24 protein-coding genes and 3 pseudogenes are annotated in these 44,070 nt (G+C 75.4%); 18 read left to right on the top strand and 9 right to left on the bottom strand.

The window, feature by feature from the left end:
* Window positions 1–424: 424 nt before the first annotated feature.
* Genes ACFPZI_RS28350 through ACFPZI_RS28340 form a run of 3 tightly spaced genes read left to right on the top strand, consistent with a single transcriptional unit; the run spans window position 425 to window position 2,682 of the window.
* Window positions 425–994 carry a helix-turn-helix domain-containing protein gene (locus ACFPZI_RS28350; protein ID WP_381368722.1) on the top strand — a complete coding sequence of 190 codons (570 nt, stop codon included), beginning with the start codon at window positions 425–427 and terminating at the stop codon, window positions 992–994.
* The gene (locus ACFPZI_RS28345) at window positions 991–1,737 is read left to right on the top strand and encodes a helical backbone metal receptor (protein ID WP_381368719.1); all 747 of its coding nucleotides are present in this window, start codon (window positions 991–993) and stop codon (window positions 1,735–1,737) included. Before ACFPZI_RS28350 ends, ACFPZI_RS28345 begins: the two co-directional genes overlap by 4 nt.
* Window positions 1,738–1,746: 9 nt before the next feature.
* Window positions 1,747–2,682: a LysR family transcriptional regulator gene (locus ACFPZI_RS28340; RefSeq protein ID WP_381368717.1), complete on the top strand. Its 936-nt coding sequence runs from the start codon at window positions 1,747–1,749 to the stop codon at window positions 2,680–2,682.
* Between the two features lie 62 nt (window positions 2,683–2,744).
* Here ACFPZI_RS28340 and ACFPZI_RS28335 read toward each other — a convergent pair whose 3' ends face one another.
* Both ACFPZI_RS28335 and ACFPZI_RS28330 read right to left on the bottom strand, forming a co-directional pair.
* Window positions 2,745–3,434, bottom strand: coding sequence for a gamma-glutamyl-gamma-aminobutyrate hydrolase family protein (locus tag ACFPZI_RS28335; RefSeq protein WP_381368714.1), 690 nt, complete (start codon window positions 3,432–3,434; stop codon window positions 2,745–2,747).
* Between the two features lie 451 nt (window positions 3,435–3,885).
* Window positions 3,886–4,647: a FadR/GntR family transcriptional regulator gene (locus tag ACFPZI_RS28330; protein ID WP_381368711.1), complete on the bottom strand. Its 762-nt coding sequence runs from the start codon at window positions 4,645–4,647 to the stop codon at window positions 3,886–3,888.
* A gap of 184 nt (window positions 4,648–4,831) precedes the next feature.
* Here ACFPZI_RS28330 and ACFPZI_RS28325 point away from each other — a divergent pair.
* The 6 genes and pseudogenes from ACFPZI_RS28325 to ACFPZI_RS28300 form a co-directional block, all read left to right on the top strand.
* Window positions 4,832–5,488, top strand: a pseudogene (locus tag ACFPZI_RS28325) (type I glutamate--ammonia ligase); the annotation flags it as partial.
* A pseudogene (locus ACFPZI_RS28320) lies at window positions 5,471–5,587 on the top strand (SDR family oxidoreductase); the annotation flags it as partial. The pseudogenes ACFPZI_RS28325 and ACFPZI_RS28320, both read left to right, overlap by 18 nt.
* A 267-nt stretch (window positions 5,588–5,854) precedes the next feature.
* Window positions 5,855–12,160, top strand: a complete 6,306-nt coding sequence (locus ACFPZI_RS28315) for an amino acid adenylation domain-containing protein (RefSeq protein ID WP_381368708.1) — start codon at window positions 5,855–5,857, stop codon at window positions 12,158–12,160.
* A 116-nt stretch (window positions 12,161–12,276) separates the two neighbouring features.
* Complete coding sequence (locus ACFPZI_RS28310; protein WP_381368705.1) at window positions 12,277–19,638, top strand: amino acid adenylation domain-containing protein; 7,362 nt, start codon at window positions 12,277–12,279, stop codon at window positions 19,636–19,638.
* Entirely contained in the window at window positions 19,635–20,870 is a 1,236-nt protein-coding gene (locus ACFPZI_RS28305; protein WP_381368702.1) for a cytochrome P450, read from the top strand. The genes ACFPZI_RS28310 and ACFPZI_RS28305 overlap by 4 nt, the downstream gene beginning before the upstream one ends.
* A gap of 28 nt (window positions 20,871–20,898) precedes the next feature.
* Window positions 20,899–22,149: an MFS transporter gene (locus ACFPZI_RS28300; protein WP_381368699.1), complete on the top strand. Its 1,251-nt coding sequence runs from the start codon at window positions 20,899–20,901 to the stop codon at window positions 22,147–22,149.
* Between the two features lie 10 nt (window positions 22,150–22,159).
* Here the strand turns inward: ACFPZI_RS28300 and ACFPZI_RS28295 are convergent, their stop codons facing one another.
* The 3 genes from ACFPZI_RS28295 to ACFPZI_RS28285 all read right to left on the bottom strand — a co-directional run bounded on the left by ACFPZI_RS28295 (window position 22,160) and on the right by ACFPZI_RS28285 (window position 28,646).
* Window positions 22,160–25,072, bottom strand: coding sequence for a helix-turn-helix transcriptional regulator (locus ACFPZI_RS28295; RefSeq protein WP_381368696.1), 2,913 nt, complete (start codon window positions 25,070–25,072; stop codon window positions 22,160–22,162).
* Window positions 25,073–25,203: 131 nt separating this feature from the next.
* A complete protein-coding gene (locus ACFPZI_RS28290) occupies window positions 25,204–25,407 on the bottom strand; it encodes a hypothetical protein (RefSeq protein ID WP_381368693.1) in 204 nt (67 codons plus the stop codon).
* An 89-nt stretch (window positions 25,408–25,496) separates the two neighbouring features.
* Window positions 25,497–28,646: a type 2 lanthipeptide synthetase LanM family protein gene (locus ACFPZI_RS28285; protein ID WP_381368690.1), complete on the bottom strand. Its 3,150-nt coding sequence runs from the start codon at window positions 28,644–28,646 to the stop codon at window positions 25,497–25,499.
* Between the two features lie 531 nt (window positions 28,647–29,177).
* On the opposite strand from ACFPZI_RS28285, the gene ACFPZI_RS28280 reads away from it, so the two are divergent.
* Complete coding sequence (locus tag ACFPZI_RS28280) at window positions 29,178–29,789, top strand: helix-turn-helix transcriptional regulator (RefSeq protein WP_381368687.1); 612 nt, start codon at window positions 29,178–29,180, stop codon at window positions 29,787–29,789.
* On the top strand, window positions 29,786–30,454 hold the full coding sequence (locus tag ACFPZI_RS28275; protein WP_381368684.1) for a response regulator transcription factor: 669 nt from the start codon (window positions 29,786–29,788) through the stop codon (window positions 30,452–30,454). The genes ACFPZI_RS28280 and ACFPZI_RS28275 overlap by 4 nt, the downstream gene beginning before the upstream one ends.
* A 289-nt stretch (window positions 30,455–30,743) precedes the next feature.
* On the opposite strand, the gene ACFPZI_RS28270 is transcribed toward ACFPZI_RS28275, so the two are convergent.
* The 3 genes from ACFPZI_RS28270 to ACFPZI_RS28260 form a co-directional block, all read right to left on the bottom strand.
* The gene (locus ACFPZI_RS28270) at window positions 30,744–31,484 is read right to left on the bottom strand and encodes a Type 1 glutamine amidotransferase-like domain-containing protein (protein WP_381368681.1); all 741 of its coding nucleotides are present in this window, start codon (window positions 31,482–31,484) and stop codon (window positions 30,744–30,746) included.
* A 166-nt stretch (window positions 31,485–31,650) separates the two neighbouring features.
* Window positions 31,651–32,430, bottom strand: a complete 780-nt coding sequence (locus tag ACFPZI_RS28265) for a 4'-phosphopantetheinyl transferase family protein (protein ID WP_381368679.1) — start codon at window positions 32,428–32,430, stop codon at window positions 31,651–31,653.
* Window positions 32,423–32,611: an MbtH family protein gene (locus tag ACFPZI_RS28260; protein ID WP_381368980.1), complete on the bottom strand. Its 189-nt coding sequence runs from the start codon at window positions 32,609–32,611 to the stop codon at window positions 32,423–32,425. The genes ACFPZI_RS28265 and ACFPZI_RS28260 overlap by 8 nt, the downstream gene beginning before the upstream one ends.
* Before the next feature lie 316 nt (window positions 32,612–32,927).
* Between ACFPZI_RS28260 and ACFPZI_RS28255 the strand changes: the two genes are divergently transcribed.
* The 6 genes from ACFPZI_RS28255 (at window position 32,928) to ACFPZI_RS28230 (ending at window position 41,663) form a co-directional block, all read left to right on the top strand.
* Window positions 32,928–35,252 carry a lantibiotic dehydratase gene (locus tag ACFPZI_RS28255; RefSeq protein ID WP_381368676.1) on the top strand — a complete coding sequence of 775 codons (2,325 nt, stop codon included), beginning with the start codon at window positions 32,928–32,930 and terminating at the stop codon, window positions 35,250–35,252.
* Complete coding sequence (locus ACFPZI_RS28250) at window positions 35,252–36,811, top strand: amino acid adenylation domain-containing protein (protein ID WP_381368674.1); 1,560 nt, start codon at window positions 35,252–35,254, stop codon at window positions 36,809–36,811. Before ACFPZI_RS28255 ends, ACFPZI_RS28250 begins: the two co-directional genes overlap by 1 nt.
* Window positions 36,808–37,833, top strand: coding sequence for a threonine ammonia-lyase (locus ACFPZI_RS28245; protein ID WP_381368672.1), 1,026 nt, complete (start codon window positions 36,808–36,810; stop codon window positions 37,831–37,833). Before ACFPZI_RS28250 ends, ACFPZI_RS28245 begins: the two co-directional genes overlap by 4 nt.
* Window positions 37,830–38,084, top strand: a complete 255-nt coding sequence (locus ACFPZI_RS28240) for an acyl carrier protein (protein ID WP_381217614.1) — start codon at window positions 37,830–37,832, stop codon at window positions 38,082–38,084. The genes ACFPZI_RS28245 and ACFPZI_RS28240 overlap by 4 nt, the downstream gene beginning before the upstream one ends.
* A gap of 256 nt (window positions 38,085–38,340) precedes the next feature.
* Window positions 38,341–40,638 (top strand): lantibiotic dehydratase, encoded by a 2,298-nt coding sequence (locus tag ACFPZI_RS28235; RefSeq protein ID WP_381368669.1) that lies wholly within the window; start codon window positions 38,341–38,343, stop codon window positions 40,636–40,638.
* Between the two features lie 110 nt (window positions 40,639–40,748).
* Window positions 40,749–41,663 (top strand): DUF2510 domain-containing protein, encoded by a 915-nt coding sequence (locus tag ACFPZI_RS28230; protein WP_381368977.1) that lies wholly within the window; start codon window positions 40,749–40,751, stop codon window positions 41,661–41,663.
* A 17-nt stretch (window positions 41,664–41,680) separates the two neighbouring features.
* Here the strand turns inward: ACFPZI_RS28230 and ACFPZI_RS28225 are convergent, their stop codons facing one another.
* A complete protein-coding gene (locus ACFPZI_RS28225; RefSeq protein ID WP_381368666.1) occupies window positions 41,681–42,883 on the bottom strand; it encodes an amino acid deaminase/aldolase in 1,203 nt (400 codons plus the stop codon).
* An 850-nt stretch (window positions 42,884–43,733) separates the two neighbouring features.
* On the opposite strand from ACFPZI_RS28225, the pseudogene ACFPZI_RS28220 reads away from it, so the two are divergent.
* Window positions 43,734–44,070: pseudogene (locus tag ACFPZI_RS28220) on the top strand (hypothetical protein); the annotation flags it as partial.

The raw sequence follows: 44,070 nt of genomic DNA, 5'->3' as shown, positions 1-44,070 counted from the left end.
CACCGCCCGCCCCTCGGGTCATGTGCGGGGCAAGCCGAACGGGGCACACCCCACAACGGGCGCACCGCCACAACGGGCACACAACCGGAACAGGCACACAACCGGAACAGGCACACGATAGGAATCCGGCCAATCACACAGCGCTACGCCTTCCCCGGGCCTCCAGGCCCTCGCCGCGACCTCCCGCCCCTCTTCGGGCGACAATGGCGTAAGCACCCCGCATCCTGCGCACATCGAACCGGACGGCTCGCGCATCGGCTGGCGTGAACTGTGGGGTCGTGCGCGATCGCACATGACGACGACGTGACAGGCGCCTGAAACGGTTTGCCGAACATGCGTAGGGTGCAGACAGCTCAACAGGATGAGTGCGCCGGGACAACGGGGCACAGGCACGGGACGACGGGCGAAGGAGGGAGCCGGAGCGATGGGCGACCACAAAGAACAGCCGCTGCGCGTGGGCGCGGCCGTGCGGCGGCGACGCCGTGCGCTGGATCTCACGCTTGCCGTCGTGGCCCAGCGCAGCGGCCTGTCGGTCCCGTTCCTGAGCCAGATCGAGAACGAGCGCGCGCGTCCCAGCCAGACCTCCCTGGAGAAGGTCGCCGACGCCCTGCGCACCACCGCCGTGGAACTCCTCGCCGCCGCCGATCCGGCGTGCAGTGTCGACGTCGTCCGCGCGGAGGGCACCGAGCAGTTGCTGGAACCCCGCGTCCGGTCCCTGGTACGGGGCCATCACCAGATGCACGCCTCCGAGTTCACCGGCGACCACGACGCCGGGCGCGAATTCCAGTTCCGCAACGACCAGTTGATGTACGTGGCGGACGGCGCCGTGGAGATCGAGGCGGAGGGTCGCGCCTACCGCCTCGGCCGCGGCGACACCCTGTACCTCACCGGAGGCGTCCGGCACCGGTGGCGGGCCACGGACGCGGAGACCCGGCTGGTCGTCGTCGCCGTCGCCGAGCACATCGAGGCGGTCCGGGACAAGCCGCGCCGGTGACATTCGCGCGCGTCGTCTCCCTCGTCCCGTCCCTCACCGAGGCCGTGGCGCGGTCCGCTCCCGGCGCCCTGGCCGGCGCCACGGACTGGTGCACGCATCCGGCCGGTCTGGACGTCGTACGGATCGGCGGCACGAAGAACCCGGACGTGGACCGCATCGCCGCCCTCGTCCCCGATCTGGTGATCGCCAACGAGGAGGAGAACCGCGCACCCGACCTCGACGCCCTGCGCGCGGCGGGCCTCGAGGTGCTGGTGACGGAGGTGCGGACACTGCCCCAGGCCTTCGGCGAGCTGGCCAGGGTGCTCACGGCATGCGGTGCGGCCGGCCGCCCCCGGTGGCTGGACGACGCCGAAGCCGCCTGGCAAGCGGTGGCACCCCCCACACCCCGCCGGACCGCGGTCGTGCCGGTCTGGCGGCGGCCCTGGATGGTGCTGGGCCGCGACACCTTCGCCGGCGACCTGCTGTCCCGCCTCGGCGTCGACCACCTCCACGCGGATCACCCGCAACGCTATCCCCGTGTACCCCTGGACGAGTTGCGCGCGGCGGCCCCGGACCTCGTCGTGCTGCCCGACGAGCCGTACCGCTTCACCGCCGACGACGGCCCGGACGCCTTCCCCGGACTGCCCTGCGCCCTGGTCGGCGGCCGGCACCTCACCTGGTACGGGCCGTCGCTGGCCGAGGCGGCGGCGGTGCTGCCCCGGGAGCTGCGAGCGGCAGGCCGCCGGCAGCACCGCGCGACATAAGCTGGCGTGATGAGTACGAGGGACGACCACGCGGGACATCGGCCGGTGACCGCGGGGCCCCTCGCGCACCGGGTGCCGGACCTCGGGGCGCTGGAGCTGCTGCTGGCGGTGGCGCGGGTCGGGAGTCTGGGCGGCGCGGCGCGCGAGCTGGGCATCACCCAGCCCGCGGCCAGCAGCCGGGTCCGGTCCATGGAGCGGCAGCTCGGCGTGGCGCTGGTGGACCGCTCACCGCGCGGATCGCGCCTGACCGACGCCGGAGCGCTGGTCACCGACTGGGCACGGCGGATCGTGGAGGCCGCGGAGGCCTTCGACGCCGGCGCGCAGGCGCTGCGGGACCGCCGGGACTCACGGCTGCGGGTGGCGGCGAGCATGACGATCGCCGAGTATCTGCTGCCGGGCTGGCTGCTCGCGCTGCGCGCACAGCGGCCGGACACGGCGGTGTCCCTGCTGGCCGGGAACTCCGCGACGGTCGCGGAGCGGCTGCTGGCGGGTGAGGCGGACGTGGGGTTCGTAGAAGGGCTGACCGTGCCCCCGGGCCTGGACTCCGCCGTGATCGCCCACGACCGGCTGATCGTGGTGACGGCGCCGTCCCATGCCTGGGCCCGCCGCCGTCGTCCGCTCGCCGCCGAGGAACTGGCGACCACTCCGCTGATCCTGCGCGAGAAGGGCTCCGGCACCCGGCAGGTCCTGGACACCGCGCTGGGCGGCCTGGCCCGCCCGCTGATCGAACTGTCCTCCACGACCGCGGTGAAGGCCGCGGCGGTCAGCGGCGCGGGCCCGGCCGTCCTCAGCGAACTGGCCCTCGGGGAGGAGCTGGCGATGCGCCGCCTCATCCGCGTTCCCGTGGACGGCATCGCCCTGGCCCGCGAACTGCGCGCGGTCTGGCCGACCGGCCACCGCCCCACGGGCCCGGCCCGCGACCTGCTGACCCTGACCCGCGGCTGAACACCTCGCGCGCCGGGCACGCGGGTGGTCAGTGGTCAGGGTGTCGTCGCCGCCCGCGTGGGTCACGGTGTGATGGCCGCCTGGATCAGGTGGCGTACGACCCGCAGGTCCTCGCCCATCTCCGGATGCCACTGCACGCCCAGCACCCATGCGGCGGACGGGAGTTCGACCGCCTCCACGGTCCCGTCCACCGCGTACGCCGACGGGATCAGGCCCTCACCGAGGTGGTCCACCGCCTGGTGGTGGAAGGTCGGTACGGAGGTCTCCTCCGGGACGGCGTCGGCGTACCGGGTGCCCGGCACCGGCTTGACCGGGTGCAGGCCGATGATCCCCGGCGCCCCCTGGTGGCCGTCGAGGTGCTGGACGAGGGTGCCGCCCAGGGCGACGTTCAGCAGCTGTATGCCCCGGCAGATCCCGAGCAGCGGAACACGGCGGTCCAGCGCCGCCCGGATCAGGGCGAGCTCCCAGGTGTCCCGGGCGCGGTCGGGCGGCCCGGTGCGCGGGTCGGGCTCGGCGCCGTAGCGGACCGGCTCCACGTCCGGGCCGCCCGCGACGACCAGCCCGTCGAGCCTGGCCACCGTCGCCGCGGCGTGCTCGGGCGCGTCCGGTGGGAGCATCGCGGCCAGCCCGCCGGCCCGCTGCACCAGCCGCGGATACCCGATGGGCAGCAGCGCGGCGTCCATCTGCCACGCGCCCCACCGCACCCCGGACTCCTCGTACGTGCTGATGCCGATCAGCGGCCTGGTCGTCATACCGTGCTCCTCCGTCTCCGACGCCGGTCCGGTCCTGCCCGGTCCCGTGCGGTCCTGTCCAGTCGGTCCCGGGACAACTCTGCCCGGCCGTCGCCGGCGCCGCGAACTCTTCCTCCGGCGCCTCCGCCACCGGATGCCTGCGGCCGTACAGGCCGAAGTACGCCACCGACGCGATGTACACCACCCAGGCGGCGGAGGCGAGGAAGTGGGCAATGGAGCAGATCCGGACCTTTGTAAGCCCATGCCTCCTGGCGTGGACGGCGGGGGGCAAGTCCCTCGCGCCGAAGCCTCCGCCGACCCGTGCGCCGGGGTCCCACTCCGGAGTTTGCGCTGCCCCTGGGGTGGAGCCCCGCTCCGAACCCGCAAGGCCCCCCGCAAGGCCCCCCGCACCGGAGCACTGCCCGGACCGCTCGGCCGAACCGGGGGTATCACTGTCCCCTCCGCCGGCGTGTCACGCCAGGAAGCCCCGCAGCAGTGCCGCCGTCCCCGCGCAGTGCTCGCGCGCGATCTCCCGTGCCCCGTCGGCGTCCCCCTCCAGCACCGCCTCGACCAGCGCGGTGTGCTGCCGCTGCGAGTGCTCCAGGTTGCGCACCAGCAGCGGGATGCAGTCCAGCAGGTCGTTCACCGCCGCCCGGACGGCCGCGTACTGCGCGGTCAGCGTCGGCGAACCGGACAGCTCCGCCAGCGTGAGATGGAACAGGGTGTCCAGGCGGCGGTACTCGGCCAGCGGGGCGTCACGCGTGCCCGCCAGCGCCTCCCGGAGCCGGGCCGCCCGCGCGTCCGGCAGGCCGTGCGCGGCGCACAGGCCCGCCGCGCCCACCTCCAGCACCTCCCGGAACCGCAGCACGTCCTCGATGTCGACCTCGGCGATCCGCCGCCGCAGTTCGGCCCCGCCCGCGTCCGTCGGCCGGGGCAGCACGAACGTGCCGCCGTACCGGCCGCGCCGGGACTCCACGAGACCCTGGTCCTGGAGCATCTTCAGCACCTCGCGCAGCGTCACCCGGCTGATCCCCAGCCGCTCCGCCAGCACCCGCTCGGCCGGCAGTCGCTCCCCGCCCGGGACCAGGCCCAGCCGCACCACCTGAAGGATCTGCTCCAGCGCCTCCTCGAAGCCGTTGCCCGCGCGCACCGGCCGCAGCACCGGCGCGAGACCGTCCCCGACCGCGCCGGCCCCGTCCTTCGGCTCCACCGGCCTTCCCGACTTCTCCGGCATACGGCCGCGTCCCCTTCCCAAGCAATGGTCGTCCGAAATACCTCATGGCTCCCGGCCGACCGAACCGAAGCCCGCAGAAGCCGCAAGCAGTCATCAGCGGCCGCATGCGGCCAGAAGCTCCAGAAACAGCCCGAGGAGGCCCTCCCGTGGCAGACCCCACACCCCCCCGCTCGGTGTCGAGGAGCTGCACGCCCTCGTCGCGGGCGGTGAGATCGACACGGTCGTCCTGGCTTTCCCCGACATGCAGGGGCGGCTCCAGGGCAAGCGGTTCGCCGCGCGCTTCTTCCTCGACGAGGTACTCCGGCATGGCACCGAGGGCTGCTCCTACCTGCTCGCCGCCGACGCCGACATGAACACCGTCGACGGCTACGCCATGTTCCCCGACCTCGACACGCTCCGCCGCGTGCCGTGGAACGAGGGCACCGCCCTGGTCGTCGCGGACCTGGCCTGGGCCGACGGCTCCCCGGTCGTTGCCGCCCCCCGCCAGATGCTGCGCCGCCAGCTCGAGCGCCTGGCCGGGCTCGGGTACACCGCCCAGGTCGGCACCGAGCTGGAGTTCATCGTCTTCCGGGACACCTACGAACAGGTATGGGACGCGGACTACCGCGGGCTCACCCCGGCCAACCAGTACAACGTCGACTACTCGGTGCTCGGAACCGGCCGGATCGAATCCCTGCTGCGCCGCATCCGCAACGAGATGGCCTCCGCCGGCCTCACCGTCGAGTCCGCCAAGGGCGAGTGCAACCCCGGCCAGCACGAGATCGCCTTCCGCTACGACGAGGCCCTGGTCACCTGCGACCAGCACGCCGTCTACAAGACCGGCGCCAAGGAGATCGCCGCCGCCGTCGCCTTCCTGGCCAGCGACGACTCCTCCTTCGTCAACGCCACCGACTTCCTCGTGGACGGGGGCATCGCGGGGGCGTACGTCACACCTCTCTGACGCCCGCCACAGGTGCCGCCGCTCCGGGGCCCGGCGTACGCCGCGCGCGTCGCCGGGCCCGTCGCCGCCCCCTGCACCTCCTCCACGCCTTCCGCCCCCACCGGACGCGGACGCCGCCGCCCCGTGCCCCGCAGCAGCGCGTGAACCAGTCGCCGAGGATCCCGTCCACGACGGCAGTCCGCTCTGCTCGCGGTGCTGCGTCTTCTTCCCTATGGGCCCTCGGCCGCTGACGGCAGTCTGCTGCCAAACACGGCTTGGAGGCTCACAGTGACAGCAGGACCGGCCCCCGAGAGGGCACCGAACGGCGTCGACTCCCCCACGGCATCCTTCGCGCAGCGCCGGCTGTGGTTCCTGGACCAGTTGGCCGGTTCCTCCACCGGATCCATGCTCCCGCTGGTCCTGCGGTTGCGGGGTTCGCTGGACGCGGACCGCCTGGAGCGGTCGCTGTCCGGGATCATGACGCGGCACGAGGTGCTGCGCACCCGGTTCCGCGCCGTCGGCGGGGAGCCGGTGCCGGTGGTCGACGCCCCCGCGGGCGTCGAGCTGGAGCGGGTCGAGGCGGACGGGGCCGAGGAGCTGTTCGTCCGCCGGCTGGGACGCCCCGTCGACCTGTCCGCCCAGCACCCGGTCCGGGCCGTGCTCGCCCGCGTGGCGCCCGACGAGCACCTGCTGCTCGTCGAGGTGCACCACATCGCCGTGGACGGCTGGTCGTGGGGCGTCCTGCTGGACGAACTCGCCGCCGGATACCGTGGCGAGCCGGTCGCCGCGCCCGCCCTGCGGTACGCCGACCTCGCCCGCGCCCAGTCCGAACGCCTGCGCGGCGAACGGCTGGAACGGCTCCTGGGCCACTGGCGCGAACGGCTGCGCGGCCTCACCCCGCTCGACCTGCCCACCGACCGGCCGCGACCGCGCGTCTGGGACGGCTCCGGGGACGTGGTCCGCTTCGACCTGCCGGCCGACCTGGTCGCCGCCGTCGACGCCCTGGCCCGCTCCCGGCGCGCCACCCGCTACACGCTCCTGCTCACCGCCTACCAGGCCCTCCTCGGCCACTGGGCGGGCCGCACCGACGTCGCCGTCTGCAGCACGCTCGCCGACCGGGCCCGGCGGGGCGCCGACACGCTCATCGGCCCCCTGGTCAACACCGTCGTACTGCGCACCGACCTGTCCGGCAGGCCCGGCTTCGGCGCCCTGCTGGACCGGGTGCGCGGCCGGGTGCCGGTGGACCTCGCCCACGCCGAGGCCCCCTTCGACCTCGTCGTCGGCGCGCTCGGCGGCTCCCGGGACCTGTCCCGGCACCCGCTCGCCCAGGCCTCGTTCACCCTGCTCAACGCGCCGATCAAACCGGTGGAGATGCCCGGCCTGGAGGTGACGCTGGTCGAACCGCCGCTCACCGAGACCCCGCTGGACGTCTTCCTGGACCTGACCCTGCGGGCCGACGGCAGCGTCGCCGCCATCCTCCAGTACGCCACCGCGCTCTTCGACGCCGCCACCATGCGTGCCTTCGCCCGCTCCTACACCGCCCTGCTCAGGGCGGTCCTGGCCGACCCCGACACCCCCGTGCGGGACCTGATGCGCGCCCTGCCCGACGGCCCCGGCGGCCGCGGCCGTCCCCGGCCCGACTGGCACCGGGCACCCGACCGCACGGCGGACCCCGCGCCGCCGGTCGCCTTCTCCGGCAGCCCCGACGCCACCGCGCTGTGCTGCGGCGAGGACAGCGTCAGCTACGCGGAACTGGACGCCATGACCGGCTCACTCGCCGCCGCGCTGCGCGCCGCCGGGGTGAGTGCGGGCGATCCCGTGGGCGTGCTCCTGCGCCGCGGCCTGTGGTCCGTCGCCGCCATCGAGGGCGTCTGGCGGGCCGGAGGGGCCTATGTGCCCCTCGACCCCGAACTCCCCGCCGAGCGGCTGCGGTACATGGCCGAGGAAGCCGGGCTGGCCTGCGTGGTCGCCGAACCCGCCACCGCCGTCACCGCCGCCGCCCCGCTCGCGCCGGTGACGGTGGACGTCACCGCGGTCGGCCCGGCCGCGGATGGTCCCCGCCACCGGCCGCACCCCCGCGAACTGGCCCACGTCGTCTTCACCTCCGGGTCCACCGGCCGGCCCAAGGCGGTCGGTGTCGAGCACGCCGCCCTCGCCTCGCACGTCGCCGCCGCCCGGCAGCGCTTCGGGATCACCTCCACGGACCGGGTGCTGGCCTTCGCCTCCTTCGCCTTCGACGCCTCACTGGACCAGGTGCTGCCCGCCCTCACCTGTGGTGCCACCGTCGTCATGCGGCCCGACGAGCCCTGGCTGCCCACGCAGGTTCCCGAGATCGTCCAGCGGCACGACCTCACCGTCGTCAACGTGCCGCCCACCTACTGGTCCGAACTCACGCTCTGCCTCGACCGGCGGCTGGCCGCCGCCCTGGGCTCCCTGCGGCTGCTGATCCTCGGCGGCGAGGCCGTCCCGCCCGACACCCTCGCCGCCTGGCGCGCCGCCGTCCCCCGGGCCCGGGTCTGCAACGCCTACGGCCCCACCGAGACCACGGTCACCGCCACCACCCACGACGCCGACGACGCCGACGACCCGCCCGGGGACACCGTGCCCATCGGCCGGCCCCTGGGCGACCGCCGCGTGTACGTCGTCGACACCGACGGCGAGCCGGTGCCGGTCGGCGTCGGCGGCGAACTCCTCATCGGCGGCACGGAGGTGGCCCGCGGCTACCTCGGGCGCCCCGCGCTGACCGCCGAGCGCTTCGTGCCCGACCCCTACGGGCCGCCCGGCGGCCGCCTCTACCGCACCGGTGACCTGGTGCGCTGGACGCCCGGCGGCGCACTGGAGTTCCTCGGCCGCCGCGACGACCAGGTCAAGATCCGCGGCTTCCGGATCGAACTCGGCGAAGTGGAGACGGTGCTGCGCGCCTGCCCGCTGGTCGTCGCGGCGGCCGCCCGCCCCGACCGGGCCACCGGCCGCGGCCTGACCGGCTACGTCGTACCGGCCCCGGACGCGCCCGCCGCCCCCGACCGGGCGGAACTGCGCGCCTGGTGCGCCCGCTACCTGCCGCACTACGCCGTACCGTCCGAGTTCGTCGTCCTGGACGCCCTCCCGGTCGGCGTCTCCGGCAAACTCGACCGCTCCGCTCTGCCCGACCCCGCGCACGCCCGCCCCGCCGACGACCCCGCGTACACCGCGCCCCGCGACGAGACCGAGCGGATCGTCGCCGAGGTGTGGGCCGACGTCCTGGGCCTGGACCGGATCGGTCTGGACGACAGCTTCTTCGACCTCGGCGGCCACTCCCTGCTCGCCACCATGGCGGTCTCCCGGATCGCCCAGCGCCTCGGCCGCGAGATCGAGCTGCGCACCGTCTTCGAGCACCCCACCGTCCGGGCGTTCGCCCCGCGGGTGACCGCCGTCCGCGTCAGTGGCGCCACCGGCATCGTCCCCGTCGACCGCGGCGGGCCGCTGCCGCTGTCCTTCGCGCAGGAGCGCCTGTGGTTCCTGGACCGTACCTCCGACCGGGGCGATTCGTACCTGCTGCGGTACTGCTGGCGGGTGCGCGGCGGCCTGGACCGTACCGCGTGGCAGGCGGCCCTGGACGACCTGGTCGAACGGCACGAGGTGCTGCGCACCGCCCTCGTCGAGTCCGACGGCCGCCCCGTGCAGCAGGTCCGCGACCCGGCCCCGGTGCCCCTGCGCTGGGAGCGGGCACCGCAGGCCCCGGACGAGCGGGTCCGCCTGGAGGCCGTACGGAGCCTGGCCGCCGCCCACGCCGGACGCCGCTTCGACCTCGCCCGGCCACCGCTGCTGCGGGCCGGCGTGTGGGAACTGTCCGACGACGACCACGTCGTCCTGCTCGCCTTCCACCACGCCGTCACCGACGGATGGTCCAAGGGCGTCCTGCTGGACGAACTCGGCCGCCACTACACGGCCCGCCTGACGGGCAGGGGCGCCCGGCCGGCGCCCCTGCCCGTGCAGTACGGCGACTTCGCCGTGTGGCAGCGCGACCGCGCCGACCGCGGCGCCCTGGAACCGCAACTCGCCTACTGGGAAAGGGTCCTCGAGAACGCCCCCGTGCTGGAACTGCCCACGGACCGGCCGCGGCCCCCCGCCTTCACCGGTCGGGGCGGCGCGGTCGAGATCGACCTGCCCCACGCACTCGTCGACCGGGCCGACGCCCTCGCCCGCGAGCGCGGCGCGACCCGCTTCATGGTGCTGATGGCCGCCGCCCAGACGGTGCTGGCCCGCTGGACCGGGCAGACCGACATCTGCGTGGGCACCCCCGTCGCCGGACGCGGACGCCTCGAACTGGAGCCGCTGGTCGGCTTCTTCGTCAACACCGTCGTCCTGCGCACCGACCTGTCCGGACGGCCCGCCTTCGGCACGCTCGTGGACCGGGTGCGCGACGTCGTCCTGGGCGCCTTCGACCACCAGGAGGTGCCGTTCGAGCAGGTCGTGGAGCGGCTCCGCCCGGAGCGCGACCTGTCCCGCAACCCGCTGTTCCAGGCCATGGTCGACGTCCAGGAGTCCACGGAGGCCGGCATCGGCCTGCCCGGCCTGGAGACCGCCGACTTCACGCTGCCCTGGGGCTCGGCCAAGTTCGACCTGACCGCCACCTTCGTGGTCCGGCCGGACCGGTTCGCGCTCAACGTCGAGTACGCCGCCGACCTGTTCGACCCGGACACCGCGACCCGGTTCGCCCGCCACGTCGGCCGCGTCCTCGCAGCCCTGCTGGCCGACCCCGCCGCCCGCGCCGACGAGGCCGCCCTGCTCTCGGCGGACGAACGGCACCGCCTCCTCGCGGGCGCCGGGCGGGAGACGGAGCCGGCGCCGGCGTTCGAGGTGGCGGGCGCGCCGCACGCCCCCGCCGTCGTCTGCGAGGACACGACCCTCGACTACGCCCGCCTGGACGCCCTCACCGGAGGCCTCGCCGCGGCCCTGACGCGCGCGGGCACGGTCCCGGGCGACGCCGTCGGTGTGTGCGTCGGCCGCGGTGTGTGGTCCGTGGCGGCGATGCTCGCCGTCTGGCGGGCGGGCGGCGTCTACGTCCCGCTCGACCCCCGGCTCCCCGAGGAACGCCTGCGGTACATGTGCGAGGAGGCCGCCGTACGGCACGTGGTGTGCGACACGCGCACCCGGGACCGCGCCGCCGCCCTCACGATCGGTGTGGTCGATGCCGACGACGTCCCGACCGACCCCGACGGACCTCGCCACACCCCCCACCGCGACGACCTCGCCTACGTCATCTTCACCTCGGGCTCCACCGGCCGTCCCAAGGCCGTCGGGGTCGAGCACCACGCCCTGGACGCCCATGTCCGCGCCGCCCGCGAGACGTTCGGGCTGACCAGGCGGGACCGGGTGCTCACCTTCGCCTCGACCTCCTTCGACGCCTCCCTCGAGCAGATCCTGCCCGCGCTGAGCACCGGGGCGACGGTGCTCGTACGCCCCGACGACATCTGGGCGCCCCAGGAGCTGGCCGCCCGCGTCGCCGCCGAGCGGGTGACGGTCATGGAGCTGACACCGTCGTACTGGACGGAACTGGTCGCCCGCCTGGACACGCTGGCTCCCCGACTGGCCTCCCTGCGGCTGCTGGTGACCGGGGGAGAGGCACTGCCCGCCGACCCCCTGGAGCGCTGGTTCGCGCACCTGCCCGGCGTGCCCGTGGTCAACACGTACGGCCCCACCGAGACGGTGATCTCCGCCACCGCGCACACCCTCGCCGGGGCACCGGCCGGCCGGGTGCCCATCGGCCGCCCGCTGGGCGGCCGCCGCACCTACGTGGTCGACCCGCTCGGCGAACCCGTACCGCTCGGCGTGCCCGGAGAACTCGTCATCGGCGGACCGGAGGTGGCCCGCGGCTACCTGGGGCGGCCCGCCCTCACCGCCGAGCGGTTCGTCCCCGACCCGTTCGGCGCGCGAGGCGGCCGCCTCTACCGCACCGGCGACGTGGTGCGCCGACTGGCCGGCGGCGTACTCGAGTTCCTCGGCCGCAACGACGACCAGGTCAAGATCCGTGGCTTCCGCGTCGAACCGGGAGAGGCCGAGGCGGTACTGCGCGGGCACCCGGGGGTGCGGGGCGCGGCCGTCGTGGTGCGCACCCTGAACGGCGAGACCGCCCTCGTCGGCTATGCCGCGGGCGGCGGTCTGTCGGAGGAATCCCTGCGCACGCATTGCCGGGCCCATCTGCCCCACCACCTCGTCCCCTCGGCGTTCGTCCTCCTGGACGCCCTGCCGCTGACCGTGCAGGGCAAGCTGGACACCGCCGCCCTGCCCGAGCCCGAGACGCCCGCGCCGCGGGCCGGCGTCGCACCGCGCACCCCGGCCGAGACGGTCGTGGCGCAGATCTGGTGCGAGGTGCTCGACCTGCCGAAGGTCGGCGTCCACGACGACTTCTTCGCCCTGGGCGGCCACTCCCTGCGCGCGGTGGCGGTCGCCTCCCGCCTGCGGATCGCCTTCGACTGCCCGCTCCGGGTCCGGGACCTCTTCGAGCACCCCACGGTCGAGCGGCTCGCCGCCGAGGTGGAGCGGCGTCTGCTGGAGCTGATCTCGCAGATGAGCGACGACGAGATCGACCTGTCCCTGACAGCCGACCTCTGACCGTCCCCGACAGGCGACTTCCGACCGTTCGTGACGACCGGCCCCGCCGTCGACTCCGCGCGCCCTCACCCCTCACCGACTTCCTCTCCCCCCAGAACCGAGATCGGAGTGCCCTCATGACCACATCCGACGTGCGTCCCGGCCCCGCCGCCGCGGGCGGCGGCCTGTCCCCGGCGGCCCGGCGCCTGCTGGAGCAGCGGCTGCGCGGCCGGGCCGCGTCCCGGGACACGGGGCCGACCCGAACCCGGACCCGCCCGGAGCGGATCCCGCTGTCCGCCGCCCAGCAGCGCCTGTACTTCCTGGACCGGCTGGACCCCGGAGCGCCCACCTACCTGCTCCCCGTCGCCTGGCGGACGACCGGCCCGCTGGACGTGCCGGCCCTGCGCGCGGCCGTCGCCGACCTGGTCGCCCGGCACGAGCAGTTGCGCGTGGTCTTCCCCGAGCACGAGGGCGTCCCGCACCAGCGGGTACTGCCCGCGGGCGGCACGGTCCTGGACGTGACCGAGGTGACCGGCGCGGACGCCGAGGACCGCGAGCGCCGCCTGGCCGCCGCCGTGCACGCGGCCGCCCTGCGCCCCTTCGACCTCGCCCGCGAACCCGCCTTCCGCGCCACGCTCGTGCGCGCCGCCGCCGACGACCATGTGCTCGTCCTGGGCATGCACCACATCGTCTCCGACGGCTGGTCCCTCGACCTCGTCGTCCGCGACCTGGCCGAGCTGTACCGGGCCAGGATCCGGGGACGCGTCGCGGACCTGCCCGAACTCCCCCTGGACTACACCGACTACGCGATCCGGCAGCGCGAGAGCGACCAGTCGGCCGCGCTGGAGCACTGGCGCACCCGCCTGGCCGGGCTCACCCCGCTGGAGCTGCCGGCCGACCACCCCCGCCCCGAAACCCCCGGCAGCCGAGGGGCCGTCCACCAGGTCACCCTGCCGCCCTCCCTCACCGACGCGCTCGCCGCACTGGGGCGGCGCGTCGGAACGACCCCCTACATGACCGTGCTGGCCGCCTTTCAGGCCGCGCTGGCCTTCCACACCGGACAGTGCGACATCGCCGTCGGCACCGTCGTCGCCAACCGGGAACGCGTCGAGACCGAGCAGCTCGTCGGCTTCTTCGTCAACACCCTCGTGCTGCGCGGCGACCTCTCCGACGACCCGACCCCGGCCGCGCTGCTCGCCCGGACCCGGGACCAGGTCCTGGAGGCGTTCTCGCACCAGTCTCTGCCGTTCGAGAAGGTCGTCGAGGTGTTGAGCCCGGACCGCGACCTGGCTCGCAACCCGCTCGTGCAGGTGCTCTACACGCAGTCCGGCACCGCCGCGTCCGGCCTCACCCTCGGGGAGGCGGTCGTGACGCCGTACCGGATCGGCCTCACCACCGCCAAGTTCGATCTCACCCTGGACCTGCAGGACGGCGAGGACCGCACCGAGCTGGCCTTCGTCTACCGGTCCGACCTGTTCGAGGAAGCCTCCGTCGCCGCCCTCGCCCGGCACACCGTCACGCTCCTGGAGGCGTTCTGCGCCACCCCCGACACCCCGCTCAGCACCATCGACCCGCTCGCTCCCGCCGAACGCGGCCACCTCCTCGGCCCGGACGGCCCCGCCAACACCGGCGTCACGACCGGGCCCGCCCCGCGGACCGCACCCGAGCGGTTCGCCGAGCACGCGGCCCGCGCCCCGCACGAGGTCGCCGTCAGCGGATCGGGCCGCTCCCTGACCTACGCCCGGCTCGACGCCCGCGCCTCCGCGCTGTCGCGGAGGCTGCGTGCCGCCGGCGTGGCCCGCGGCTCACTCGTCGGCGTCTGCCTCGACCGCACCCCCGACCTGGCGGTGGCCCTGCTCGCCATCTGGCGGGCCGGCGCCGCCTATCTGCCGCTCGACCCCTCCCACCCGCAGGCCCGGCGCGAGTTCACCGTCACCGACGCGGGCATCGACTGGATCGTCACCGACACCGCCACGCGCACCGCCGCCGACTCCCTGCCCGCCCGGACCATGCTGCTCGACGGTTCCGACGGTTCCGACGGTTCCGACGGCTCCGCCGGGCACGCCGCCGACGACGAGCACGGGCCCGACGCGGGCGGCGACATCCGGCCGGCCCCCGACGACCTCGCCTACGTCATCCACACCTCCGGTTCCACCGGCCGGCCCAAGGGCGTGGAGATCACCCACGCCAACCTGGCCTGGCTGCTCGGCGCCGCCGACCGGCACTTCGGCTTCGGCCCGGCCGACGTGTGGACGCTCATGCACTCGCCCGCCTTCGACTTCTCCGTGTGGGAGCTGTGGGCTCCGCTCGCCACCGGCGGACGCGTCGTCGTGCTCACCTCGGACGAGGTGCGCGACCCTGCGGCCGTGCACCGCGTGCTGCGCGAGGAGCGCGTCACCGTCCTCAACCAGACCCCCGCCGCCTTCAAGGGCCTGCGCGCCCACCTGACGGGCGCCGGAGCCGGGTTCGGCGACCTGGCCCTGCGCACGGTCGTCTTCGGCGGCGACGCCTTCGACGTGCGCGACTACCGCGACTGGTTCACCGCCCCCGGGCACCGGCCCGCCCTGGTGAACATGTACGGCATCACCGAGACCTGCGTGCACGTCACCCTCCGCACCATCACCGAGGACGACGTCCACGGCACCGTCCGCTCGCCCATCGGCCGGCCACTGGCCGGACAGCACGGCTACGTCCTCGACCCCTGGGGCCGGCTCGTGCCGCCCGGCACCGCCGGTGAGCTGTACGTCTCCGGCGGCGGCGTCGCCCGCGGCTACCGCAACCGGCCCGAACTGACCGCCGCACGCTTCCTGGAGGACCCCTTCGGCGCCCCCGGCGCCCGCATGTACCGCACCGGCGACCTGGTACGGGTGCTGCCCGACGGCGAACTCGCCTACCTGGGCCGCGCCGACCACCAGGTGAAGATCCGCGGCCACCGGATCGAACCCGGCGAGATCGAGACCGCGCTGCGCGCCCTGCCCGGCGTCGCGGACGTCGCCGTGGTGGCCCGCGCCGACGGCGGTACGGCCCGGCTGGTCGCGCACGTCGTCACGCCCGAGGGGCGCCCGCTCGACCCGCCCGCCCTGCGTGAGGGGCTGCGGCTGAGCCTGCCCGACTACATGGTCCCGGCGCTGTTCGTCCGCCACGAGCGGCTGCCGCTGACCGCCAACGGCAAGGTGGACCGGGCCGTGCTGAGCGCCGTGCACGCCGACGCGGCCGGACAGCGCACCCACGTGCCGCCCGAGGGGCCGGCCGAGCAGGCCCTGGCCGGCGTGTGGAGCCAGGTCCTCGGCGCCGAGCACATCAGCCGCACCGACAACTTCTTCGACCTCGGCGGCGACTCCATCCTCGCCCTGCGCCTGGTCGGCCTGGGCCGGCTCGCCGGGCTCGCCTTCACCGTCGCCGACGTCTTCCGCGCCCGCACCCTCGCCGACCTGGCCGCGCTCGTCTCCGACGCGACCGACACCCCCGAACCGGTCGCCCCCTTCTCCCAGGTGGACCCCGCCGACGCCGACCGGCTGCCCGAAGACCTCGCCGACGCCTACCCGCTCACCATGCTCCAGGCGGGCATGCTGCACGAAATGCTCGCCGACCCCCGGCGCGGCGCCTACCACAACGTCACCGACCTGAAGATCACCGTCCCCGAGGGCTTCGACCCCGACGCCTTCCAGGCCGCCGTGGACGCGCTGGTCGCCGGACACCCGATCCTGCGCACCTCCGTCGACCTCGTCTCCTACCGCGAGCCCCTCCAGCTCGTCCACCGCACCGCCCACTTGCCCGTCGGCTACACCGACCTGCGCCGACTGCCCCGCGAGGAGCAGCGGGCGCGGCTGCGCCGCTTCGTCGACGAGGAGTTCGACCGCCGCTTCGACCTGGCCGCGGCACCCCTCGTGCGCCTCCACCTGCACCACGTCACCGACCACGACCTGCGGCTCGTCCTCACCGACTGCCACGTCGTCCTCGACGGCTGGAGCCTGACCTCCCTCGTCGCCGACCTGCTCGCCCTGCACCGGGAGGCCGTCGCCCACCGCACCGCCCCGCAGCCGCCGAACGCGCCGCCGTTCGCCGAGTACGTCGCCCTGGAACGCGCCGCGCTGAACAGCGAGGAGTCACTGGCGTACTGGCGCGACCGGCTCGCCGACCTGAGGCCGGTGACCTTCCGCCGCCGGGCGGACGGCGCCGCCGAGGGCCACCCGCCGGTCCACGAGGCCCGCCGTTCCTACGCCCACCTCGCCGAACGCATCGGCCGGCTCGCCAAGGAGGCGGGCGTGCCTCGCCGCACCGTCCTCATCGCCGCCTTCCACCACACCATGAGCCTGTTCGCCGACCGTGACGACAGCGACCTCGGCCACAGCATCGGCCTGGTGACCAACGGCCGCCCCGAGCTGCCCGGCGCCGACCGGATGCGCGGACTGTTCCTGAACACCGTGCCGTTCGGGGTGACCCGCCCGCGCGGCACCTGGCTCGTCCACCTGAGGGACGTCTTCCGGGCCGAGCAGGACATGCTGCCGCACCGCAGGGTCCCCCTGGTCCGCATCGCCGAACTCCGGCCCACCGAACCGCGGCTGACCGACGCCGTCTTCAACTACGTCAACTTCCACCGCCTCTCCCACGACTCCTGGGACGACTCCCTGGAGATCGCCCGCACCATGTTCCCGCTGCTGGTCAACGCCAGTGTCAACGCCTTCACCCTCGACGCCGACCCGGAATACGTGGCCCCCGCCACCGCCGAGCAACTGGCCGACGTGTACTGCGCCCAGCTGGAGGCCATGACCGCCGACCCCGACGGCCGCGTCACCCGCCCCGCCCTCACCGGCGCCGCCCGCGCCACCGCCCTCGACGACTGGGCCCGCGGCCCCCTCGTTCCGTCCTCCCCGCTGCTCCTGCACGAGCACATCGCCGCCCACGCCGCCCGCACCCCGGACGCGGCCGCCGTCGAGCACCGCGGGCAGCGGGTCACGTACGCGGAACTGCACGAGCAGGCCGAACAGCTGGCGCGTCGGCTGCGACGGCTCGGGGTGGGACCCGAGACGGTGGTCGGCATCTGCGCCGAACGCGGCCCGGACCTGGTGCGCGCCGCCGTCGGTGTGCTGCGCTCCGGCGGCGCGTTCCTGCCGCTGGACCCGCAACACCCCACCGACCGGCTCGCGTTCATGGCACAGGACAGCGGCATGCGCGTGCTGCTGACCCGGCGGGCCCTCGCCAAGGCGGTGCCGTTCGACGGGCCGGTGATCCATCTGGACGCCCCCGCGGAACCCCAGCAGCCCGTGCCGGGCCCGGAGGCCGACGCCGACACCCTCGCCTACATCATCTACACCTCGGGCTCCACCGGCACGCCCAAGGGCGTGGCCATCGCGCACCGCGGCCTGTCCAACATGCTCGAGGGCCAGCGCGACCTGGTGGACCCGGCCCCCGAGGACCGCGTCCTGCAGTTCGCCTCCTTCGGCTTCGACGCCTCGATCCTGGAACTGACCTGGTCCCTCGCCAACGGCGGCTGCCTGGTCACCGCCCCCGGGGACGACCTGCGCCCCGGCCCCGACCTCGCGCGCACCCTGCGCGAGCACCGCGTCACCGGCGCCATGCTGCCGCCCAGCGCCCTCGCCGTGCTCGGTGAGGACGCCTTCCCCGACCTGCGGGTGCTCCAGGTCGCCGGCGAGGCCTGCCCGGCCGAACTCGCCGACCGGTGGTCGCGCGGCCGGCGCTTCCAGAACGTCTACGGCCTCACCGAGACCACCGTCTGGTCCCTCGCCGCCGACCTCGCCCCCGGCCAGGGCCGTCCGCCCGTCGGCACCCCGATGCGCAACACCCGCGTCCACGTCCTGGACGAGGACCTGCAGCCGGTCCCGGTCGGCGTACCCGGCGAGATCCACCTCGGCGGCGACGCCGTCGGCCGCGGCTACCTGGGCAGGCCCACCCTCACCGCCGCCACCTACGTACCCGACCCGTACGGCGCCCCCGGCGACCGCCTGTGCCGCACCGGCGACCTCGGCACGCACCGGCCGGACGGCTCCGTGGAGTGGCTGGGCCGCCTCGACTCCCAGGTGAAACTGCGCGGCTTCCGCATCGAACTCGGCGAGATCGAACACGCCCTGCGGCAACTGCCCGAGGTCCGCCAGGCGGTGGTCCTGCACCGCACCGACCTGCCCGGCGAACCCGCCCTCGTCGCCTACCTCGTCGTCTCCACAGAGCGCCGGCCCGCCCCGGAGGAGCTGCGCGGCGCCCTGCGGGCCGCACTGCCCGCGTACATGGTGCCCGCCCGGTTTGTCGTCCTCGACGAGATGCCCGTCAACCGCAGCGGCAAGACCGACAAGCGGGCACTGCCCCTGCCGACGGCCGAACCCGACCGCGCGGACACCGAGTACGCCGCCCCCTCCAGTGCCGCCGAGAAGATCCTGGCCGAGATCTGGCGCGAGGTCCTCGGCCTCTCCCGGATCGGCGTCCACGACGACTTCTTCCGCATCGGCGGCAGCTCCCTGTCCACCGTCCGCGTCTCCCTCATGGCCGCCGCGCGCGGTCTGCCGGTCTCCGTGGGCGACCTGATCGAGCACCCCACCCTCGCCCGGCTGGCCGAGCACGCCGTCCGGGCGGCGGGCGAGGGCCTGCCGGCCGCCGTCACCTCCGAGGTACGGCTCCGCGAAGGCGCGGGGGAGCCCCTGTGGTGCGTGCACCCCACCGGCGGCAGCGCCGCCTGGTTCGTCCCGCTCTCCCGCGCCCTGCCGCCCGGTCGCCCCGTGCACGCCTTCCAGGCGCGCGGCCTGCTCGGCGGCATCGATCCGAGCACCGTGACGGGCATCGCCGCCAACTACGTCGCCGAGATCACCGAACGCGGCGACATCGGCCCGCACGCCCTGCTCGGCTGGTCCATGGGCGCCAACATCGCCCTGGAGATGGCCACCCAGCTGCACCGGGCCGGACACACCGTCGCACCGCTGGTCCTGATCGAGCCGTACCTGCCCAACACCGCCGCCCGCACCCGTCTCGACGGGGTCACCCGCGACCTGCGCGAAGCGCTGCGCCTGCGGGACCGGCTGCGTGAACTGCGGCCCTCGCCGCAGCGCGACCGGGCCACCGCCGAGCTCACCGCCACCCTGCTGGGAGCGGGCATGAGCCCGGCCGAGGCGGCCCTCGTCGAAAGCGCCCCGATCGAGGTGTGGCACTCGCTGCTCGCCGCCCTCGCCGCCTACGAGGTCCGCCCCTATCCCGGACACGTGCACCTCGTGGTGGGCAGCGAGGCCGCCGAACTGCCGCGCGGCCGCACCATGCCCGGCCTGGACGTCGACTACGACACCTACGTCGCCCGCTGGCGCGAGGTGGCCGGCGGCGGGCTCACGCTGCACATCAGCGACGGCGACCACATGTCGATGATGGCCGAGCCCCGGGTGCACGGCATCGCCGCCCTGCTCGCCGGCATCGAGCACACCGGCACCAACGAGGCCGTCGGCACCACCACGAGCGCCACGACGAGCACCACCCCCAACACCGGGACGGGAGAGACCCGATGACCACCCGTGCCCCCGCACCCGTCCTCCCCGAGCGCTACCTGCTCTCCCCGGACATGATCGCCGACCCCTACGACCACCTCGACGCCCTGCGGGAGCAGGCCCCCGTCCACTGGAGCCCCCTGCACCACGCCTGGCTCGTCACCGGCTACGAGCAGGTGATGAGCTGCCTGCGCGACCCCGCGGTCTCCGCCGACCGGGTACGGCCGCTGATGGACGCCGTCCCGCAGGGAGCCCGCGAGGACGCGGAGCGGGCCTTCGGCATCCTCTCGCGCTGGATGGTCTTCAACGACCCGCCCCGGCACCGCAGGCTGCGCCGGGTCTTCCAGGAGGCGTTCGCCGCCCGCGCCGTGGCCCGCTACCGCGCCTTCACCGAGAAGGCGACCCGCGCCGTCCTCGCCCGCAAGGCCGTGCCCAGCAGCACCGGCGACCTCATGGCCGGCGTCGCCAAGCCGCTGCCCGCCCTGGTGTTCGCCCGCTGGCTCGGCATCCCGCCCACCGACGGGCCCTCCTTCTGGTATTGGAACACCCGCGTCGCCGACCTCGTCCTCGGCACCGCCCAGGAGGAGAGCGAGTACCGGGCCTCCCTCCAGGCGCTGGTGAGCCTGGAGGACTACCTCGGCGCCCTCGTCGCCCGGCGCCGCGCCGAACCGGGTGACGACCTGATCAGCCAGGTGCTCCGCGAGGGCAGGGTCGGCGACTCGGTCAGCGAGGAGGAGTTCGTCGGCATGCTCACCCAGATGGCGTTCGCCGGCGGGGAGACCACCAGCAACCTCATCGCCAACACCGTCCTGGCCCTGCTCACCCGCCCCGACCAGCTGGCCGCCGTCCGGGCGGAGCCCGAACTGGCCCAGGGGGCGGTGGAGGAGACCCTGCGGCTGGACGGCCCGTCCAAGATGTCCATCCGCACCGCCGCCCGCGACCTCGACCTCGACGGCCGCACCCTGCGGGCCGGGGACCGGATCTTCCTCGTGACCGCCGCCGCCAACCGCGACCCGGCCCGCTTCCCCGACCCCGGCCGGTTCGACGTCCGCCGCTCGGGCGCCACCCACCTCGGGTTCGGCTTCGGCGCCCACTTCTGCATCGGCGCCGCCCTGGCCCGGCTGGTGGCCGTGGCCGCCGTACGGACGCTGGTGTGCGACCACCCCGGCCTGACCCTCGCCGATCCCGGGGGCCTGACCTGGCAGCCCTCCCTGCTCAACCGCGGCCTCACCGCCCTGCCCGTCCACTACTGACCGGACCCGGTCCGACGAAAGGCACACCATGGCCACCACCCTCACCGGCGCCGGTCCGCGGCTGTGGGCACCCGCCCGGCACCGGTCCTTCCGCCTCCTGTGGACGGGGCAGGCACTGTCCCTGCTCGGCGACGGCTTCAGCGTCATCGCGTTCTCCTGGATCACCCTCGGCCTGACCGGATCCACCCTCACCCTCGGCTACGTCCTGGCCTTCCAGGCCGTCCCCCGAGCCCTGTTCACCCTGGTGGGCGGCAGTCTCAGCGACTCCTGGTCCCCGCGCGTCCTGATGGTCGCGTCCAGCTGGACGCGGGCGGTGCTGATGGCGGCCGTCGGACTCGCCGGACTGAGCGGTCACCTGACGGTGTGGATGCTGTGCGCCGCGGCCGCCGCCTTCGGCACCGTCGACGCCTTCTTCCAGCCCGCGCGCGTCTCCATCCTGCCCTCGGTCGTGGACGACGAACTGCTCACCCCGGCCAACGCGCTGATGGGGGTCGGCGCGCGGACCGCCGCCGTCGTCGGCCCGGCCGTCGGCGGCCTGGTCATCGCCCTGACCCGGGCGCCGGTCGCCTTCCTCGTCGACGCCGTCTGCTTCGCCCTGTGCGGCCTGTGCGTGGCACGCGTCCGCACCCGTCCCCCGGCGGCCCGCAAAGCCCTTGCCGGCCCGGTGAAGGAGCAGACCTCCCTCGTCGCCCGCATCCGCGAGGGCGTCACCTACACCGCCCGCGACCCGCGGCTGCGGACCGTCGTCGCTCTCGACACCGCCGTCAACTTCTGCTACGCCGGGCCCTTCACGGTCGGCTTCGCCACCCTCGCCGACCAGGTGCTGCGCGGCGGCTCGGCCACGCTCGGCGTGCTCAACGGCTCCCTCGCCGGCGGAGCGGTGCTCGGCACACTCGTCGGAGGCGCCGTCGGCGGGCGGCCCAGGGTCGGCCTGCTGGTGGCCGCGCTGGCGGGCTGGCTGGGCGCGGGGATGGCGGTCCTGGGCCTGGTGCACAGCACTCCGGTCGTCGTGGCGACCGTCCTCGCCATGGGCTTCGCCATCGGCTTCCAGGGCGTGTTCGGACTGAGCTGGATCCAGCGCAACATCCCCCAGGACGTGCTCAGCCGCGTCGTCTCCGTCGACATGGTCCTCGGCTACGCCGTCGCCCCGCTGTCGCTGATCCTGTGCGGGGCGCTGGCCGGGAAGGACGCGTTCGCCTTGTTCGGGGTGGTGGCTCTGGTGCTCGGTGTGACGGGCCTGGCGGTGCTGGGGTCGAGGGCGGTACGCGGGATGCGGTAGCCGGTGCGTCCTACCCCCGGAAGGCGGCCGACCGCGCGCACAGGTCCGCACGGTTGGCCGACCCCGTCTTGGTGATGAGGCTCGCGATGTGCTTCTCCGCCGTGCGGGGCGAGATGAACAGACGGTCGGCGATGTCCCTGTTGCTGAGCCGTTCCGCGAGCAGCCGGAACACGTCGAACTCCCGGACGGTCACGCCCTGCGCGCGCAGCTTCTCCGGGATCTGGCTGGTGCCGGAGCGATGCTGGTGCACCGGGGCGCCGAGCCTGCGCAGCCCCGCCCGGCAGGCGCCGGTCACGGCCGCGACGTCCCGCTCGTGGAAGTAGTGCTCGGCCCGGCGCAGCCAGCCCACCGGATCGCCCCAGCCGTCCCGGTGCCCCGCGTCCGCGATCAGCCGCAGCCCCAGGTGCTGGGCGAGCGGATAGGGCTGCGCCACCGCCAGCGCCGACTCCACCGCCGCCGTCGCGCGCGGCCCCGCTCCCTCCCGGCCCAGCAGCACGGCGTCGGCGAGCAGCACGAACTGGCGGTTCCACCGCATCCGGGCCATCGCCGTGGCGGTGATCTCCTCGTGCCGTGCCCGCCCCGCGTCACCGGCGAGCACGTCCAGCAGCAGGACCAGGCCGTGGGTGCCGCCGAGGTGGTAGGTGGAGGGGTTGCCCGCCTCCAGCGCCTGCACCGACCGCAGCTCCGCGCGCGCCAGGTCGTGGTCCTCCTCCAGCAGCGCGCAGAAGGCGCGGGCCAGGCCGAGACTCAGCGGCTCCTCCTGGGAACCGGCGCCGTCCCACTCGGTGAACGCCGCCAGGGCCGTCTCCATCGCCGCCCGGTCCGCGCGGTGCGCCTCCAGGGCGGCCCGCGCCATCAGGACGTACCGCACGGCGGGCGCCAGACGCAGCCGCCGCACCACGGCCAGGCAGTCGTCCGCCGCCGACCGCGCGTTCTCGTGGTCGCCGCGCAGCACCGCGTCCAGGATGAGGATGCCGTCCACCGTGTGCACGATGTTCACCGAGCCGAGCCGCAGCGCCTCCTCGCGGGCCGCCAGCAGGCCGGAGGTGTCGCCCTCGGCGAGCCAGACGTTGCCGCCCATGCGGGTGGCCGCGTACATGCGCTGCAGGGGCAGCCGGTGCCGCTCCGCCGTCGCCAGGGCCTGCTGGAGCATCGCCGCGGACTCCTCCGGGTCCCGCTCGCGGGCGACGGTGGCGAGCAGTTCCCGGGCCTGGCAGGCGACCACGGGCAGACCGTGGCGCTCGGCGGTGTCGGCCGCCGACCGGGCCAGCTTCTCCGCGTGCTGGGTGCGGTCCGACCCCGGCGTGTCCAGGGCGAGGTAGGCGGCCGTGACGTCGACGGCCGCCTCCGTCGCTTCGTCCGGGGCGGTCGCCAGGACCTCGCGTGCCCGGTCGATCTGCCGGTTGCCGTCGCTCCACCGCCCCGCCGTGTGGGCCACCTTGGCCAGCCGGGTGTGCAGCGTGGCCAGCCGTACGGCGCTCAGCCCGGCGCCGCCCAGCGCGTGCAGGTCCTCGGCCAGGTCGAAGGCGCGGGCGAAGTCGCCGGCCTCCGCGAGGGCGGGCAGCAGGTTCTCCAGCACCGAGGCCCGCGCCTGCAAGTCGTCGGCGTCGGCCAGCAGGCCCTCGGCCCGGCTGAGCAGCGTCACGGCGGAGCCCAGGGCGCCCGCAGCCAGGGCCCGCCCACCGGCGTCCGCGTACAGCAGTCCCGCCTCCACACGGTCCCCGGCCTCGCAGCGCAGCCCGGCCGCCAGCGCGCACCAATCGCCTTCGAGACCCGGATGGAGCTCCTCGACGGCCCGCGCGCCCTGCCTCGCCAGGTCCGCCCGCTGACCCGGCGTCATCTGCGTGAACAGGGCCTCGACAGTGGGGGAGTGACGGAAGGAGTACCAGTCGGGGGCGGGCTCGTCGGGGATGACCAGCCGGGCGGCGACGCCCGCGTGCAGATGACTGAGCAGGGCCCGGTCGTCGACACCGGTCATGTGCTGGAGCACGGTGAGGGGGAAGCGGCGGCCCAGGACGGCGGCGGCCGACAGCAGGGTCAGGCCCTGCGCGCCCAGCCGGTCGATGCGCCGCAGAATGCCCCTGGCCAGCGTCGAGGAAACGTCACGGCGCAGATCGCCGACCGCGCGCCAGCCGTCGGTGCCCTGCACCAGCGTGCCCGCCCCGATCATGGACTGGAGCAGTTCCTCGACCAGGTACGGGCTGCCCGCGCTGTCCTCCCACAGACGGTCCGGCACAGCCGCCGGCACGTCGTCAGGGTCGTCGACCCCCAGATGCGCCGCCGTCATCTCGACCACCTGGGGCCGGGTCAGCGGCGGCAGTTCGGCCAGGGTCGCGACGCCCCGGCGACGGGCGGACTGCGCCAGGTCCAGCGCGTCGCTGAAATCGGTCCGCACGGTGGCCAGCAGCAGGACCGGCGTGTACTCCAGGTTGTCCACCAGGTATTCGAGGACGCCGAGCGTCTCGGGGTCGGCGTCGTGCAGGTCCTCCAACAGGAGCAACTGGCCCTGCCCCCGCCCGGCGGCCAGCAGCAGACGCAGCACCGCCTCGCCCAGGATCACCATGGAACTGCTCTCGCGCTCCCCGGTGTCCCAGTCGGGTATCAGCCGCCCGAGGACCGGCCGGTAGGGACCGAGGGCCAGGTCGTCCAGGGGCTCGCCGCTGCGGAACAGCGACATCAGCGCCTCGGTGAGCGGACGGAACGGCACGGCGGGCCCGGTGGTGCTGCTGCGGCCGCGCAGCACCCGCATACCGGAGCCCAGCGCGCCGCCCACGGCCTCCGCCGCGAGCCTCGACTTGCCCACTCCGGCCTCGCCGATCAGGAAGACGACGCCGCCGCGCCCCTCCCTCGCCTGGGCCATGGCACGTTCGAGCAGGGTGAGTTGGGGGTCCCGCCCGACGAGGAAAGGCGCATGGGAACGCATGAACGCAGATGATAATCGGCATGTCGGGGCCCGGGGCAGATCGCGACCCCGACGGAGAACCGCCGGACGCGCCGCGGCGCGGGCCCGCCCGGCGGACCCGCGCCCTCACGCGACTCGACCACCGCGCGGGGTCAGCTCGGCGCGGAGACCGAGGTGTCCAGGGTGCTCAGCGTGATGACGATGCCGCTGGTCAGCACCATCCCGGCCAGGACACGGGCGCGGGCGCAGGCCCGGTTGCGGCCGGTGAGCGTGATCCCGCCCGCCGCGTCCTGCTCGTCGGCGGTGTGCTGGGCGGAGTCGGCGGCGGCGGCGGTGGTGGCGAGGTGCTGGTCCATGAAAGGTGTTCCCCTTCTGTTTTCCGTACGACGAGCACGGGGTGGAGGTGGAGATGCCATGGGGCCGAGGAGCGGAGGCGCCTTACCGGTCAGTGGTCGGGGTGGGCCAGGAGCAGGACGGACGGGACGGTGCCGGGGTGGGCCAGACGGAGCAGCCCGTAGCCGATGCCGGACAGCCCGTCGAGCAGCCCGGGGGAGGGAACGTGGTCGGGGGTGGCACATCGGTGGCTCTGTGCCTCGACGAGGGCGAGTGCCTGCCCCGTGCGCCGGGCGAGCGCTCCGGCGGCGGCCGGGTCGCCCCTCCCGGCACGTACGGCCAGCGCTTCCAGCGTGCCGAGCGTGCCCCGCCCGAGGCTGAGGTCGGGACGGACCTCGCCCTCCGTGTCCCGGGCCGGGCCCCGGGACACGGAGGGCGCGGGGGACAGGTGGGCGGCGACGGCCGCCGCACCGGCGAGCCCGCCGGACCAGGAGACGTCCGCGGGCGCCGCCCCGGTGCAGCGCAGCGCGGCGTCCAGCAGCGTCCGGGCGGCGGCCGAGGGCGCGGCGGCGTCCCCGGGACGGCGGGCGGCGTACCGCAGCAGGGCCCAGGCGATGCCCGCGGCGCCGTCGGCGAAGCCGGCGGGAAGGCTGTGCGCGGCGGCGGCACACCGGTCCGCACCGGGCGGCACGGCGCCCTCCGCGCCGGTGGCCTCTCCGGTCACCGCGCCGAGCAGCCGGTCCGCCAGAGCGTCCGCCAGCCTCAGCGCCGCCGGATCGCCGGTCGCCTCGTGCACCGCGACCGCGGCGGTCAGGGCTCCCGCCGTACCGGTGGCGAACCCGGGCTCGGAGCACGCGGAGGCGGCGTGGCCGAGCGCGGTGAGCGCGGCCGGCAGGCAGTCCGCGACGTCCGGGCCGAGCAGTGCCGACAGACGCAGCACGGCGTACACGATGCCGCCGAGACCGTCGTACGCGCCGGGTCCCGCCGCCGCGCTCAGCTCGGGCTCGTCCGCCAGCGCCTTCAGCAGGACGGGCAGGGGGCGGACGGCCTCCCGGGCGAGCGTGGCGTACCGGCCCGCTCCGGCCAGGGCGTCGGCATGCGCCAGGAACAGCGCCACTCCGCAGTAGCCCTGCGCGAGTCCGGCGCCCATCGGCAGCACCGCCCAGTGCGGCCCGGACACCCGCTCCAGGCCGAGCCAGTTGGTCCGCCCGCCCTCGCGTACCGCGCGGGCGGCGATCTCGTCGGCGATCCCGCACGCTGCGGCGAGCAGCCGGGACGTGTCGGGCGCGACGGCCGGCACCGGCTCCACCGCCAGTTCGGACCTGGGCCGGTCCAGCGGGGAACCCGCGCCCCGGGCGGCGAGCGTGGCCGTGATGATCCACTCCTGGTCGTGGCAGTCGACCTCGTCCATCCGGGCGATCTTCTCCCGCACCGCGGCCACGCCCGCCACCGGCAGCACACCCGGGAGCCACGTGCCGTCGTCGGCCCGGACCGAGGTCCCCGACGGCCGATGAGTGAAGAGCGGCACGTCACCGCGCCACAGCGCCGCCGTCTCGTGCTCGATCAGCCGCCGGCGTGCCTCGTCGTGCTCGGACTCGGTCCACAGCACCGCGAACACTCCCTCCCGGGCGAGCGCGTCGCCGAGCAGCGACGGGTGGGCCGACTCCTCCAGCAGCGTCGCGTACAGACGGGTGGAGCGGGCGATGAGCCGGGCGGGACGGTGGGCACGGGCCATCAGCGGGCCGTCGTCGCCGAGCAGTTCACGGCCGTGCGCGGCGAGCGCCGCATAGGCGGCGCGGAACCCCTCCAGCAGGGCCGCCCGGTGATCGGCGCCATCGAGGAGGCGGCCGGCGGGCAGCGGCTGGTTGTGCGCCGCGGGGCTGAGGACCGGGGCGCGCACGACCCGCATGGTGTCCAGACCGCTGTCCCGCCAGTGCAGGCCCTCGCTCGGACAGATGCCGTCGGTGGACCGGCCGAGCGCGGAGATGTCGAGGGCCCCGTGCTCGCCGATCAGCAGATGCGGCAGCAGGCAGGTGCGGTGCACGGAGGCGTGCAGCGCGTCCGCCGCCGGGTCGGCGCCCGCCGTCATGGACTGCGCGAGCCCGGTGTGCAGCAGCGTCTCGGCGTCCACCACAACCGGCTGGTCGCCGCAGGCGATGACGTTCTCGTAGTGCATGTCGGCGCCGTCCACCGCGTACAGCAGGGCCAGCAGCGCGCCCTGGCGCCGGTAGAACGCGTCCGTCTCGGTCACCGACCGGCACCAGCGGTGCTCGACGAACTCCAGCCAGCCGTACGCCTCGCGGCGCAGGCTGCGCGGGGTCCGCAGGTCCAGTCCGGCGACCTTGGCGTTCAGCCAGTCCACCAGGTCGTCGAGGAGCGCGTGCTGGCCGAGCGGCCGGGGCTTGTAGACCAGCCGGTCGCCGCCGGCGAACCGCAGGACGGCGACGGACCGGTTGCCCTGGTGGGCGTCCCCGCGGCCGAGGTCCACCCCGGCGAGCGGTCCCGGGTCGCGTCCGTCGAGGAGCCCCGCGGCCAGGTCCTCCCGGTCGGCCGCGAAACGGGCCGCCAGTTCGGCCGTGGCCGCCGTCGCGTCCAGGGCGGTCTGCGCGAGCATCCGGGCCAGCACCGGGTAGGCGGCGAACAGCGCACAGAGGCCCTGCCGGGTGCCCGCGGCGGCGGCGAAGGCGTCGAACCGCTCGCGGGCACCGGCCCCGGCCAGCCGCCCGGCGCGCCGTGCCGTGTCCAGTTCGTGGACCAGGGTCCGCGCCGCCTGCCGGACCAGCTGGTACGTCAGCCGCCGTGCGAACGCCTCCCGCCACACGGCCGGTTCGGCGCCGGTGGACGCGGGCAGCAGCTCGGCCAGCCGCGTGGTGGCGGTGGCGACCAGCGGCCGGACGACCGGAGCGAAGGCGTCGGGTCCCTCGCCCGGAGCGACCGTCTCCACCGGTGCCGTCGCGGCGCTGTCCAGGGCCGCTTCGGCGTACCGCGCCCAGTCGGGCTTCGGGGAACGGGCGGCCAGCCGCGCCGCGGGCTCCGCGGCCAGTGCCGCGGCCGTGGCGCCGTCCACGCCCAGACCGGCCAGCCGCAGGGCGAAGCCCTCGGCGTCCCCGGCGGCCCAGGGGGCGGGCCCGGCGGCGGCTCCGGCGGGTGCCCCGGGAAGGCCGGGGGCGTCGAGGCGTTCCGCGAGGGACAGCGCCGGCGCCCACCACGAGGGCGGGAGGCCGGTGCTCCGGGACGTCGGGAGGCTGGCGGTCTCAGTCACGAGAAAGAAGGTCGCAGACCCCCAGTGACCCCCACATGGGTAAGCAGCCCCCATATTCTGCGCGGCCCCTGCCCCGCTCCGGCGGGCCGGGACGCTCGAACCCGCCCCTGGAGCGACAAACCCGCAGCTCGGAGGCGGGGTCACCCGTACCGCTCGGATGGGGGACGGAGCGCCGGACGGAAGAGTGGTACTGCGCGTTCGGCCCTTGTGCCCGCCCCCCGGCGTATGCGCGGACCCCCCTGCACGCCCCTTCTCCGGGCCGCGGGCCCCATGGCCGCCCCTTTCCCGTCCCCCGGATCCCCGGTCCGCTGATCACGCTGCCGCCCGGACCGGTCGACGGCCGCCGTACGCCGGGCCGGGAGGAAGACGCGAGGGGATCACGAGCCGATGGGGCCGCCCCGCCGGGGGGAAAGGTGGGGGCCGGTTACCGATGCCGCCGCGTCCCCGCGCCCGGCACGGTGGTGCGCAGTCCCCACCGCACACCGCCCGGAGTGCCCACGACCGGGCGGACCGACTTCCTAGGAGCAGCAGATGGGAGCACCCGTATCCGTCGGCGTGGTCGCCCTCGATCCGGTACTGGAGGCCGGCACACATACGACCCTGCTGGCCTGCCCGGAACTGACCGTGTGCGAGCCCGCCGAGGCCCGGGTCGCCGTCCTCACCGTCGACCGCCTCGGCCCGGGCGAGCTGGACATGGTGCGCACCACCCGCGCCCTGAGGAACGGCCCCGCCGTCGTGCTGGTGGCCGGTGTCCTCGCCTCCGGCGACGCCCTGCACACCCTGGCAGCCGGTGCCCGCGGCCTGCTGGTGCGCCGGGACGCCGACGCCCCCCGCCTCGCCCACGCGGTGCTGGCCGCCGCCCGTGACGACTGCACCCTGCCACCCGGCCTGCTCGAACAGCTCCTGGACCGCCCGTCGGACCCCCGGCACGGCACCGGCGGCTGGACCGACGGCATGCTGTCCGACCGGGAGCGCTCGGTGCTGCGGCTGGTCGCCGACGGCCACGAGACGGCCGAGATCGCCCAGCGGCTCGCCTACTCGCCGCGCACCGTGACCACCGTGGTGCACGACATCACCCAGCGGTTCCGGCTGCGCAACCGCGCCCACGCGGTCGCCTACGCGCTCCGGGCGGGCCTGCTGTGACCGCGACCCTGACCGCCGCGCCCGCGGCCGCGGCGCCCATGGCGTCCGCTGCCACGGCCGGCGTGTCCGCTGCCACGGCCGGTGTGCTCCCGGTCCTTCGCATCCCGCCCTCGCGGGGCGCCGACCGGGTTTGCGCAACGGCCCGCCGCGCCGGTCTGGCCCACGCGGCGGAGCACGGCGGGCCCGGGACCGTCACCGTGGTGGCCGCCGCCGACGCCGCGCAGGCCCTGCGCGGCCGGCACGGCGCGGGCCCGCTGGTCCTGGTGTGCGACACCGTCGGCCGCGCGGGACTGCGGCTCGCGCTGCGGGCCGGGGCGGTCGTCCTGCGGGCCGCCGACCTCACCGAGGAGAGCCTGGCGGCAGCGGTGCGCCGCGCGGCCCATCCGCACCCGAGCATCCCCTACCCGGACCTCTCCCACCTGCTGACCAGCGGTTCGCGACCCGGCGACCCGGCCGCCGACGGCGGCGGCCGGCCCGCCCTGACCGCCCGGCAGACGTCGGTGCTGCGCCTCATGGCCGAGGGGCACGGCAACGCGGACATCGCCCTGCTGCTGCGCTGCTCCGAACACACCGTCAAGAACGTCATCTACGAGATCATGGCCCGCTTGCAGGCCCGCAACCGGGCCCACGCGGTCGCTCACGCCGTACGGCACGGCCTGGTCTGAGGCGGCGGAGCGAGCGACGCGGACGCGGGGGCGGGAGCCGTGACCACGGAGCCCCGACGGCCGCACGCGGGCGCCCCTCACCTCGCGCAGTCGCCGGCCCCTCGAGCGGTCGTCCATCCGTCCGGTCGTCCATCCGTCCGGTCGTCCATCCGTCCGGTCGTCCATCCGTCCGGCCGGTCATCCGTCCGGCCGGTCATCCGTCCGGCCGGTCATCCGTCCGGCCGGTCATCCGTCCGGCCGGTCATCCGTCCGGCCGGTCATCCGTCCGGCCGGTCATCCGTCCGGCCGGTCAGCCGGGGGGCGTGGGCAGCAACCGCGGCTCCATCCGCTCCTCCACGGCCCGTTCGCCGTCCCGGCGCACCACGTAGGCGGCCTTGTCCGGCTCCTCCGCCACCGCCTCGACCAGCTCGGTGCCCCGGTAGACCAGCCCCACCCCGTCGTCGGTGCAGTGCGCCGTCGCGAAGACGCCCTGGGCCACCAGCCGGTGGATCAGCGGACGCCGGCCCGCGTCGCTGTCGTAGTGCACCCCGTTGCCGTACGGCAGCAGGTCCAGCCCGTCGGTGACCGGGCGCAGTTCGGGGCCGAAGGAGTCCGTGGTGCCGCCCCGGAACCAGCAGATGGAACCCGCGCTCACCCCGGCGAGCACCACCCCGGAGCGCCACGCGCGCCGCAGGACCCCGTCCAGCCCGTGCACCCGCCACACGGCGAGCAGGTTGGCCACCGAGCCGCCCATCACCCAGACCACGTCGTGGTCGAGCACCGTGCCCTCGACGTCGTCCACGTTCGGCATCGGGAAGAGCTGGAGCGGGGTGAGGTCGAAGCCCGCCACCCGGGCGGCCTCGCCCACCCGCGCCGTGACGTGCTCGGCGTCGCCCACCGCCGTGCCCAGGTAGAGGACGCGGGGGCGTCGGCCGTGCACACCGGAGAGATCGACCGCGTGGTGGACCAGGGAGTTGAAGAGGACCCGGGTGCGCGCGCCGACGCGATGACCTCCGGAGGTGGCGACGATGGTGGGTTCCGGAGCGGTCACGCCGGCGATCATAGCGCGTCAACTCCTGTGCACTTGTGGGTTATTGGTGAAGGCGTCGCGTTCCCCGCCCATGTGAAGGGCGCGGGACCGCGTCAGGACGCCGCAACGCCACGACGGCGGGGACCGGGCCCGTCGGACCGGTCCCCGCCGTGTTCGCGCGTACGCCTCAGGGCGTATGCAGGGCCACCGCCGCCGCGTACCCCGCCGGCACCGGGACGTCCCGTACGGTCCACCCCGGTGCCGGGGCGGTCGGCAGCGGCCCGGTGCCCACGTAGTCCAGCGCCGGATCGCGCACCAGACCCGTGCCCAGGCCCTTGAGGTAGGCCTCCTTGCGCACCCAGGCCCGGGTGAACGCGGCCGGACGCTCGTGCGCGGGCAGCACCGCCAGCTCGTCCGCCTCCGCCAGGTGCAGCGCCGACTGCGCGCCGAGCACCGCCCGCATGGTGGCCAGCCCTTCCACGTCGACACCGACCGGTGCGGGGGCGAGCGCCACCATCACCAGGCCCCCGCTGTGGGACAGCGAGAAGTGCACCCCCGGCATGCGCAGGGCCGGCCGCCCGTGCGGTCCGCCGCAGCCCGCGCACGGCTCCCGCGTCAGCGGCAGCGCGTCGGCGGGCACGCCGAGCAGGGCGCTCAGCACGTCGCGCAGGGCCGCGTGCGCGACCACGTACGCGTCCCGGTCGCGGTCGTGCCGGAACGCACGGGCCCGGTCCCGTTCCTCCGCGTCCAGCAGCTCCCGCGCGTCCCGCAGGGTCCGCTCGTCCAGGGCACCGACGTGGGCCAGGTACAGCTCCAGCGGTCCCCTCAGCACGCGCGGGCCCGGCGCCCGCGCCCGGTGCCGCAGCCCGGACAGGTCCAGCACGGCCGGGCACAGCAGCCCGGACGGCGCCGGCGGCGGGGCGTGCGCCGGCGGGTCCAGGAGCCGGCCCGCCCGCGGCTCAGACATCCGCCCCGGCCAGCCGGCGGCGCAGGCCGGCCGGGCGCATGTCCGTCCAGATCACGCCGATGTGGTCCAGGCACTCCTGCCGGCTGCCCCGCCGGCCCTCCGGGTGCCAGCCGGCGGGCACTTCGCGGTCCGCCCGCCAGATCGAGTACTGCTCCTCGTCGTTGCGCACCACGAGATACACCTCGTCGGTGCCCGGGCGGGCCTCCTCGGTACCCGAGCCGGTCGCGGAGTGGGGTTGCGTCACGGTGAACCTCCCGCAGGTGATGGGGCCGGCCACAGGTCGGGGCCGACGCCGACAGCGTGCCGGGCGGCCCCCCGACCGGGGCAGGGACGAACGCGCCGAGCCCGCGGCGCGCGTTGCTGCCGGATCTTCTCTGGTGCCCTGCCGCCCCGGCGCGGGACGGTGCTGTACGCCCGGGGAGCCGGGCATCCCGGCGGCGGCCACGGCCCGGCCGGGCGGCCTCCCCGCGCACCCCCCCTTCCGGAAGGAGCACGTGATGTCGGACGAGCACGCACCGGTCCTGCTGCCGGGCGGAGGCTGGCGGCTCTGGGAGGAGTTCGCGCTGCGCGGCCCCGGCTTTCCCGCCGACGGCGTGCTGCGCCTGGCCCCGCCCGGACTGGCCCAGGCCGCCGACAAGTTCGGCCCCGGCACCGATCTGTCCGGACCCGAGTGGCGGGCCTTCGCCGAGGAGCTGTCGGCGGCCGCCGTGGACACCGCCCGCCACCTCCAGCGAGTCGCCGCCCAGCCCCGCTTCCAGGCGGCCCTCGCCTGGCAGAACCCTGCCGTCCTGCGCACCGGCATCGCCCCGTTCCTGCGCTGGACGCCGGGCGTGGACAGCCGCAGCAGCATGCCCCGCCAGCGCGAGGAACTGGTCGCCCACTACTGGCAGCGGTTCTGCGTGAAGAACGACACCATCGGCTTCTTCGGCCCCGTCGGCTGGGGCCGCTGGGACCTGTCGGCGCCGCACGCCGTCGCCGTGGACGCCGGCCGGGACTTCCTCGCCGCGCAGGAGGTCTACTTCTCCGGCTGGGCCATCGACGCCCTGGCCAAGGTGCTCGCCGAGGACAACGAGCTGATGCGGTGGATCCCGCCGCGCCGGGTGTCCTTCGTCCACTGCCAGGACGGCACGGTACGGATCCCGGGACGGCCCGCCCAGTCCGTCGGGGAGCTCCAGCAGGCCGTGCTGCTGCGCTGTGACGGCACCCGGCACCTCGCCGCCGTCGCCGCCGAACTGGGCCTGGAGAGCGACGACGTCGCCGGCATCGTGCGCGAACTGGCCGGCCGGCGCTGGGTGCAGTGGCGTCTGGAGGTGCCCGCGGACACCCACCCCGACCGGGCCCTGCGCCACATCCTGGAGCGCGTACCCGACGAGGCCGTCCGCGACCGGGCGCTGACGAAGCTCGCCGTACTGGAGCGCGGCCGCGACGCCGTACGCGACGCCGGGACCGACGCCACCGCGCTGACCGCCGCGATCGGCGCCCTGGAGGCCGACTTCGCCGCCCTCACCGACAGTGAGGCCCAGCGCGCCAAGGGCGCACGCACCGCCCCCTGCCGGGGACTGGTGTACTCCGACGCCCGACGGTCGGCCACCGCCACGGCCGGACCCGCACTGCTGGCCCGTCTGGAGCCCCTCCAGCTGTGCCTGACGGCCGCCCGCTGGATGACGAACCGCTTCGCCGACGCCATCCGCGCCCGGCTGCGCACCGTCCACGACCGGCTGAGCGCCGACGGCACGCCCGTGGACCTCGCCACCCTGTGGATGAACACCCTGCCCTCCCCGCATCCGGACGCCGGCGACCTGATCGACGCCGCCCAGGCCGAACTGCGCGCCAAGTGGGCCCGGATCCTCGACGTCCCGCCCGGTGCCCGCCGCGTCCGCCTGACCACGGCCGAGCTGGCCGACCGGGTGCGCCGGGAGTTCGGCGAGCCCGGCGACGGCTGGTCCCTCGCCCGCTACGTCAGCCCCGACCTCCTGGTCGTCGCCGAGGACGCGGACGCCCTCGCCCGCGGCGACGTCGACCTCATCCTCGGCGAGATGCACTGCGCGCTGAACACCATGGGCGCCTCCCTCTTCGTCCACCAGCACCCCGACCGCGACCGGCTGATCGCCGAGACCAGCCGCGACTTCCCCGGCCCGCGCCTGCTGCCCACGCTGCCCAAGGAGCTGCCCCTGCGCTGGTCCACCCGCAGCCGGCCCTCCCTGGACCGGCCCGAGGACCACCACGTGACCCTGGTCGACCAGACCGGCGACCCGCACCGTCCGAACTCGGTGCCGAGTGCAGACGTCCGCGTCGAGAACCGGGACGGCCGTCTAACCGCCGTACTGCCCGACGGCAGCGCCCACGAGGTCCTCGACGCCTACGCCAACACCCTCACCCAGCGCGTCATGGACCGCTTCACCCTCCGCCCCGAGGGTGAGCACACCCCGCGCATCACCGTCGACCGCATGACCGTGGCCCGCGAGACCTGGCAACTGCCCGTCTCGGAAGTCGACTTCGCCGACGAGAAGAACGAGGCCGCCCGATTCGTGCGCGCCCGGCACTGGCAGCGCCGCCACGACCTGCCCCGCTTCGTCTTCATCGTCTCCCCGACCGAACCCCGTCCGTTCTACGTCGACTTCGACAGCCCCGTGTACGTCACCATCCTCGCCAAGGCGGCCCGCCGGCTCGCCCGCAAGGACCCCGGGGCCCGCCTGAAGGTCAGCGAGATGCTGCCCACCCCCGAGCAGTCCTGGCTCACCGACGACGTCGGGCACCGCTACACCTCCGAACTCCGCTTCGTGGCCGTCGACCTGACCGTCACCGGCACGGAGGAGGCGTGATGCGCACCGTCGCCGACGACCTCGCCGCGCACGCCGCCCGCCACCCGGGGCGGATCGCGCTGGACACCCCCGCCGGTAAGATCACGTACGGCCGGCTGAACGCGCGCGCCGACGAGCTGACCCGGCTGCTGCGGGCCCACGGCGCCGGAGCGGAGACGGTGTGCGCCGTCGCCGTAGAGCACGGCGCCGACGCGGTGGCCGCGATGGCCGCGGTCATCCGCTGCGGAGCCGCCTTCCTCACCCTGGACGTGGCCCAGCCCCGCGAACGGCTGGCGGCCTTCGTCCGCGGGGCGGGCACCCGCCTGCTGCTGACCACCTCCGCGCACGCCCACGCACTCGACCTGGGCGTGCCCACGATCCTGCTGGACCGTCCGGGCGCCGAGTCGGACGGTCCGACCGCCGAGCCCGACGGTCCCGCCGCCGGGCCGGACCGTCCCACCGCCCCGCCGGACAGTCCCGCGACGCCGCCCCCGCCGGTCGACCCGCAGGCCCTGGCCTACGTCAGCCACACCTCCGGCAGCACCGGCGAACCCAGCCCGGTCCTGGTCGAACACCGCGCCCTCGACGCCTACCTGCGCGACACCGCGCGCGCCTTCGGCCTCGGCCCGGACACCGTGGCCCTGCAGACCGCGCCACTCGGCTACGACGCCTCGATCCGGGACACCTTCGCCCCACTGCTGGCCGGAGCCCGGCTGGTGATCGTGGAGCGCGCCCGGCTGCTGCGCCCCGCCGACTTCGCCCGTACCGTGCGCGAACACCGGGTGACCGCGCTGCTCAGTGTCACCCCGTCCTTCCTGTCCCACCTGGCCGGGCAGCCGGACCCGGCCGACCAGCTGGCCGGCGTCACCCTGGTCGCCTCCAGCGGCGAGTCCCTGCGCCCGTTCCTCACCGCCGGCGGACGGCGGGCGGTACCGGGCACGCTCGTCAACCAGTACGGCCCGACCGAGTGCACCATGACCACCACCCGCCACATCGTCCCGGCCGAGCCCGACACGACCGCCGACGTGGTGGGCGCGCCCCGGGCGGGCACGGTCGTCCGGGTGCTCGACGCCGGTCTCGTGCCGGTCCCCGACGGCAGCGTGGGCGAGGTGTACATCGGCGGCGCGGGCATGGCGCGAGGCTACGGCGGGTGCCCGGCCCGTACCGCCGAGTGCTTCCTGCCCGACCCCTTCGGCCCGCCCGGTGCCCGCCTCTACCGGACCGGTGACCTCGGCCGGTGGGGCCCGCAGGGCCTGACCTACGTCGGCCGCACCGACCGGCAGGTCAAGATCCGCGGCCACCGGGTGGACCCCGCCGAGATCGAGGGCGCCCTGCTGTCCCACCCGCGCGTCAGCGGCGCCGCGGTCACCGCGCACACCGACGACCGGGGACGGGTGTACCTGGCCGCCCACGTCACCGGCGACCTGATCGCCACCGCCGACGCGGAGCTCCGCACCCACCTGGCCCGCTCCCTGCCGCCGCACCTGATGCCCCGCCGGTTCCAGCGCCACGACGCGCTGCCCACCACCCGGGGCGGCAAGGCGGACCGTCGCCGGCTGGTCGCGGGGAGCGCCCCGTGACCGCCACCGGCCTGCGGCCGGCCGCGGCCGGCATCCTGCCCGGCCCTGCCGACGTCGCCGCGGCGGCCGCCCGTATCGCCCCCTACGTCCTGCGCACGCCCCTGCTGCGCGGCCCGGTGACGGCGGCGCACGGAACGGACCTGCTGCTGAAGGCCGAACACCGGCAGGCCGGCCACTCGTTCAAGATGCGCGGAGCCGCCAACGCCGTCCTGGCGCTGGACGCCGACCGGGTCGTCACCGGTTCGTCCGGCAACCACGGCATCGCCCTCGCCTGGCTCGCCCGCTCCCTCGGCATCCGGCTGACCGTCGTCCTCGCGGCGGGCGCGGTTCCCGCCAAGGCCGCCGTCATCCGCGCGCTCGGCGCCGAGACGGTCCAGGTGGGCGGGGGAGTGGCCGAGCGGGAGGAGCAGGCTGGCCGGCTCGCGGAGGAGACCGGCGCCACCCTCGTGCCCTCCTCGGACCACCCCCTGGTGGTGGCCGGGCAGGGCACGGTCGGCACCGAACTGCTCGCCGACGCCCCCGGCACCGAGACGGTCTACGTCCCGACCGGCGGCGGCGGACTCCTCGCCGGCGTCTGCCTCGCCGCCGCCGACCACCCGGTCCGGGTGGTCGGCGTCGAACCGGCCCTGACCCCCCGTTATGCCCGCTCCCTGGCCGAGGGGCACCCGGTCCAGCTGCCGCCCTGCGCCACCGTCGCCGACGGCCTGCGCGGCCAGCGGCCGGGACGCGTCCCCTACCCGATCATCCGTGACCGCGTCGACGACCTGATGGCCGTCGGCGACGCCGAGATCCTCGCCGCCGCCGCCCTGCTGCACCGCCTCGGCGTCGACGCCGAACCCAGCGGAGCCGTCGCCCTGGCCGGAGCCCTGCGCGCCGGCCGTCGCGAACGGGCCGTGGCCGTCGTCTCAGGCGGCAACACCCCCGCCCGCCTGCACGCCCTTCTCCGCCCACGCGCCGCGACACCCACGGAAACAGCCGTGGAAGCACCCACCGCGACAACCATCGAGGAGCACACACCATGACCGAGAACGCCGCGACCGTCACCCGCACCGCCGACCTGCTCGTCGAGATCTTCCGCGACGTGCTCGGCCTGCCCGACCTGACCGCGGACACCGACTTCTACGAGGCGGGAGGCGACTCGCTCACCGCCTTCCAGATCACCGGCCGGCTCGAGGAGGTCCTTGGCGCGGATGTGCCGGTCTCGCTGGTCTTCGCCTACCCCACGCCGAGGGACCTGGCCGAGGTCGTCGACGCCGACCACGGCCGCTCCTGACCCCCGCGGCATCCGCTCGCATCCACCGTGCACCCCACCGGTCCCTGGCCCCGGCGCGACCGCACGAGGACCAGGGACCGGCGCGGCGCGGCCCGCCGCGCACCCGTCCCTGCCCGGGCCCGCCCGAACCCTCCCTGTCCGCTCCCCGCCCTCACTTTCCCCGCCCGCACCCTCACTGCCGCGGTGCCCCCACCCGGCCCTCTCGTGCCGTCCCTCCGCCCGCCCGTTCCCCGCGCTCGCCAAGGAGAGCCCTGCCATGACCGAAGACCTCGTACCGTCCCTCGGCCGCTGGCGTCTGTGGGAGCAGTTCGCGCTGCGCGGTCCTGGCTTCCCCGCCGACGGGGTGCTGCGGCTGGCCCCGCCCGGACTGGCCGAGGCCGCCGACAAGTTCGACGCGGAGACCCCCCTCGACGGCGCGCGCTGGGCGGATTTCGCCGGCCTGTTCGCCGACGCCGCCGTGGAGACCGCGCACACCCTCCAGGACATCGCCCGCGCGCCGGCCTTCCGGGAGGCGGTGGCCTGGCAGAACCGCCCGGTCCTCACCTCCGGCATCGCCCCGTTCCTGCGCTGGACGCCGGGCGTGGACAGCCGCAGCAGCATGCCCCGCCAGCGCGAGGAACTGGTCGCCCACTACTGGCAGCGGTTCTGCGTGAAGAACGACACCATCGGCTTCTTCGGCCCCGTCGGCTGGGGCCGCTGGGACGCCGCGGCGTCCGGCGCCGCCGTCGACACCGGATCCAGAATCGTCGCCGAGTCCACCGTCTACTGGGCGAGCTGGGGCATCGACGCGCTGGCCAGGACCCTGGACGCCGACCCAGGCATGCGGGAGTGGATCGCCCCCCGCCGGGTGCCCTTCGTGACGGTGGACGGCCGCCGGGTCCGCGTGCCCGGCCGGCGCCCGGTGACGGTCCCCGCCGAGACCGCGGCCGTCCTCGCCCTCTGCGACGGCATCCGCCCGGCGCGGGCGATCGCCGCCGCGCTCCCGGACCACGACGTGCCCGCCGTCCTCGCCGACCTGGTTGCCCGCCGCTGGGTGGTATGGCGCCTGGACGTACCCGCGGGCACCCACCCCGACCGGGACCTGCGGGCCTGGCTGGAGACCGTCGGCGCGCCGGAACCGCGCCGACGGGGGCTCGCCGCGCTGGACCGGCTGGAGGAGGGCCGCGCGGCGGTGGCTGCCGCCCACGACGTGGACGCGCTGGTCGGCGCGCTGACCGGCCTGGAGCGGGACTTCACCGAACTGACCGACACCGCCGCCGTACGGGAGAAGTCCGCGTCGACCGCGCCGTGCCGGGCGCTCGTCTACCACGACTCCCGCCGGTCCGCGACGGCCCGCCTCGGCCCCGAGGTGCTGGAGGCGCTGCGCCCGCTGCGGCTGCTCATGGACAGCGCCGGGTGGCTCACCTCACGGCTCGCCGCCGTCGTACGGACCGAGACGCGCGCGGTGTACGAACGCCTCGCCGCCGAGGGACCGGTCGACCTGGCCGCCCTCTGGTTCGCGTGCCTGCCGGTGCTGCACGGCACCGCGCGCGCCACCGCCGGCGAACTCCAGGAGGAGTTCGCCGCCGCCTGGCGGCGCATCCTCGCGATCCCCCCGGACGCCCGCCGCGTGACCGTCCGTTCCGCGGACATCGAGGCGGCGGTGCGGGAGGAGTTCACCGGCTCCGGCGGATGGACGGCGGCCCGCTACCTGAGCCCGGACATCATGATCGCCGCCGACGGCGCCGAGGCGGTGGCCCGCGGCGACTTCACCCTCGTCCTCGGTGAACTCCACCTGGCCGCCAACACGCTGGGCGCCTCCCTCTTCACCCACCAGCACCCGGACGCCGACGAACTGCTCCGTCTCACCGACCGGGACCACCCCGGACCGCGCCTGCTGCCGTTGATCCCCAAGGAGCACCGTGCGCGCCTGTCCGCCCGGGTCCGGCACACGCTGATACGGCCCCAGGACTACCAGGTCGCCCTGACCGACTTCACCGCGGACCCCGCCCGCCCCCGGGCCGTGCGCAGCGCCGACGCCGTCGTCGAGGACCGCGACGGCGACCTCGTCGTCCGGCTTCCGGACGGTGCGCGATTCCCGGTGACGGACGTCTTCTCGCACGTCCTGACCACCCTGTCGATGGACCTCTTCCGCCTCCTGCCGCCGGAGAGCCACACACCGCGCGTCACCGTCGACCGGCTGGTGGTGGCCCGGGAGACGTGGCGACTGCCCGCGTCGGAGGCGGGGTTCGCCGACGACAAGGACGAGGCCCGGCGCTTCGTCCTCGCCCGGCAGTGGCGCGCCCGGCTCGGCCTGCCCCGCTACGTCTTCGTCGTCTCCCCCGCCGAGTCCCGGCCGTTCTACGTCGACTTCGACAGCCCCGTGTACGTCACGATCCTCGCCAAGGCGCTGCGCCGGCTGGCCCGCAGGGACCCACGGGGCACGGTCACGTTCACGGAGATGCTGCCCTCACCGGAGCAGACCTGGCTCCGCGACGACGAGGGACGCCGCTACACCTCGGAACTGCGCTTCGTGGCGTTCGACACGGAGGCGATGCCGACCGGGCACCGCTGAACCCCGACGACGTCGTCCGCGACCGGGACGGCAACCCGTTTTGGTCGCGGACGAGTTGTGAGAACGGAGGCGGGCTTCGCCGGTACTCGTCCTAAAGTGCCCGGATGAGCATGACGCCCGCACCCGGCTGGTACCCCGACCCGCACGCCCCGCACCTGGAACGCTGGTGGGACGGCACGGCCTGGACCGAGCACCGGCGTACCCCCGAGATCCCCGGCGGGCCGGTGCCGCCGTCTCCCGGTGGCTCCGGCAGCCGTACCCGGGTCATCGCCCTCGTCACGGCGGCCGTGCTCGTCGCCGCGATCGTCACCGGCGCGGTGCTGCTGGGTGGCGACGGCGACCCGGAGATCAGGACCGGCCCGACCACCGCACCGTCCTCCCACGCATCGGACGGCGCCGGCCCCACCCCGTCAGGGTCCCCCTCGGAGTCCGCGTCCGGACCCGCCGCCGACGACCCGGACATCGTCGAGGACCAGCTCAACGGCGTCACCTTCCCGCTCCTCGACGGTTGGGTGCGGCCGGAGAACGTCAGCCAGGACGATGTCGTCATGACCACCCCCGGCACCCACGACTGCCCGGGCGAGGGCAGCGTCTGCCGTCACGGCCTCGTCATGTCCCGCACGGTGACCGCGACCGATGAGAGCTCGCCCGAACTGCTCGCCAAGGAGGATGTCCTTGACGCCGCCGAGGACGCCTTCGAGAAGGACGCCCTCGACCAGAAGCCCTACGGCGGCATCGAGTCCCACAAGGTCGTGAAATCCGGCCCGGTCGCGGTGGCGGGCCGCGCCGGGTACTTCGTCCGCCGGCAGGTGACGACCGGCAAGGGCCCCGGCGGGTACGTGCAGTCGCTGGTCTTCCCCTCCACCGTCGGCACCGGGGCGCCGGTCGTCGTCCGCTACGTCTTCGAGGCGGGCGACGGCGCGCCGCCCCTGGCCGACATGGACCGCATCACCAAGGGCATCCGCGCGGCCGGCGACGCGGACCCGGGCGGAGGCGTGGGCAACAGCCTTGGCCCCACCCCCTGACCTGCTGCGGACAGGCCCTAAAGGAACGTCATGCCCTCGCCGCGGTACGTCGGTACGGTGTTCGTCACCGCGTGGCCCTCGATCAGTCGCAGTGCGTCGAACCGCTCGCACAGCTCGCCCGCCTTGGCGTGCCGGAACCACACCTTGTCGCCGATCAGCAGATCGTCGGCCGGCGGGCCCAGCAACGGCGTCTGCACCTCGCCGGCTCCCTCCTGGGGGTCGTAGCGCAGTCCCTCGGGCAGGCAGGGCACCGGCAGCCGGTCGGCGCCGGCCGCGCCGGAGGCCGGATAACCGCCGCCGAGCACCGTGACCACGCCCACGCCCGGCCGCCGTACGACGGGCAGGGCGAAGAGCGCCGCCGGACGCCCGGTGAACGACGTGTAGTTGTCGAACAGCCGCGGCACGTACAGCCCCGAACCCGCCGCGATCTCGGTGACCGCGTCCTCGCCGGCGGTGTACTGCACGCTGCCCGTACCACCGCCGTTGACGAACTCCAGATCCGGCACGACCTCCCGCACCGCCCGCACCACCGCCGCTCGCCGCGCGGCGAGCTCCCGCCGGGCGGTGGCCTGCATCAGCCGCACGGCCCGGGACCGCAGCGGCTGCCCGGCCACCGCGTCGCCGACCCCCGCGACATGACCCTCGTACGCCATGATCCCCACGACCTCGAACCCGGGGCGCCGGGCCACCGCGCGGGCCACCTCGGCGACCTGAGCGGGGGAGTGGAGCGGGGACCGCCGGGCCCCCACCCGCACCCGACCGCCGAGCAGCTTCAGCGAGGTGTCCAGCTCCAGACAGACCCGCACCACCTCACCACCGCCGGCACGCGCGGCGTCGATCAGGTCCAGCTGCGCCGGGTCGTCGACCATGACGGTGACGGCGGCGGCGAGCTTGGGATCGGCGGCCAGCTCGGCGTAACCGGAGCGGTCGGCGGAGGGGTAGGCGAGCAGGATGTCGTCGAAACCGGAGCGGGCCAGCCACAGGGACTCGGCGAGGGTGAACGACATGATGCCCGCGAAGCCGTCCCTGGCGAGCACCCGTTCGAGCAGGGCGCGGCAGCGCACGGACTTGCTCGCCACCCGGACCGGCTTTCCGCCGGCCCGGCGGATCAGATCGTCCGCGTTGGCGTCGAAGGCGTCCAGATCCACGATCGCGAGCGGGGCGTCGAGATGGGCGGTGGCCTGTTCGTAACGGGCCCGGTCGGAGGCGCGCGCAGTCATGAACGCAGCCTGCCAGACGGGTCTTTCGAACGGGTAGGGGACGTTCCGGGCAGATGCCGCGGGCCTGCGGACCGGTTCCCGTTCGGCCGGGGTCACGCCGTAGAGTGACGCGCACGCCCGGCGGCCCACGCCGGACAAAGGCCCGTGCCGGGATGAGGCTCCTCCCGTGCGGGTATCTGTGCCCGGGACGACTTCGTACCGGGTCCGGCGGCAGACACCGGCCCGCGGCGAGGAAACGGTCCGGGCACGAGGAAACGGGGGGTGCATGAGCACGGAAGCGCGGCGCGCCTCCCACTCTCCGGGCCTCACGACTCCTCCGCCGCCGTCCACGCCCCCGCGCCCGTCCCACCCGCCGGCCGGTGGGGACGAGGACACGCGTGAGCCGGACCGACGGCAGCCCGACGCCGGCACCGGGCCGCGTGAGACGCCCGCTGCGACGCCCCCCGGGGGAGCGGCGGACGGCGCCGCGCCGGTGCAGCCCCTGGGACGGACCTCCGGCGGAACCGGCGCGTTCGACGTGCGCCGGCCGGCCGCCGGCGCGGGCCGAGCGGAGGGCGGCGCGGGCCGAGCGGAGGGCGGCGCGGGAGACCCCCCTGTGCCCGCTCCCTCCTCCCCGGTGTCTCCCTCCGCCTCCTCGCCCTCGTCCTCGGCATCTTCGCCGTCCCGGCCCCGCTTTCCGAGTTTCGGTGCCGGTGGGTTCGGTGCCGGTGGGCAGGGCGAACCGGCGGGTACGGGTACGGACAGCACGCCGCCGCCCCCGCCGAGGGCGTCCGCCCGCTTCCCGGACATCCCGCCGACCGCGGGTCGCGGGACACCGTCCCCGGGCACCCCGTCGAACGGTCCGGCCACCGTGCCACCGCAGCCCACGCACGGCCCCACCCGCACCGGACAGCAACGGCCGGCCGAGCAGCGCTCCACCGAGCAGCGCCCCACCGCGGGCCGCGCGGACGCTCGCAGCACGGACGCCCGCAGCACCGGCGCGCGCCCCGAGACCCCGTCGGAGACGACGACCCGCCTGCGCCCGATCTCCGTACAGGCGTCCGCACCGGCCCGGCCGACCCGTCGGCCGGCCGTGCCGCCGCACCCCGTCACACCGTCCGGACCGGAGCGGGACGACGCGGTGCCCCCGGGCCCGCGGCCCGGCGCCGACGGGGCGCGCGGCCCCGGGCACCCGGCCTCCGGCGCCC

Source organism: Streptomyces chlorus, from assembly GCF_042655885.1.
Lineage (GTDB): Bacteria > Actinomycetota > Actinomycetes > Streptomycetales > Streptomycetaceae > Streptomyces > Streptomyces chlorus.
This window is presented reverse-complemented; position numbering and strand designations above follow the sequence as displayed.

Excerpts from the sequence above, each read along its gene's own strand:
- ACFPZI_RS28350 (WP_381368722.1), top strand. The coding sequence starts at position 425 with ATGGGCGACCACAAAGAACAGCCGCTGCGCGTGGGCGCGGCCGTGCGG.
- ACFPZI_RS28340 (WP_381368717.1), top strand. The coding sequence starts at position 1,747 with ATGAGTACGAGGGACGACCACGCGGGACATCGGCCGGTGACCGCGGGG.
- ACFPZI_RS28335 (WP_381368714.1), bottom strand. The coding sequence starts at position 3,434 with ATGACGACCAGGCCGCTGATCGGCATCAGCACGTACGAGGAGTCCGGG.
- ACFPZI_RS28330 (WP_381368711.1), bottom strand. The coding sequence starts at position 4,647 with ATGCCGGAGAAGTCGGGAAGGCCGGTGGAGCCGAAGGACGGGGCCGGC.
- ACFPZI_RS28310 (WP_381368705.1), top strand. The coding sequence starts at position 12,277 with ATGACCACATCCGACGTGCGTCCCGGCCCCGCCGCCGCGGGCGGCGGC.
- ACFPZI_RS28305 (WP_381368702.1), top strand. The coding sequence starts at position 19,635 with ATGACCACCCGTGCCCCCGCACCCGTCCTCCCCGAGCGCTACCTGCTC.
- ACFPZI_RS28300 (WP_381368699.1), top strand. The coding sequence starts at position 20,899 with ATGGCCACCACCCTCACCGGCGCCGGTCCGCGGCTGTGGGCACCCGCC.
- ACFPZI_RS28295 (WP_381368696.1), bottom strand. The coding sequence starts at position 25,072 with ATGCGTTCCCATGCGCCTTTCCTCGTCGGGCGGGACCCCCAACTCACC.
- ACFPZI_RS28290 (WP_381368693.1), bottom strand. The coding sequence starts at position 25,407 with ATGGACCAGCACCTCGCCACCACCGCCGCCGCCGCCGACTCCGCCCAG.
- ACFPZI_RS28280 (WP_381368687.1), top strand. The coding sequence starts at position 29,178 with ATGGGAGCACCCGTATCCGTCGGCGTGGTCGCCCTCGATCCGGTACTG.
- ACFPZI_RS28265 (WP_381368679.1), bottom strand. The coding sequence starts at position 32,430 with ATGTCTGAGCCGCGGGCGGGCCGGCTCCTGGACCCGCCGGCGCACGCC.
- ACFPZI_RS28255 (WP_381368676.1), top strand. The coding sequence starts at position 32,928 with ATGTCGGACGAGCACGCACCGGTCCTGCTGCCGGGCGGAGGCTGGCGG.
- ACFPZI_RS28250 (WP_381368674.1), top strand. The coding sequence starts at position 35,252 with ATGCGCACCGTCGCCGACGACCTCGCCGCGCACGCCGCCCGCCACCCG.
- ACFPZI_RS28240 (WP_381217614.1), top strand. The coding sequence starts at position 37,830 with ATGACCGAGAACGCCGCGACCGTCACCCGCACCGCCGACCTGCTCGTC.
- ACFPZI_RS28235 (WP_381368669.1), top strand. The coding sequence starts at position 38,341 with ATGACCGAAGACCTCGTACCGTCCCTCGGCCGCTGGCGTCTGTGGGAG.
- ACFPZI_RS28230 (WP_381368977.1), top strand. The coding sequence starts at position 40,749 with ATGACGCCCGCACCCGGCTGGTACCCCGACCCGCACGCCCCGCACCTG.
- ACFPZI_RS28225 (WP_381368666.1), bottom strand. The coding sequence starts at position 42,883 with ATGACTGCGCGCGCCTCCGACCGGGCCCGTTACGAACAGGCCACCGCC.